Source organism: Pseudomonas baetica (genome assembly GCF_019733355.1).
Lineage (GTDB): Bacteria > Pseudomonadota > Gammaproteobacteria > Pseudomonadales > Pseudomonadaceae > Aquipseudomonas > Aquipseudomonas baetica_A.
The window spans coordinates 1-42,265 of sequence record NZ_JAIHLQ010000048.1 but is presented as its reverse complement, the minus strand read 5'-3'; the positions used below and the strand labels follow the sequence as shown (position 1 = coordinate 42,265).

Annotated in this window: 33 protein-coding genes and 8 tRNA genes; 8 read left to right on the top strand and 33 right to left on the bottom strand. The window is 59.5% G+C overall.

Translation table 11 applies throughout. The features are described from left to right. Positions 1-3 precede the first annotated feature (3 nt). The 19 genes from K5E40_RS29710 to leuC form a co-directional block, all read right to left on the bottom strand. Positions 4-80: transfer RNA gene (locus tag K5E40_RS29710), tRNA-Asp, on the bottom strand. A gap of 94 nt (positions 81-174) precedes the next feature. Next, positions 175-251, bottom strand: a tRNA-Asp gene (locus K5E40_RS29705). A 55-nt stretch (positions 252-306) separates the two neighbouring features. Continuing rightward, a tRNA-Val gene (locus K5E40_RS29700) sits at positions 307-382 on the bottom strand. A 168-nt stretch (positions 383-550) separates the two neighbouring features. After that, positions 551-1,327, bottom strand: coding sequence for an SDR family oxidoreductase (locus K5E40_RS29695; RefSeq protein ID WP_221733785.1), 777 nt, complete (start codon positions 1,325-1,327; stop codon positions 551-553). Continuing rightward, entirely contained in the window at positions 1,324-2,535 is a 1,212-nt protein-coding gene (locus K5E40_RS29690; protein ID WP_221733784.1) for an O-succinylhomoserine sulfhydrylase, read from the bottom strand. The genes K5E40_RS29695 and K5E40_RS29690 overlap by 4 nt, the downstream gene beginning before the upstream one ends. Before the next feature lie 80 nt (positions 2,536-2,615). Beyond that, positions 2,616-4,121, bottom strand: a complete 1,506-nt coding sequence (gene purF / locus K5E40_RS29685; RefSeq protein WP_221733783.1) for an amidophosphoribosyltransferase — start codon at positions 4,119-4,121, stop codon at positions 2,616-2,618. Between the two features lie 41 nt (positions 4,122-4,162). Next, on the bottom strand, positions 4,163-4,723 hold the full coding sequence (locus K5E40_RS29680) for a CvpA family protein (protein ID WP_039771589.1): 561 nt from the start codon (positions 4,721-4,723) through the stop codon (positions 4,163-4,165). A gap of 98 nt (positions 4,724-4,821) precedes the next feature. Continuing rightward, positions 4,822-5,469: an SPOR domain-containing protein gene (locus tag K5E40_RS29675; protein ID WP_221733782.1), complete on the bottom strand. Its 648-nt coding sequence runs from the start codon at positions 5,467-5,469 to the stop codon at positions 4,822-4,824. Then, entirely contained in the window at positions 5,453-6,760 is a 1,308-nt protein-coding gene (gene folC / locus K5E40_RS29670) for a bifunctional tetrahydrofolate synthase/dihydrofolate synthase (protein WP_221733781.1), read from the bottom strand. The genes K5E40_RS29675 and folC overlap by 17 nt, the downstream gene beginning before the upstream one ends. Further along, entirely contained in the window at positions 6,757-7,677 is a 921-nt protein-coding gene (accD, locus tag K5E40_RS29665) for an acetyl-CoA carboxylase, carboxyltransferase subunit beta (RefSeq protein ID WP_221733780.1), read from the bottom strand. The genes folC and accD overlap by 4 nt, the downstream gene beginning before the upstream one ends. Positions 7,678-7,877: 200 nt before the next feature. Then, complete coding sequence (locus tag K5E40_RS29660) at positions 7,878-8,504, bottom strand: phosphoribosylanthranilate isomerase (protein ID WP_221733779.1); 627 nt, start codon at positions 8,502-8,504, stop codon at positions 7,878-7,880. 64 nt (positions 8,505-8,568) lie between these two features. Next, entirely contained in the window at positions 8,569-9,393 is an 825-nt protein-coding gene (truA, locus tag K5E40_RS29655) for a tRNA pseudouridine(38-40) synthase TruA (RefSeq protein WP_221733787.1), read from the bottom strand. Between the two features lie 269 nt (positions 9,394-9,662). Then, positions 9,663-12,314 (bottom strand): FimV/HubP family polar landmark protein, encoded by a 2,652-nt coding sequence (locus K5E40_RS29650; RefSeq protein ID WP_221733778.1) that lies wholly within the window; start codon positions 12,312-12,314, stop codon positions 9,663-9,665. A gap of 208 nt (positions 12,315-12,522) precedes the next feature. Beyond that, positions 12,523-13,533 carry an aspartate-semialdehyde dehydrogenase gene (locus K5E40_RS29645; protein ID WP_221733777.1) on the bottom strand — a complete coding sequence of 337 codons (1,011 nt, stop codon included), beginning with the start codon at positions 13,531-13,533 and terminating at the stop codon, positions 12,523-12,525. A gap of 247 nt (positions 13,534-13,780) precedes the next feature. Then, positions 13,781-14,893, bottom strand: coding sequence for an aspartate-semialdehyde dehydrogenase (gene asd, locus K5E40_RS29640; protein ID WP_221733776.1), 1,113 nt, complete (start codon positions 14,891-14,893; stop codon positions 13,781-13,783). Positions 14,894-14,959: 66 nt separating this feature from the next. After that, the gene (leuB, locus tag K5E40_RS29635) at positions 14,960-16,042 is read right to left on the bottom strand and encodes a 3-isopropylmalate dehydrogenase (RefSeq protein WP_221733775.1); all 1,083 of its coding nucleotides are present in this window, start codon (positions 16,040-16,042) and stop codon (positions 14,960-14,962) included. A gap of 55 nt (positions 16,043-16,097) precedes the next feature. Beyond that, positions 16,098-16,865, bottom strand: coding sequence for a class I SAM-dependent methyltransferase (locus tag K5E40_RS29630; protein WP_221733774.1), 768 nt, complete (start codon positions 16,863-16,865; stop codon positions 16,098-16,100). A gap of 155 nt (positions 16,866-17,020) precedes the next feature. Next, positions 17,021-17,665, bottom strand: coding sequence for a 3-isopropylmalate dehydratase small subunit (leuD, locus tag K5E40_RS29625; protein ID WP_221733773.1), 645 nt, complete (start codon positions 17,663-17,665; stop codon positions 17,021-17,023). A gap of 10 nt (positions 17,666-17,675) precedes the next feature. Next, on the bottom strand, positions 17,676-19,094 hold the full coding sequence (gene leuC, locus K5E40_RS29620; protein WP_221733772.1) for a 3-isopropylmalate dehydratase large subunit: 1,419 nt from the start codon (positions 19,092-19,094) through the stop codon (positions 17,676-17,678). A 140-nt stretch (positions 19,095-19,234) separates the two neighbouring features. Between leuC and K5E40_RS29615 the strand changes: the two genes are divergently transcribed. From K5E40_RS29615 to K5E40_RS29605, 3 genes are all read left to right on the top strand, one after another. Next, a complete protein-coding gene (locus K5E40_RS29615; protein ID WP_221733771.1) occupies positions 19,235-20,125 on the top strand; it encodes a LysR family transcriptional regulator in 891 nt (296 codons plus the stop codon). A 68-nt stretch (positions 20,126-20,193) separates the two neighbouring features. Beyond that, positions 20,194-23,472 (top strand): PAS domain S-box protein, encoded by a 3,279-nt coding sequence (locus K5E40_RS29610; protein ID WP_221733770.1) that lies wholly within the window; start codon positions 20,194-20,196, stop codon positions 23,470-23,472. Between the two features lie 86 nt (positions 23,473-23,558). Continuing rightward, positions 23,559-25,250, top strand: a complete 1,692-nt coding sequence (locus tag K5E40_RS29605; RefSeq protein WP_221733769.1) for a molecular chaperone HscC — start codon at positions 23,559-23,561, stop codon at positions 25,248-25,250. Here K5E40_RS29605 and K5E40_RS29600 read toward each other — a convergent pair. The 12 genes from K5E40_RS29600 to gltX form a co-directional block, all read right to left on the bottom strand. Then, a complete protein-coding gene (locus K5E40_RS29600; RefSeq protein WP_221733768.1) occupies positions 25,247-27,943 on the bottom strand; it encodes a DUF805 domain-containing protein in 2,697 nt (898 codons plus the stop codon). The genes K5E40_RS29605 and K5E40_RS29600 overlap by 4 nt on opposite strands. Next, on the bottom strand, positions 27,940-28,635 hold the full coding sequence (locus tag K5E40_RS29595) for a DUF1266 domain-containing protein (RefSeq protein ID WP_221733767.1): 696 nt from the start codon (positions 28,633-28,635) through the stop codon (positions 27,940-27,942). The genes K5E40_RS29600 and K5E40_RS29595 overlap by 4 nt, the downstream gene beginning before the upstream one ends. Positions 28,636-28,824: 189 nt before the next feature. Beyond that, on the bottom strand, positions 28,825-29,271 hold the full coding sequence (locus K5E40_RS29590) for an Hsp20 family protein (RefSeq protein WP_221733766.1): 447 nt from the start codon (positions 29,269-29,271) through the stop codon (positions 28,825-28,827). 120 nt (positions 29,272-29,391) lie between these two features. After that, positions 29,392-30,351: a tRNA-dihydrouridine synthase gene (locus tag K5E40_RS29585; protein WP_221733765.1), complete on the bottom strand. Its 960-nt coding sequence runs from the start codon at positions 30,349-30,351 to the stop codon at positions 29,392-29,394. 158 nt (positions 30,352-30,509) lie between these two features. After that, entirely contained in the window at positions 30,510-30,959 is a 450-nt protein-coding gene (locus K5E40_RS29580; RefSeq protein ID WP_025111177.1) for a thioesterase family protein, read from the bottom strand. Between the two features lie 47 nt (positions 30,960-31,006). Further along, positions 31,007-31,840: an alpha/beta fold hydrolase gene (locus K5E40_RS29575; protein ID WP_221733764.1), complete on the bottom strand. Its 834-nt coding sequence runs from the start codon at positions 31,838-31,840 to the stop codon at positions 31,007-31,009. Between the two features lie 30 nt (positions 31,841-31,870). Further along, positions 31,871-32,410, bottom strand: a complete 540-nt coding sequence (locus K5E40_RS29570; protein WP_221733763.1) for a TetR/AcrR family transcriptional regulator — start codon at positions 32,408-32,410, stop codon at positions 31,871-31,873. Positions 32,411-32,591: 181 nt separating this feature from the next. Then, positions 32,592-32,667 (bottom strand) — tRNA-Glu (locus K5E40_RS29565). 80 nt (positions 32,668-32,747) lie between these two features. Continuing rightward, positions 32,748-32,823 (bottom strand) — tRNA-Ala (locus tag K5E40_RS29560). A 53-nt stretch (positions 32,824-32,876) separates the two neighbouring features. Further along, positions 32,877-32,952, bottom strand: a tRNA-Glu gene (locus K5E40_RS29555). A gap of 79 nt (positions 32,953-33,031) precedes the next feature. After that, positions 33,032-33,107, bottom strand: a tRNA-Ala gene (locus K5E40_RS29550). Positions 33,108-33,308: 201 nt separating this feature from the next. Continuing rightward, the gene (gene gltX / locus K5E40_RS29545; RefSeq protein ID WP_221733762.1) at positions 33,309-34,790 is read right to left on the bottom strand and encodes a glutamate--tRNA ligase; all 1,482 of its coding nucleotides are present in this window, start codon (positions 34,788-34,790) and stop codon (positions 33,309-33,311) included. Between the two features lie 230 nt (positions 34,791-35,020). Here gltX and K5E40_RS29540 point away from each other — a divergent pair, with 230 nt between their 5' ends. Beyond that, entirely contained in the window at positions 35,021-36,070 is a 1,050-nt protein-coding gene (locus K5E40_RS29540; protein WP_221733761.1) for an HlyD family secretion protein, read from the top strand. Between the two features lie 49 nt (positions 36,071-36,119). Then, positions 36,120-37,610, top strand: coding sequence for an MDR family MFS transporter (locus K5E40_RS29535; protein ID WP_221733786.1), 1,491 nt, complete (start codon positions 36,120-36,122; stop codon positions 37,608-37,610). A gap of 113 nt (positions 37,611-37,723) precedes the next feature. Here the strand turns inward: K5E40_RS29535 and uvrB are convergent, their stop codons facing one another. After that, positions 37,724-39,739, bottom strand: a complete 2,016-nt coding sequence (uvrB, locus tag K5E40_RS29530) for an excinuclease ABC subunit UvrB (RefSeq protein ID WP_008083013.1) — start codon at positions 39,737-39,739, stop codon at positions 37,724-37,726. 337 nt (positions 39,740-40,076) lie between these two features. Here uvrB and K5E40_RS29525 point away from each other — a divergent pair, with 337 nt between their 5' ends. Both K5E40_RS29525 and K5E40_RS29520 read left to right on the top strand, forming a co-directional pair. Continuing rightward, positions 40,077-41,273: an amino acid aminotransferase gene (locus K5E40_RS29525; RefSeq protein WP_221733760.1), complete on the top strand. Its 1,197-nt coding sequence runs from the start codon at positions 40,077-40,079 to the stop codon at positions 41,271-41,273. Positions 41,274-41,404: 131 nt separating this feature from the next. Beyond that, entirely contained in the window at positions 41,405-41,605 is a 201-nt protein-coding gene (locus K5E40_RS29520) for a hypothetical protein (protein ID WP_221733759.1), read from the top strand. Here the strand turns inward: K5E40_RS29520 and K5E40_RS29515 are convergent. After that, positions 41,602-41,832 (bottom strand): hypothetical protein, encoded by a 231-nt coding sequence (locus tag K5E40_RS29515; RefSeq protein ID WP_221733758.1) that lies wholly within the window; start codon positions 41,830-41,832, stop codon positions 41,602-41,604. The two genes, K5E40_RS29520 and K5E40_RS29515, sit on opposite strands and share 4 nt — an antisense overlap. Before the next feature lie 228 nt (positions 41,833-42,060). On the opposite strand from K5E40_RS29515, the gene K5E40_RS29510 reads away from it, so the two are divergent. Then, positions 42,061-42,136 (top strand) — tRNA-Asn (locus tag K5E40_RS29510). The last annotated feature ends 129 nt before the right edge of the window (positions 42,137-42,265 follow it).

The following is a 42,265-nucleotide window of genomic DNA, read 5'->3' as shown; positions in this document are numbered from 1 at the left end:
ATATGGCGCAGCGGACGGGACTCGAACCCGCGACCCCCGGCGTGACAGGCCGGTATTCTAACCGACTGAACTACCGCTGCGTATCGCTTTGAGCTTGCGCTCAAGTAACTCGTTTTGACTGAAAGCTTCGGTGCTTTTCAATCTCGAACCAGACAATGCCTGACTCGTAAAATATGGCGCAGCGGACGGGACTCGAACCCGCGACCCCCGGCGTGACAGGCCGGTATTCTAACCGACTGAACTACCGCTGCGCGTCGGTGGAGGCACTTTCAGCCTACCTCTTGCTTTCGCAAGTTTCTCGGGGAGTGGTGGGTGATGACGGGATCGAACCGCCGACATTCTGCTTGTAAGGCAGACGCTCTCCCAGCTGAGCTAATCACCCGTTTGCATCTCCGAGGCCGCGAAATTTACGCAGGTAGCGAACCTAAGTCAATAGCAGGATTGAAGTTTTTCTGAAAAAGACAAAATTGAGTCAATCCCGAACAACGCATCAACCGTCAGACCGCTATCGCAAGCTGGCTCGCTCCCACAGAGAACGCGGCTTCGCTCCTTACTCCGTGTAAATCATCTTCTTGGTCATACCACCATCCACGACGAACTCCTGCCCGGTCACAAACCCGGCATTGCGCGACAGCAGCCACGCAACCATCGCCGCGACGTCCTCGACCGTCCCTACCCTGCCCGCCGGATGCTGGGCATGATCAGCATCGGCCAGAGGCTCGGCCCGACGCGCAGACGGATCCCGCGCATCGATCCAGCCCGGACTGACCGCATTGACGCGAATTTCCGGCCCCAGACTGATTGCCAACGCATGAGTCAGCGCCAACAAACCGCCCTTACTCGCAGCGTAGGCTTCAGTATCCGGCTCAGACTGACCGGCACGGGTCGACGCCAGATTGACGATCGAGCCGTTATGCGCGCGCAGATAGGGCGCACAATGCTTGGCCAACAACATCGGCCCACTGAGATTCACCGCCAGCACCCTATTCCAGTAAGCCAGATCCAGGCTTTCCAGGGTGATGTTGTGCGGATCAGCGACCGCCGCATTGCACACCAGTGCATCGAGACGCCCAAACTGCCCCAACACCTCAGCCACACCCAGCGCGACCTGGCTTTCCTCCGCCACATCCATGGCGATGAACCAGGCGTTCTCGCCCAGCACTTTCGCCACTTTCGACCCGCGCGACCGATCAAGATCCGTCAGCACGACCTGCCAGCCTTCGCTGATCAGCCAGGCAGCAATGCCCAGGCCGATTCCGCGCGCGGCACCCGTGACCAGCGCAACGCGGCCATGGGAACCCGCTTTCGGAGTGGACAACTCGATCACAACGCCGCCAGACCGCGCGCCAGGTCGGCTTGCAGGTCGACCACGTCTTCAAGGCCTACGGCGATACGGATCAGACTGTCACGGATGCCTGCTGCTTCACGCTCCTGCGGCGCGAGTCGGCCGTGAGAGGTGGTGCTCGGGTGAGTGATGGTGGTTTTGCTGTCGCCAAGGTTGGCCGTGATAGAAATCAACCGGGTTGCATCAATGAAGCGCCAAGCGCCCTCTTTGCCACCCTTGACCTCGAAACTCACTACCGCACCGAAACCCTTTTGCTGGCGCTGGGCCAACTCGTGCTGCGGATGGCTCTTGAGACCGGCGTAATGGACTTTTTCGATGCCGTCCTGCTGCTCCAGCCATTCAGCCAGTTGCTGAGCGTTGGCACAGTGCGCCTTCATCCGCAGGCTCAGGGTTTCCAGACCTTTGAGGAAGATCCACGCGTTGAACGGGCTCAGGGTTGGCCCGGCGGTACGCAGGAAACCGACGACCTCTTTCATCTGCTCGCTGCGACCAGCCACCACGCCGCCCATGCAACGGCCTTGGCCGTCGATGAATTTGGTCGCCGAGTGCACGACGATGTCCGCACCGAGCTTCAATGGCTGCTGCAACGCAGGCGTGCAGAAGCAGTTGTCGACCACCAGCATCGCGCCTTTGGCGTGAGCGATTTGCGCCAGCGCGGTGATATCCACCAACTCAGCCAGCGGATTGGAGGGCGACTCGACGAACAGTAATTTGGTATTGGGCTTGATCGCCGCATCCCAAGCCGAAAGTTCGGCCAAGGGTACGTAATCGACTTCAACGCCGAACCGCTTGAAGTACTTCTCGAACAGACTGATGGTCGAACCGAACACACTGCGCGATACCAAAACATGATCGCCGGCACTGCACAAACTCATCACCACCGCCATGATCGCAGCCATGCCCGTGGCAGTCGCAACTGCCTGCTCGGCGCTTTCCAGCGCCGCAATGCGCTCTTCAAACGCGCGCACAGTGGGGTTGGTGTAACGCGAGTAGACGTTGCCCGGCACTTCACCCGCAAACCGCGCAGCCGCGTCGGCAGCGGTGCGGAACACGTAGCTGGATGTAAAGAACATCGGATCACCGTGCTCACCTTCCGGCGTACGGTGCTGACCGGCACGTACGGCCAGGGTATCGAACGCTACGCCTTCGAGGTCGCTATCAAGCCGACCGGCATCCCATTCCTGACTCATGCTGTCACTCCTTGCCCTGTGCTGAATAAATGGAAGTCTTTTGCCAGATACAAAACCGGCCCCTCAGGGCCGGTAGAAACTCAGTTGTTGTACAGATCGATGATCGCACTGACCGCTTGGGTCTTGACCTTCGAGGCATCGTTGCGTGCCTGTTCGATCTTGTCCAGATAAGCCTCGTCGACGTCGCCGGTGACGTACTTGCCGTCGAACACCGCGCAATCGAAGGTTTCGATCTTGATCTTGCCGCCGCCGACCGCCTCGATCAAGTCAGGCAAGTCCTGATAGATCAGCCAGTCAGCACCGATCAGATCAGCCACATCCTGAGTCGAACGGTTGTGAGCGATCAATTCGTGAGCACTTGGCATGTCGATGCCGTACACGTTCGGGAATCGCACTGCTGGAGCGGCCGAGCAGAAGTAGACGTTTTTCGCGCCGGCTTCGCGGGCCATCTGGATGATCTGCTTGCAAGTGGTGCCACGAACAATCGAGTCGTCGACCAGCATCACGTTCTTGCCGCGGAATTCCAGCTCAATGGCATTGAGCTTCTGGCGTACCGACTTCTTGCGTGCAGCCTGACCCGGCATGATGAAAGTACGGCCGATGTAACGGTTCTTGACGAAACCTTCGCGGAACTTCACGCCCAGATGGTTAGCCAGCTCAAGCGCTGCAGTGCGGCTGGTGTCAGGAATCGGGATGACCACATCGATGTCGTGCTCTGGACGCTCACGCAGGATCTTCTCGGCGAGCTTCTCACCCATGCGCAGACGGGCCTTGTAAACCGACACACCATCGATGATCGAGTCAGGACGCGCCAGGTAGACGTGTTCGAAGATGCACGGGGTCAGGGACGGGTTGGTCGCACACTGACGGGTGTGCAGCTTGCCGTCTTCAGTGATGTAGACCGCTTCGCCCGGTGCCAGGTCGCGAATCAGAGTAAAGCCGAGCACATCCAGGGAAACGCTTTCCGAGGCGATCATGTACTCGACGCCTTCGTCAGTGTGACGCTGACCGAATACGATCGGGCGAATACCATGCGGGTCACGGAAACCGACGATGCCGTAACCGGTCACCATGGCCACGACGGCGTAACCGCCAACGCAACGGTTGTGCACGTCGGTGACAGCGGCAAACACGTCTTCTTCGGTCGGCTGAAGCTTGCCGCGCTGGGCCAGCTCGTGAGCGAACACGTTCAATAGCACTTCCGAGTCGGAACTGGTGTTGACGTGACGCAGATCGGATTCGTAGATCTCTTTGGCCAACTGCTCAACGTTGGTCAGGTTGCCGTTATGCGCCAAGGTGATGCCGTAAGGCGAGTTGACGTAAAACGGCTGAGCTTCGGCCGAAGTCGAGCTGCCCGCAGTCGGGTAGCGAACATGACCGATACCCATATGGCCAACCAGGCGCTGCATATGACGCTGATGAAACACGTCACGCACCAGACCATTATCCTTGCGCAAGAACAACCGGCCATCATGGCTGGTCACGATACCGGCAGCGTCCTGGCCGCGGTGCTGGAGCACGGTTAGCGCGTCATACAGCGCCTGATTGACGTTCGACTTACCGACGATACCGACGATGCCACACATGCGACGCAACCCCTACTTAATGGATCTGAACTGAACAACACTCACTGCGGCGTTTTGGCCGACGGCAAGAGCTGCTCCTTGAACGGAATATCAGCGGGTACGCTGATTCCGCTGGCAAGCCACTGACTGCTCCACCCGAGAATCAGGTTTTTGGACCAGTCGGCGACCAATAGAAACTTTGGCACGAGCTGTGATTCTTTCCACCACCCGTCCTGCTGTACCGGCCCCAGGCTCAACAGCCCGACCGCCACGACCACCAGCAACACGCCACGCGCAGCGCCGAAGGCCATGCCGAGGAATCGATCGGTCCCGGACAATCCGGTGACGCGAACCAACTCGCCGATAAGATAATTGATCATTGCGCCCACGATGAGTGTGGCGACAAACATGATGGCACAGCCCGCGATCACGCGAGCTGATGGGGTTTCGATGTATCCGGCGAGGTACTCGGACAGTGAGCCACCGAACATCCAGGCGACAGCTCCTGCGATGATCCAGGTCACCAGCGATAATGCTTCCTTGACGAAGCCGCGGCTCAAACTGATCAAAGCGGAGATGGCGATGATTGCAACGATCGCCCAGTCAACCCAGGTAAATGGCACAGTGCAGCCTACAGACGGATAAGGCGGCGCATTTTAGCAGAGCGCATGGCTGTCGGTAAGCTGCGATTGTCAGTGCTTTTCAATCAGCGTGATAGTTTTTAGCCGCGCTCAGGCTGGAAGCGCACGACAAAACCCTTGAGGTTCTGCTGGCGACTCAACAAATCACGCAGACGATCGGCTTCCGCGCGCTCGATCAGAGGCCCGACGAACACCCGATTCTTGCCGTCGGCAGAACGGATGTAGGCGTTGTACCCCTGGCTGCGCAGGGTTTTCTGCAGGCTTTCGGCATTGGCACGGCTCGACAGGCTAGCCAGTTGCACCGACCAGCTCACCGACAGACCATTGGCATCGACGCGACTCTGCGAAGTGTCAGGCTTGGTCGGCGCTGCAGCAATAGGCTGAGAAGGCGCAGGAATCGGCTTGGCCACGGGTGCCGGAGTCGGCTTGGCGACTGGCGCCGAAGCCACAGGTGCCGGTGCAATCGGCGCAGAAGGCGCCGCCTGATCGGCGACCTCCTCATCACTTGGTACAGGCTCTTGCGGCAAGTCTTGCGGCTCAGGCACGGCAACCGGCTCCAACTGCACTTGCGGCACGACAGGCGCTTGCGGAGCAGCTGGCGCATCAACCGTGACCTGGCGCTGCTCATCCTGACGGGAAAACAGCATCGGCAGGAAAATCACCGCCAGCGCCACCAACACCAGAGCACCGACCATGCGTTGCTTGTACGCTTTATCCAGCAAAGCCATTTGCCGCTTCCTCCGTGGAGCGCCGGGCCAGCCATTCAAGGGCCTCGGCGACACAATAAAATGATCCGAACAACAGAATCTCGTCGTCGCTTGTGGCCACTGCACACTGCCCTTCAAGAGCGGCGGCGACACTACCGTATGACGTGACGGATGCGCCAAGGTTCTGCAATGCCGCGTGTAATTCATTCACCGGGCGAGCACGCGGCGAATCGAGCGGCGCCACAGCCCAGCGCTCGACACTAGCATTCAATTCGCCGACAACACCATCCAGATCCTTGTCCGCCAGCAAACCGAATACCGCCAGACGTTTGCCAAGCGGAGGCCGCGAAGCCAGACGACGAGCCAGATACTCGGCCGCATGCGGATTGTGACCGACATCCAGCAACAGATTCAGGCGCTTGCCGTTCCACTCGAACGCGCGACGATCCAGACGCCCAACCACACGAGTCGCCTGCAAGGCCGTCGCGATCTGCGACGCATTCCACGGCAAACCAAGCAATAGATAAGCCTGCAACGCCAGCGCGGCGTTTTCCATCGGCAGATCGAGCAGTGGCAGATCGTGCAACTCGACAACACAGCCCTGCGCGTCAGTCCCGCGCCACTGCCAATGCTGATCAGTGATACCGAGGTCAAAATCGCGCCCACGCAGAAAGAACGGGCACACCAGTTCGCGGGCCTTGTCGAGCAACGGTTGCGGTGGATTCAGGTCGCCACACAAGGCAGGCTTGCCCTGGCGGAAGATGCCGGCCTTCTCGAAGGCCACAGACTCGCGTGTATCACCTAGGTAATCGGCGTGATCAACGCCAATGCTGGTCACCAGTGCGATATCGGCGTCCACCACATTGACCGTATCCAGACGCCCGCCCAGACCGACTTCAAGCACCACAGCGTCAAGCCCGGCCTGCTGAAACAACCAGAACGCCGCGAGCGTGCCCATTTCGAAGTAAGTCAGGGAAGTGTCGCCGCGCCCAGCCTCTACGGCAGCAAAGGCCTCGCACAACTGCGAATCAGTGGCTTCAACGCCATTGAGTTGCACCCGCTCGTTATAACGCAGCAGGTGCGGAGAATTGTAGACACCAACACTCAGGCCCTGCGCCCGTAGCAAAGAAGCCACAAAAGCGCAGGTCGAACCCTTGCCGTTAGTGCCGGTAACCGTAATCACCCTAGTCGCCGGCTGGCCCAGCCCCATGCGGGACGCTACCTGTTGCGAACGCTCCAGCCCCATGTCGATGGCCGATGGATGCAACTGCTCAAGGTAGGCGAGCCACTCGCCAAGGGTGCGCTCGGTCATAGGTTGGCAGGCACCGGCGGAACCACGATTGGCTCGATTGGCGCTGCGACGAACACCGGCGTCGGCTTGCCGGTCATTTGTGCCAGCAGGTTACCCAGACGTGGGCGCAGTTCCTGACGGTGGATGATCATGTCGATCGCACCGTGCTCCAGCAAGAACTCGCTACGCTGGAAGCCTTCCGGCAGTTTTTCGCGCACGGTCTGCTCGATAACGCGCGGGCCGGCGAAACCGATCAGAGCTTTCGGCTCACCGACGATCACGTCGCCGAGCATGGCCAGACTGGCTGAAACGCCGCCGTAGACCGGATCGGTCAGCACGGAGATGAACGGGATGCCTTCTTCACGCAGACGCGCCAGCACAGCAGAAGTCTTGGCCATCTGCATCAAAGAGATCAGCGCCTCCTGCATACGCGCACCGCCGGAGGCGGCGAAGCAGATCATCGGGCAACGATTTTCCAGCGCGTAGTTGGCAGCACGCACGAAACGCTCACCGACGATGGCGCCCATGGAACCGCCCATGAAGCTGAATTCAAACGCCGAAACCACCACCGGCATACCCAGCAGGGTGCCGCTTACGGAGATCAGTGCATCTTTTTCACCGGTCTGCTTCTGCGCACCGGTCAGGCGATCCTTGTACTTCTTGCCGTCGCGGAATTTCAGACGGTCAACCGGCTCCAGATCGGCGCCCAACTCATTGCGACCTTCAGCATCGAGAAAGATGTCGATGCGCGCCCGTGCGCCGATGCGCATGTGGTGGTTGCACTTGGGGCAAACGTCCAGGGTCTTTTCCAGCTCCGGACGGTACAGCACAGCCTCGCAGGACGGGCATTTGTGCCACAGACCTTCAGGCACCGAGCTCTTCTTGACCTCCGAGCGCATGATCGAAGGGATCAGTTTGTCTACTAACCAGTTGCTCATGCTTTCTTTCTCCAGTACCGGCGGCCCGAACGCTCTGGTTCGCAGCCCCGCGTATGCCCTTCAGCTAAATTCATGTGTGTGGCGATGATTGGTGGGGCGCCGGGCCAGCAATACTGACCTTCGTACAACCCAAAAACCCTCAGCCTCGCCTGCTTTGTGCAAGTGCATTGATGGACGGCGGCAGACTGCCAGCCGTCACATCAATATGGAGCTTTGCGTACCGCGTTGATGAACGCCCGAATCCTTGCATGATCCTTGATGCCTTTGCTCGCTTCTACCCCACCGCTGACGTCCACAGCGTAAGGCCGAACCCGCGCCACGGCGTCTGCAATGTTCTCGGGGGTCAACCCGCCCGCCAGAATCAGCGGCTTGCTCAAACCCTGAGGAATCAATGACCAGTCGAACGCCTCGCCGGTTCCGCCGGGCACTCCCTCGACATAGGTGTCGAGCAGTACGCCGCTGGCGGTAGGATAGGCGTTGCAGGCGGCAGCAATGTCGTCACCGGCCTTGACCCGTAATGCCTTGATGTAAGGACGATGCCAGCTTTCGCACTCATCCGCCGTTTCATCACCATGGAACTGCAACAGATCCAACGGCACGGCATCGAGGATTTCCCCAAGCTCGCAGCGACTGGCGTTGACGAACAGGCCCACAGTGGTCACAAACGGCGGCAATGCCTTGATGATCGCCCGCGCCTGCTGCACGGTCACCGCGCGCGGGCTCTTGGCGTAGAACACGAATCCGATCGCATCCGCCCCAGCCTCAACAGCGGCCAACGCGTCTTCTATGCGGGTAATCCCGCAAATCTTGCTGCGAACGGCTGACATGTCGATAAAAACTCCGAGGCAAATCCGGGAAAGTCCCGGATGGTAACAAAAGCGTTCGAGGGCGTCAGCCGTCAAGTTCCGAGAAACCCGTCAGGAAATGCGGCCCGACAAAACGCTCGGGCAACGGGAACTCATCGTGGTACTCGACCTGCACCAGATACAGACCATACGGATGCGCCGTCACGCCCCCCGAACGACGTTCGCGGCTTTCCAGCACTTCCTTCATCCATTCAACCGGGCGCTCGCCCGCGCCGATGGTCATCAGCACGCCAGCGATGTTGCGCACCATGTGGTGCAGGAAAGCATTGGCGCGGATATCGAGCACGATCATCTTGCCGTGACGGGTCACGCGCAGGTGATGCATCTTCTTGATTGGCGACTTGGCCTGGCACTGGCCTGCACGGAACGCGCTGAAATCATGGGTGCCGATCAAGTATTGCGCGGCCTCGGCCATGCGCTCGACATCCAGCGGACGGTGATTCCAGGTGATTTCTTCATTGAGATGCGCCGGACGGATCTGATCGTTGTAGATCACATAGCGATAACGCCGGGCAATGGCTTTGAACCGCGCATGAAAGTGCGCCGGCATCACCTTGGCCCAACTGACGCTGATGTCGTGGGGCAGATTGATGTTGGCGCCCATGACCCAGGCTTTCAGCGAGCGATCGACTTGAGTGTCGAAATGCACCACCTGCCCACAGGCATGTACGCCCGCGTCGGTACGCCCGGCGCATTGTAGCGAAACCGGCGAGTTGGCGACTTTCGACAAAGCTTTTTCGAGGGCTTCCTGCACCGTAGCCACACCGGTGGACTGACGCTGCCAGCCACTGTAGCGCGAGCCTTTGTATTCAACGCCCAACGCGATGCGGTAAAAGCCGTCGGGCGCCATTTCGGCGACCGGGTTATCTATGTTTGCCAAGGTGGGACAGCCTGCTGTTTTTGCAAAGGCGGGCATTATAAGGCTGTGAAGCGGGGATGCCAGTGAGTTCTCTGCCGACCGGCCCAGCCTCTTCGCGAGCAAGCCTGCACACGATTGAAATGCATTCCAACTGTGGCAGGCTTGCTTGCGAAGACGGCCGATCAAACACCACCGAATCCAACCCAAACAAAAACGGCAGCCTCAACGGGCTGCCGCTTTGTTAACCGCTAATGGCTGAATCAAACCAGGTTCGACAGCATTTCCTTGGCCTCGCCGCGCTGCTTCTCGTCACCCTCGGTCAATACTTCATTGAGGATGTCGCGCGCACCGTCGCTGTCGCCCATGTCGATGTAAGCCTGTGCCAGATCGAGCTTGGTTGCTGCTTCGTCGGTGCCGGCGAGGAAGTCGAAATCGTCTTCGCCCAGATCCCCACCCAGCGCCGCGTCAGCTTCGGTGAACGTTGGCTCGGCAATGCTCTGCGAAAGACGATCCAGCTCGGCATTGACGTCATCGAGTTCAGCAGCGAACGCATCCGGTTCAGCGGCTGGATTACTATCCATCTCGTCAGACAGTGACAGATCGAAATCGGCTGGCAGCTCCAGATCATCCTGCGGCACGTCAGCAACAACCGGCGGCTCGACCGGCGGCAGATCCTTCACGCCTTCATCAAGATCCAGCAGGAAGTCGTCATCGGCCAATGCGGCCGTGGACGGGGCTGGCTCGGCACCAAGATCCAGATCCAGATCGAAATCCGACAGGTCATCCAGGTTCTCTTTGATTTCGGTCTGCTGTTGCAGCACCGACTCAAAACTCAGGTCGTCGTCTGACGGGAACTCGTCGAGCTCAACGGGCGCTTGCGGCTCAATGACGGGCGCAGGCTCCACCGGGGTAATGTTGTCGAGGTCATCCAGACTCAGATCAAACGTGCTGTCCAGATCATCTTCCACAGGTGCCGGCGCAGGCTCTTGCGGCTCATCCAGCAGCAAGTCTTTGACGTATTGCGCATCCAGTTCGGCGGCGACAGCGGCAGCCGCCAGACCGGCCGTAGCCGCTACCGCCATGGCCGGGAAGCGGCTTTTCAGCTCTTCAACCTTGGCGAAGTTGTCGCCATTGGCCACCAATTGACGCTCCTGACCCACGAACGCATCGCGGTCGCCCTGCTGACCGTAGACTTCCATCAACTTCAGACGCAGGTCACTGCGCTGCGGCTCGAGGCTGACGCCCTCTTCCAGCAATGCAGCAGCCTGGTTCAGGCGACCGGCACTGATGTGCGACTGAGCCTTGTCCAGCACATCATCGGAACGCTCGGCTGCCGGCGCAACCAGTGGCGCGGCGATAGGTTCGGCCATCACGATAGGCGCCACTACTGGCGCTGGAGTTGGCGCCGGAGCCGGTGTATTGAGTTTGACGCTCGCGGCAGGCACTTCCAGACCTTCGAAGCTGCTTTCCGGCAGATCCTGCTCGGCGGAGAAGTCTTGCTCATCGGCCAGAGCACGGGCCATGCGCACATGTTTATCGGCTTCTTGCTGGGCTTTGCGGCGACGGGCCAACAGCAGCAGCAAGAGCAGTAGAACGACGGCACCGCCACCGACCAGGCCCAGCAGGACCGGATTGGTCAGCAGTTCGTTGAATGTCTTCTCGTCATCGACAGCCGGCTTCGGCTCGACAACCGGAGTCTCTGCCGGCATATCAACCGGCGGCGCAATAGCCGATTCCGGGGTCGGAGAGGCCGATGCAGCTTCTGCTGGCGTGGCCGCAGGCGTAGCAGCCAACTCGGCGGTGATGGCCGGAACCGGTACAACAGCAGGATTCACGGCTGGCGCAGCGCCAGGTCCTTCGGCCTGCATTTTTGCCAGTTGATTGTTCTTGAGCTCGATCAAGCGTTGCAGCTTGTCCAGTTGGCTTTGCAGATCAGCCATGCGGCTTTTCAGTTCCTCATTGTCACGACGAGTCGTGTCGAGGCTTTCCTGAGTGACCGCGAGCTTATTGCTCAAGGCCTTGGCATCGCCTGCCGGGCCTTTACCGCGCGCCTTCGCGCTTTCGGCTGAAACAAGGCTCAGTTTGTCTTCGGCATTCGGCGCAGCACCGGTATTGGCGCGACCACGTTTGGTCGCATCAAGCTGTTGCTGACCCGTGCCAGGCTTGGCCACATAGCGACGCCCCTGACGCCAGGCTTCGTTCTGCGCTGCAACTTCAGCGATGGCCTTGGACTGCGGCAGCGCAGTGCTTTGCACCGAGTCCGGCAAGCGCAGCACCTGACCGGTTTTCAGCAGGTTGATGTTGCCGCCAATGAACGCGTCCGGGTTAAGCGCCTGAATCGCCAGCATGGTCTGCTGCACCGAACCACCGCTGCGCGCCTTCGCCGCGATTTCCCACAGGGTATCGCGTGGCGTAGTGGTGTACTGGGCTGGATGCGTTGCGCCAGTGGTCGGCGCGGTGATGGTTTGCGACGGCGCCGGTTGCGCGGCGGCATCAGCGGTCTGCGGCGAGAACTTCGACGGATCGAGCAGCACGCTGTAATCACGCAGCAGGCGGCCATTGGGCCACATCACCTGCACGAGGAATTTGACCATCGGCTCCGACAACGGCTTGCTCGACGTCACACGCAGTACGCTTTTACCGCTGGCGTTGAGTACCGGGGTAAAGATCAGATCGTTTAGAAAGGCCTGACGATCGACGCCTGCCTTGGCGAAATCTTCAGGGGAAGCCAGGCTCGGTACCACTTCGGCAGCGGTGAGGTCCTTGACGTCGAGCAACTCGATCTCGGCCTCCAGCGGCTGGTTCAGGGTCGACTTCAGGGTCAGCTCCCCGAGCCCGAGGGCATGCGCCATACCGGAGGACAGCGCCGAGGCGGCCGCTATTGCTAACACCAGTTTGCGAACTTGAACCATAGCCTCATCCTTTGTTTGAACGTTCCTCGGCCAGCGAGAAGATGTTGATTGCCGCTGCCGTAAGGCATTGCGCGCGACGACGACAGATGCCGCGCGCGATCATTTCATTGATGCCCCGGAAGGTCCCGGAGGGTGACACGTCGTCAAGCGCTTCGGGCAAGCATAGCGCTCACCTAGAATCGGTCGACAAATTGTTGCCAAGTATCTTTTACAGCAGGTCTTTTATCAACAATTCAGCCACCTGCACAGCGTTAAGGGCTGCACCTTTGCGTACGTTATCTGACGTCAGCCACAGATTAAGTTCCGCCGGGTCGTCGACACCACTGCGCACGCGACCGACATAGACAACGTCCTGCCCTACCGCGTCACCGACTGCTGTCGGGTAATCACCGGCTTCAACCAGCTCGATTCCCGGCGCATCTTCGAGTGCAGCGTTGATTTTTTCCAGGTCGACAGCCTTTGCTGACTGCAAGGTCACGCTAAGGCTATCGCCAAAAAACACCGGGGCTTGAACGCAAGTTGCGGAAATCTTTAATAAAGGCTGGGCCAGCACCTGACGCAACTCGCGCACCAGACGTTTTTCCAGCAGCGTATGGCCCGCTGCGTCAGGTGTGCCGACCTGAGCCAGTAGGTTGAACGCCATCTGCCGGTCAAAGAATGTGGGCTCCAGCGGACGCATGTTCAGCAGTTCGGCGGTCTGTCGCGCCAACTCGCTGACCGCTTCGCGACCTTGGGCGGAAACGGCCAGATTGGCGGTGACATTCACGTATTGCAGGTCGATCAGATCACGCAGCGGCGCCAGCACCACGGCGAGCGTGGTAGCCGACGGACTCGGGCTGCTGACCTGAAACGGCGCTTTCAAACCGGTAAGCACATCGGCGTTGGCTTCCGGCACCACTTGCGGCGCTTGATCGGCCGACAAGGCGCCGGACAGGTCGATCAGCGAGCAACCGGCGGCATGGGCGCGAGCGGCGTAGCTCAGGGTGATGGCCGGGCCGGCGGCGAAGAACACCAGTTTGACCTTGCTGAAATCGAACTCATCGACTTCGCGCACGCGCACATTCTTGTTACGGAACAGCACAGAGCTGCCGGCAGACTCGCTGCTGGCCAGCAGGTGCAGGTTGCCGACCGGGAAGTCGCGCTCTTCGAGAATCTGTACGAGGGTTTCGCCGACAGTACCGGTGGCGCCGATCACGGCAATATCTAGGGTCTGGGTCATGGTGCGGCCTCTGGCGAAACGGGGGGAGCGGCACTTTACCGGGTGACCGCCATGCAGGCAATTTCTGCAGGATTTGTGGTAGCCGTTCGGACGCCTTCGCGAGCAAGCCCGCCCCCATACTTGAGACTCATTCCCATGTGGGAGCGGACTTGCTCGCGAAGAGGCCGGCACAGTCACCCGAAAAACTTCAGGCATAAAAAAACCCGCACCTCCCACAAGGCACGGGTTCTTTCACAGCCTCAAGCGATCAACGCTCCAGCAGGATCCGCAACATGCGACGCAGCGGTTCAGCCGCGCCCCATAGCAGTTGGTCGCCGACGGTGAAGGCGCCGAGGAACTGCGAACCCATGTTCAGTTTGCGCAGACGACCGACCGGAACATTCAGGGTGCCAGTGACCTTGGTTGGGCTCAGCTCCTGCATGCTGATTTCGCGCTGGTTTGGTACCAGTTTGACCCAAGGGTTGTGCTGGCTGATCAGCCCTTCGATGTCGGCGATCGGCACGTCTTTGTTCAGCTTGATGGTCAGCGCCTGGCTGTGGCAACGCATGGCGCCGATGCGCACGCAGATGCCATCGACCGGGATCGGGCTCTTGAAGCGACCGAGAATCTTGTTGGTTTCGGCCTGGGCCTTCCACTCTTCGCGGCTCTGACCGTTCGGCAGTTCCTTGTCGATCCACGGGATCAGGCTGCCGGCTAGCGGTACGCCGAAGTTCTCGGTCGGGTACGCGTCGCTGCGCATGGCTTCGGCGACACGACGGTCGATGTCGAGGATCGCGCTGGCCGGATCGGCCAGTTGATCGGCAACGGCAGCGTGGGTCGCGCCCATCTGCTTGATCAGCTCACGCATGTTCTGCGCGCCGGCACCGGAAGCGGCCTGATAGGTCATGGCGCTCATCCACTCGACCAGACCTGCCTCAAACAGGCCGCCCAGGCCCATGAGCATCAGGCTGACGGTGCAGTTGCCGCCGATGTAGTTCTTGGTGCCCGCATCCAGTTGCTGGTCGATGACCTTGCGGTTGACCGGATCGAGAATGATGACCGCGTCATCGTTCATACGCAGGCTGGAAGCCGCGTCGATCCAGTAACCCTGCCAGCCGGCTTCGCGCAGCTTCGGGAACACTTCGCTGGTGTAGTCGCCGCCCTGGCAGGTCAGAATCACGTCGAGGGTCTTCAGCTCATCAATGCTGTAAGCGTCCTTGAGCGGAGCAATGTCCTTGCCCACAGACGGGCCTTGGCCACCGACATTGGACGTGGTGAAAAACACCGGCTCGATTAGATCGAAATCCTGCTCTTCCAGCATCCGCTGCATGAGCACGGAACCGACCATCCCGCGCCAACCGATCAGACCTACACGTTTCATCGCAACTACACCTTTTTGAAAAGTGGGCCGCTGCTTTGTATTGAATTTCGCAGCGGGCCGGAGAGATTACAGATTCCGCAGCGCAGCGACTACTGCGTCACCCATTTCCTGCGTACCGACTTTGGTGCAACCGGCCGAATAAATGTCGCCGGTGCGCAACCCTTGATCGAGCACGACGCTGACGGCGTTTTCGATGGCATCGGCCGCATCATGCAGATTGAAGCTGTAACGCAGCATCATCGACACCGACAGAATGGTCGCCAACGGGTTGGCGATGCCTTTGCCTGCGATGTCCGGGGCCGAGCCGTGGCAAGGCTCGTACATGCCCTTGTTGTTGGAGTCCAGCGAGGCCGACGGCAACATGCCGATAGAGCCGGTGAGCATCGACGCCTCGTCGGACAGGATGTCGCCGAACAGGTTATCGGTGACAATCACGTCGAACTGCTTCGGCGCACGCACCAATTGCATGGCGGCGTTGTCGACGTACATGTGGCTCAGTTCGACTTCCGGGTAATCCTTGGCCACCTGCTCGACCACTTCACGCCACAGTTGGCTGGACGCCAGCACGTTGGCCTTGTCCACCGAGCACAGCTTCTTGCCGCGCACCATGGCCATGTCGAAACCGACGCGGGCGATGCGGCGGATTTCGCTTTCGCTGTACGGCAGAGTGTCGTAGGCCTGACGCTCGCCGTTTTCCAGCGTGCGGGTGCCACGAGGCGCGCCAAAGTAGATGCCGCCAGTCAACTCACGGACGATCAGGATGTCCAGACCGGCAACGATTTCCGGCTTCAGGCTCGACGCGTCGGCCAACTGCGGATAGAGGATCGCCGGACGCAGGTTGCCGAACAGGCCCAGTTGCGCACGGATTTTCAGCAGACCGCGCTCAGGACGGATGTCACGCTCAATGGTGTCCCATTTCGGGCCACCGACGGCGCCCAGCAGCACGGCGTCGGCGGCACGGGCGCGGTCGAGGGTTTCGTCGGCCAGCGGCACGCCGTGTTTGTCGATGGCGGCGCCACCGATCACGTCATGGCTCAGCTCGAAGCCCAGGTTGTACTTTTCGTTGGCCAACTCCAGCACCTTGACCGCTTCGGCCATGATTTCCGGACCAATACCATCACCTGGGAGAATCAGAATCTGCTTGCTCATGCTTTCCTCATGTCTTCAGTCGGTGCGCCGTTTACTGGCACTCCCGGAAAAATTCTTATTTCTCGGCCATCAGCACGATGACATCTGTGCTGAACGAACCATCGGCCGCAATCTCGAAATATTCGCGCACTTCGTTGCCCATCGACTGCTGCAACTGGCGGATCGCTGCGCGCATCACTTCAGGTGTGCGCATGCGCTCAACCCAACTGCTGTACTCCAGCCGCAGACGCTGCCGCGTGGTGCTGCGGGTATGCAGCCCGGCTTCGCTGACCTGTCGCAACCACTCGCCGGCGGAATAATCGCGGACATGACTGGTGTCGCGCAGCACTTCGACGCTTTGCAGGTAAGTGTCGAACAGCGGACTGCCCGGTGACAACACATCGACAAAGGCCGCCACGCCACCCGGCTTCAGCACCCGGCGCACTTCGCGCAAGGCCGCGCCAAGATCGCTCCAGTGATGCGCCGAATAACGGCTGAACACGAAGTCGAACTCGCCATCGGCAAACGGCAGACGCTCAGCGGCGCCGTTGACCGTGGCAATGTTGCTCAGGCCGCGATCAACGGCAGCGGCCGCGACCACATCGAGCATTTGCTGCGACAGATCGTAAGCGACCACGTCCTTGACCAGCGATGCGACGTGAAAACTCACATGACCTGCACCACAACCCAAGTCCAGCACCCGCGCCCCGCCCTGCCCGACCAGTTCAGCCTGTAGCAGTGCAAACTCAGTGCCTTGCGCGTGAACGGCGCTACTCAGGTAGGCGGCGGCCTGTTCACCGAATTGCTTTTGAACGACCTGAGTGTGCTGGGCGGTGCTGGTCATGGGGACCTCCTTTTGGTTTTAGCCTTGTATTGCCTGGACTGCCGCCTTCGGGAGCAAGCCCCCTCCCACCCTGGATTTGTGGCCTGTACAACAACCCTGTGGGAGGGGGCTTGCTCCCGAAGAGGCCGGCCCTGACTGCATCAATCTCGAATCAATCACGCGTCGCGGAACAACCAAGGCTGGCTAACCCGATGCTTGGCCTCAAACGTCGCAATCGCATCACCGTCCTGCAAGGTCAAACCGATATCGTCCAGACCGTTCAACAGGCAATGCTTGCGGAACGCATCGATCTCAAAGCTATACACCTTGCCATCCGGACGGGTCACGGTCTGCGCGTGCAGATCGACCTGCAATTGATAGCCCGGCTCGGCCTCGACCTGTTTGAACAGTTCGTCGACTTCAGCGTCGCTCAAAATGATCGGCAGCAAGCCGTTCTTGAAGCTGTTGTTGAAGAAGATGTCGGCGTAACTCGGCGCGATGATGCTGCGAAAACCGTACTCTTCCAGCGCCCACGGCGCGTGTTCACGGCTGGAGCCGCAACCGAAGTTCTCGCGGGCCAGCAATACGCTGGCGCCTTGATAACGCTCGGCGTTGAGAACGAAGTCCTTGTTCAGAGGGCGCTTGGAGTTGTCCTGATACGGCTGCCCCACATCCAGGTAACGCCACTCGTCGAACAGGTTAGGGCCGAAACCGGTGCGTTTGATCGATTTCAAGAACTGCTTCGGAATGATCTGATCGGTGTCGACGTTGGCACGATCCAAGGGCGCGACAAGACCTGTGTGCTGGGTGAAAGCTTTCATGCTGCGCTCCTTAAATCAATTCACGAACGTCGATGAAACGACCGTTCACCGCTGCCGCAGCAGCCATGGCCGGGCTGACGAGGTGGGTACGGCCACCGGCGCCTTGACGGCCTTCGAAGTTACGGTTGGACGTCGAGGCGCAATGTTCGCCGGACTCCAAACGATCCGGGTTCATTGCCAGGCACATCGAGCAACCCGGCTCACGCCATTCAAAACCGGCTTCGAGGAAAATCTTGTCCAGACCTTCGGATTCAGCCTGCGCTTTCACCAGACCCGAACCCGGCACCACGATCGCTTGCTTGATGGTCGAAGCGACTTTACGGCCCTTGGCGATCACGGCCGCCGCGCGCAAGTCTTCAATCCGCGAGTTGGTGCAGGAACCGATGAACACGCGATCGAGCTGAATGTCAGTAATCGCCTGATTGGCAGTCAACCCCATGTATTTCAAGGCCCGGACAATCGAGTCGCGTTTGACCAGATCCATTTCTTTGGCCGGGTCAGGCACGTTCTGATCAACGGCCAGGACCATTTCCGGCGAAGTCCCCCAACTGACTTGCGGCTTGATCTGCGTAGCGTCGAGTTCAACCACGGTGTCGAACTTGGCGTCGGCGTCGGAAACCAGCTCTTTCCAGGCTTCAACCGCCATGTCCCACTGCGCGCCTTTGGGTGCGAATGGGCGACCTTTGACGTAGTCGACCGTCTTTTGATCCGCCGCCACCAGACCCACGCGGGCGCCGGCCTCGATGGACATGTTGCAGATGGTCATGCGGCCTTCGACGGACAAGTCGCGGATCGCGCTGCCGGCAAATTCGATGGCATGGCCGTTACCGCCGGCGGTGCCGATCTTGCCGATCACGGCAAGGACGATGTCCTTGGCGGTCACGCCGAACGGCAATTGGCCTTCGACGCGCACCAGCATGTTTTTCATTTTCTTGGCGACCAGGCACTGGGTGGCGAGCACGTGCTCGACCTCGGAAGTGCCGATACCGTGAGCCAATGCGCCGAATGCGCCGTGGGTCGAGGTATGGGAGTCACCGCACACAACCGTCATGCCCGGCAAGGTCGCGCCCTGCTCCGGGCTGATCACATGGACGATGCCTTGGCGGACGTCATTCATCTTGAACTCGACGATGCCGTACTCATCACAGTTGTCATCGAGGGTCTGAACCTGCAAACGCGAGACCTGGTCGGCGATGGCTTCAATGCCGCCCTTGCGCTCCGGAGTCGTCGGTACGTTGTGGTCCGGGGTCGCGATGTTGGCATCGATACGCCACGGCTTGCGCCCGGCCAGACGCAGGCCTTCGAAGGCTTGCGGCGAAGTCACTTCGTGAATGATGTGACGATCGATGTAGATCAGCGCCGAGCCATCGTCGCGCTGCTTGACCAAATGCGAATCCCAGAGCTTGTCGTAGAGCGTTTTGCCGGCCATCAGACGGTTCCTCATCAGCTTGTTTCTATGCCCTGGGCTTATCAATAACCCTTTGGCTTGTGAGGCCGATCCTATGGGGTTAGATTAAATAACTCAAATTCATATTTTTTATGCTTTGGATAACCAACTGGAATACGAACATGGATCTGGCCAACCTCAACGCTTTTATTGCAATTGCCGAGACTGGAAGCTTCTCCGGCGCCGGTGAACGCCTGCACCTGACGCAACCGGCCATCAGCAAGCGCATTGCCGGACTGGAGCAGCAATTAAAGGTTCGCCTGTTCGACCGACTGGGCCGTGAAGTCGGCCTGACCGAGGCCGGCCGCGCCCTGCTGCCACGGGCTTATCAGATCCTCAACGTGCTGGACGACACCCGCCGCGCCCTGACCAACCTGACCGGCGAAGTCAGCGGCCGCCTGACCCTGGCCACCAGTCACCACATCGGCCTGCACCGCCTGCCACCGTTATTAAGAGAGTTCACCCGCCGTTACCCACAGGTCGCGCTGGATATTCAGTTCCTCGATTCGGAAGTGGCCTACGAGGAAATCCTCCACGGGCGCGCGGAACTGGCGGTCATCACCCTGGCGCCCGAGCCTCATTCGCTGGTCAAGGCCACACCTGTCTGGGACGATCCGCTGGATTTTGTCGTCGCCCCGGAACACTCGCTGATCAGCAACGGCCCCATCAGCCTTGAGGACATTGCCCGTCATCCGGCAGTTTTCCCCGGCGGAAATACCTTCACACACCATATTGTGCAGCGCTTGTTCGAGGCCCAAGGGCTGACGCCGAACATCGCCATGAGCACCAACTATCTGGAAACCATCAAGATGATGGTTTCTATCGGCCTTGCCTGGAGCGTCTTGCCGCGCACCATGCTCGATGAACAGGTGGCAAGCATCGCATTGCCGGGCATACAGCTCAGCCGCCAGCTAGGCTATATCTTGCACACCGAACGGACGCTATCGAATGCGGCAAGAGCATTTATGGCTTTATTGGACGCACAAATCGATCTGCCAGGGACTCTTGGCTAACTTGTGCTACTCCTATAGAGCCGCTGTCCCTGTGCCTAACGCCACCATCAGCTCAAGGCCCGTTAACGATGCCCAAGTCTGTTGACCGAATTCCGCCGATGCCGCGCATTCAAGCCATTGACCCGCGTCATTCCGAGCAGAGCTGGGAGAGCGCGCCGCAATTGCTGGCCGCGCTCAATGGCGCAAGGCTCGGCGCCTGGTACTGGGACATCGAACGCGGGCAGATCAGTTGGTCGCGGGGGACGCAGGCGTTGTTCGGTTTCGATCCGCGCCAGCCGTTACCGGAAGACCTCGAATACCTTGACCTGTTGCCACCGGAAGACCGGGCAAAAACCGTTCGCGCCTTCCACGCGGTGATCGCCGGAGCGCCGCTGGAACAGGCGATGCATCACCGCATACGCTGGCCCGATGGCAGCCTCCATTGGCTGGAGGTCAGCGGAAGTCTGCTCCCGGACAAAAACGGCCGCCCCCGAATGATCGGGGTGATTCGTGAAATCACCCACCAACGACAACGCGAACAGGCCCTGAGCAGCTCGGAAAAACGTTTCGCCACGCTGTTTCACCTGTGTCCGAACATGGTTTTACTGACGCGCCAGGAAGACGGCCTGATCAGCGAAGCCAACCAGTATTTCGAAAGCCTGTTCGGCTGGCCGGTGCAGAGCGCGATTGGCCGCACCACGCTGGAACTGGGCCTGTGGGTGCGTCCGGAGGAACGGGCCGAACTGGTGAAGAAAACCAAGGCCAAGGGCGAGCTGATCAGCATGGAAGTGCAGTTTCGCGCCAGCAACGGTCAGGTCCATGACGGCATTCTCAGCGCGCAGAAAGTCGAACTCGAAGGCCAGCCTTATCTGCTGAGCACCTTCCTGGACACCACCGAACGCAAAGCCGCCGAACACGCATTGAAGGACAGCCAGGAACGCCTCGACCTGGCGCTGGACTCGGCACAACTCGGCACCTGGGATTGGCACATCCCCAGCGGCATGCTGTACGGCTCGGCGCGGGCCGCGCAATTGCACGGCCTGGAGCCGAAACCGTTTCATGAATCGTTCGACGAGTTTTTCGAAGGCGTGCCCGGCGAAGAGCGCGACAGTATGCGCGATGCCTACCGCAGCCTGCGCGAAGGCCCGGCGGGCAATTATCAACTGACGTACCGCGTACAGCTCCCGGACGGGAGTTCACGCTATCTGGAAAGCCGCGCGCGCCTCTATCGCGACGAAAACGGCGCCCCGCTGCGCATGGCCGGCACGTTGCTGGACATCACCGACCAGGTCGAGCGCGAGCAACGACTGGTCGCGTCGGAAGAGAAATTCGCCACGCTGTTTCAGGTCAGCCCCGATCCGATCTGCGTTACGCGCCAGGACAGCGGCGAGTTCATCGAGATCAATTCAAGCTTCAGCCAAACGTTCGGCTGGAGCGCCGTTGATATCATTGGCCACACCGCCGAAGAGATCGGCCTGTGGGATGCTTCGGCGAAAAGCCTGCAACGTATCGAACGGGTGATCCGCGAACAGGGCCTGAGCAATGTGGCGATCATCGTCCAGCACAAGGACGGCCAATCGCTGACCTGCGTGATTTCCAGTCGCCAGATCAGCGTTGGCAATCAACCGTGCATCGTCACCACGCTGCGCGACATCACCCAGCAGCAACGTTCGGAAGCGGCGCTCAAAGCCAGCGAAGAGAAGTTTGCCAAGGCGTTTCACTCCAGCCCCGATGCGATCACCATCACCGAGCGCGATACCGGGCGCTATCTGGAGGTCAACGACGGTTTCTGTCGCCTCACCGGTTATCGCGCCGATGAAGTCGTGGGCAAAACCGCCTATCAGGTGGGCATCTGGGCCGAAGAAAAACAGCGCTCGGCGTTGCTTGCCGAATTACAGATCAAGGGCCGCGTGCATCACCAGGAAATGCTCGGGCGCAACAAGCGCGGGGAATTGCTGACGGTAGAAGTCTCGGTCGAACCCATCACCCTGAATGAAACCGCGTGCCTGCTGCTCACCGCTCGGGACGTCAGCCTGCTGAAAAACGCTGAAGCACAAATCCGCCACCTGGCTTACCACGATCCGCTGACCAACCTGCCCAATCGCGCCCTGCTGATGGATCGCCTGAGCCAGCAGATCGCCTTGCTCAAACGCCACAATTTGCGTGGCGCGTTGCTGTTTCTCGATCTGGATCACTTCAAGCACATCAACGATTCGCTCGGCCACCCGGTCGGCGATACGGTACTGAAGATCATCACCGCCCGCCTCGAAGCCAGCGTACGCATGGAGGACACAGTCGCCCGTCTGGGCGGCGATGAGTTCGTAGTGCTGCTCAGCGGCTTGGAAGGCACGCGCAGTGAAGTCAGCACTCAGGTGCGCGAACTGGCCGACACGCTCCGTGAACTGCTATCGGAGCCGATGTTCCTCGACGGCCAGCGCCTGCAAGTCACGCCGAGCATTGGCGTGGCGCTGATTCCTGACCACGGCTCGACCCCGACCGACCTGCTCAAACGCGCCGACATTGCCCTGTACCGGGCCAAGGATTCCGGGCGCAACACCACGCAGATGTATCACCACACCATGCAGAAAGCCGCCAGCGAACGACTGCGCATGGAGACCGACTTGCGCCTGGCGTTGTCTCGCGGCGAATTCAACGTACATTTTCAACCGCAGATCGACGCTCGGGACAACCGCATCATCGGCGCCGAAGCGCTGGTACGCTGGAATCACCCGGAACTCGGCGCACAGTCTCCCGCCGAATTCATCAAAGTGCTGGAGGATAGCGGCCTGATTCTGGAAGTTGGCACCTGGATACTCGACGAGGCCTGCGAGGCATTCAAAGCGTTGATCACCCTGAAACTGGTTGATCCGCTTAACTTCAGCCTGTGCGTCAACATCAGCCCCAGGCAGTTCCGGCAGAACGACTTTGTCGAGCGCATTGAACACAGCATGGCCAGCCACAGCCTGCCCTGCTCGCTGCTGAAACTGGAAATCACCGAAGGCATCGTCATCCAGAACCTGGAAGACACCATCAGCAAAATGCGTCGCTTGAAAAAACTCGGCGTGAGCTTCGCCATGGACGACTTTGGTACGGGTTATTCGTCGCTGACTTACCTCAAGCGCTTGCCGGTGGACACGCTGAAAATCGACCAGTCGTTCATCCGCGATGCAACCACCGACCCAAACGACGCCGAGATCATCCGTGCCATCGTCGCCATGGCTCGCAGCCTGCAACTGGAAGTGATTGCCGAAGGCGTGGAAACCCCCGAGCAACTGGCATTCCTGCAAGGCCTGGGCTGCCATTTGTATCAAGGTTACCTGCACAGTCGGCCGCTGCCGCTGGAGGATTTGAAAAAGCTGCTGCCATGAAGCGCGCAGGTTGCAACAGAGCGGCAATTGCCAGTGCTGACAGCAACCTGTAGGGTCGCGTTTTTTGCGCCGTTTCGAGATCTATCATGCAGGATGCAACCCTTCCCCGCCCGGCCCTGCTGGGCATTGACCTTGGCACCACCAACAGCCTGATCGCCGTCTGGCAGGAGGGTCAGGCCCGGTTGATTCCCAACGCCCTCGGCGACGTGCTGACCCCCTCGGTGGTCAGCCTCGATGAGGACGACACGATTCTGGTCGGCAAAGCCGCCCGCGCCCGACTGACCACCCACCCGGAACGTACCGCGGCGGCTTTCAAGCGCTTTATGGGCAGCGACAAACAAGTCCAGCTTGGCAATCGTCAGTTCAGCCCGGAAGAGTTGTCGGCACTGGTGCTCGGCTCGCTCAAGCAGGACGCCGAAGCATTTCTTGGCCACACGGTCTCAGAAGCGGTGATTTCCGTGCCGGCGTACTTCAGTGACGAGCAGCGCAAACGCACGCTGTTTGCTGCGGAGCTGGCCGGACTGTCCGTTACACGCCTGATCAATGAGCCGACCGCTGCCGCCATGGCCTATGGGCTGCATGAGCAGAAATTCGAACGCACGCTGATCTTCGATCTGGGCGGCGGCACCTTTGATGTCACAGTGTTGGAATATGCGCTGCCGTTGATCGAAGTGCATGCGTCCACGGGCGACAACTTTCTCGGTGGCGAAGACTTCACCGCCGCACTGTTACAAGCCTGCCTGAAAAACTGGCAATTGACGCCATCAATGATCGATGCGCAAGGCATGGCCAGCCTCGGCGATACGCTCGAACAGCTCAAATGCAAACTCGGCGAAGGCACGCAGCAATTGAGCTGGCGTCATGCCGACAAGACGTTTGAATGGTCGCTGGACGAAACCGCTGCGGTGAAGATCTGGGAGCCACTGCTCGGCCGTTTGCGCGCACCGATCGAACAAGCCCTGCGCGACGCCCGACTGAAACCCCGCGACCTCGACAGCCTGGTGCTGGTGGGCGGCGCTACGCGGATGCCAGCGGTGCAGCAAATGGTCGCCACGCTATTTGGGCGCCTGCCTTATCGGCATCTTGATCCGGATACGATCGTTGCGCTGGGTGCGGCAACGCAAGCAGCGTGCAAGGCGCGTGATGGGGCCATTGAAGAGCTGATCCTGACGGACGTCTGTCCGTATACGTTGGGCATCGCAACTATGCGCGGCAATGGTATCGAGGGTGCTTTTTCGCCGATTATCGAACGCAATACCATCATTCCGACGTCACGAGTGGAACGCTATCACACCACCCATCCCCGGCAGGAGGCGATCCGCATCGCCGTCTATCAGGGTGAACGGCCGTGGGTACGCGACAACATCCTCATTGATGCTTTCGATGTCACCTTAGCCCCCAGCGATCACATTCAGGAACTGGACGTGCGCTTCAGCTATGACATCAATGGTTTGCTCGAAGTCGACGTCACGCTGCTCGAGACCGGCGAACGCCACAGCCACAGCATCGACCGCAGCCCTACGGGTCTGGACGAGCAAGCGCGCAGAGACAGCCATAACCGACTGTCCACACTCAAAGTCCATCCACGCGATGCTCTGCCCAACCGCACCTTGCTGGCCCGCCTGGAGCGAGCATGGATGCAGAGCCTCGGCACAGAGCGCGAACGCATTGCCGAGTGGCTGCACAGCTTCACAACGGTGCTCGGCGGCCAGCAACCGTCCGAGATTGCCAGCCACCGCTCAGAGCTCAACAAGTCGCTGGATCAACTGCGCTTCTAGCCGTTTAATCGCCGCAGAGCGACCTGAAGGCCGCCGGACAGCATCTCGTCACCCGCGCTGTCTGGCGGCACCCCATAGCGGTTGGGCAACTTGTCACCGGGAAAGCCGAACAGCACCAACGGCAAAAATGGCAGGACCGGTGTCAACGCCATGAATATCAGCAACGTGGGAATGCCTCGCCCCATGTCGTGCAGACGGCGCAGAATGGCGCCGAATAACAACAGAACACCCAGCAACAGGATCAGAATGCCAGAGACCGTGGTGCCACTGATCAGACCCGCCACGGGCGCAATCACCACACAGCCCAGAACCTGAGCAATAAAAGCCTTGCGCCCCAGCCGCGATCCCAGGCGCCAGATCGCACGCGCCGGCACCGGCTGAATATCACTTTTGGCCAGCAGCAAACGCTCTGACCAGGACAGCAAGGCACACAGCGCCAGGCGCAAGCCGACGCTGTTCTGCATGTCATCCTTGCCCTGCTGCAACTGGCGCAGTACTCGCGTTTTCGGCACACCGGCAGCGCCATAACGAATCAAGCCCTTGAGCGCATCCAACGCCTCATACGCAAGCAGTTTATCGACGCCGAAATCGGTCAATACCTTGCGCGGCGGCCACACCGGCTCGCCCTTGATCAAGCCGTCGCGAAAACCTTCGAACCATTCGTCCTCACAACTGACAGCCGCGATGGATTGCAGCAAGGCACGATGCTGCTCTGCGTTCAGGCTCGGGTCGTGATAGAGCACGCCCCAGAACATCAGTAACCCCAGCAGATCGTCGACACACCCGGCACGGTCGCTTTCGATGCAGGTGTATAGCAGGGCATTGGCAGGCAATCTGGCGCTATCGAGGGCCTGCTGTACGCTGAACAATTGCTGCACCAACAAGCCGTGCACCGGATCGTTTCCTTGCAGCCATCCCAGTAAACCGTCGCAGTTGCCTTGCTCACGCTGCAAACGCCGCAACAGAGGCTGCAGTCGACTCAGAGGATGAGCAGGATTGAACGGCAGGCGCTCAACGCATTGCGCATCAATCAATTGCAGCCAGCGTTCGGGTTGTTCCAGCAACGCCAGCAGAAACAAGGTCTGAGCGTGCCACTCCCATGCGGCCTCCCCCAGCCCGACCGGCGGCAACACGATCGCGCGACGGCTCAACTGGAGAATCAAGTCGAGTTCGGACAAGTCACAGTCGTCTTTCACGGCACTCAACTTGAATGCTTGGGCAATGCGCTCCAGCGCGGTGCCGTTGTAGGGTCGCAAGCGACGCAGCCACAGACGACAAACCTTATGCGGATCGCCTTTTTTCAGCACCTCGGGCAATTGCCGCGCAGTTGAATCCGCGCCACTGAACGTACGCATGGCCGTTGCCATCGGTGCCTCGCCCAACCAGCGCAGATGCTGCTCAGCCTGATATTTGAATCCGCGCAACACCAGACTTTCGAGGGCATCGATCGGGAACGGCGCACTCACAATCTGCTGCAGCAAAGCCGAATCACCGCGATGGAGTGCCCACGCGTGCCGGTACAGATTAAGCAATCGGCTGTCGGCATTTTCGCCCAGCAGTTGCGCGAGCAATGGCAGTTCATCGCCTGTCATGCGCCAATCAACAAAACTTTGCGCCAGGCTATCAAGCGTTAACCGTCCGACACCCAGCCAACGATTCAGCGTCTCGGGGCGTTGTGACGGACTGCCATACACTTGGCAGTCATCCGCGAGATCCGCAGACCAGTCAGAGAAGTTCTGCGGACAATCAAATGCCTGAATCAACAGAGGGAGAAAAGTCGGCTGGCGCTTGCCGCATAATTCCAGCAGACGACTTTCAGCCATTGGATGACGATGCTCGTTCCACAGCCGGATCCAGCACGGCAATGCCTGATCGTCCCGCCCCATAAGACTGCTCTGACAGGCCAACAGGTAAAGCCAGTCGACATCATCAGGTGCTGCAAGCTGCTGCTCGACACAGCACTGCAAAAATGTCGGTCCGCCGATTCCCGCCTGCGTGAACTGCACCTGCAAACGCTTGAGAAACGCCGCATCATCCGGCAACGGCAGGCACGTGTGCTGACGGGCGAAATCGGCGAATTCATGGAGTGGGCGCTGAGTGAAGACGAAGTCCAGGCTACGGGCGTACCACAACGACTCGGTCTGTGCAGCCTCTGACCAAGTGCTCATCAGATCCGTATCGAACGGGTCTGGCGTTTTGATCCGCTGCAGAAAGGTTTCCACTTGTCGTGCTTCGTCGAATGCCAGATCCAGCAGCTGTTGATCCCAGGCCATACGCTTGGCCAAAAGGTTCGCACAGCGGTAGGACAACGGACCGGCGTCAGCCATCCGGTGGTACAACCCCCAACTGAGGTCATCGAGTATTTCCAGCGACAACTCATCCAGTGCCCGGACAAATGCCTGCCACGCCTCGAAATTGAACCGTCGCGCGGGATCGTCAAGCAGCTCGCAGAAATCCACGAACGCCTGCGGGACCTCGACGACCTCTGACTCTGACGCATCGAACGCTTCTTCGGGCTCTTCCTCCTCGTCTTCACGGGCCAGACGCAGGGCATTTTCGTAGGCCATGCGCAGCGCCTGAAAACCCTCGGGATCAGTCTCCGGGTGATGCGCCGGTAGACGCGCGCGGTAGGCCGTGCGAATCAGATTTTCGTCAGTCGTAGGCTCGATGCCCAAACGTATCCAGCAACTCATGACCAGTCGAACTCCTTGAGCGATGCCGGACGGGGCGGCGGATCAATTTCCATGTGCCAGGACAGGTCGACCAGAAAGTGCGGGATGTTCTGAGCGAGGCCTCGGGCAATCCGCAGGTTATGGGCGCTGTCCCCTTGCCGATCCAGCGCCTGGCCCAGCTCATCGTCGCTTGTGTTCAGGCAGCACCAAAAGGTACGCCCCACCACAAAGCCATTGAAGTAAGCCATCCAGCTGTCGTAGTGAAATTTCGCCCGGATGGCCAAGCGACTGTGCAGCCAATTGCTCTCGGCCAGATCAATCCACTGATTGCGCACACCACAACGCAAGAGAAATCCCATGCGCCCGTAGTCCCAGGACAAGATTCCGCCCGGCCCGCAACTGCCGAACGTGCGACTGGCAAACTCGTGCAGGATGCGCTCACGGGGCGAGAGGTCATCGAGCAATGCCCGCCATTCACTCGGCAGACAACGCTGCCACGCCAGGTAGGCATCACTGAGGTGCTTGGCATGGCCGTCGTCGGTCATCCATTGGAGCATGTCGAGCAATTGCCGCCGATCATCGATACCCCAGCTGTCTTTCAGGTCGATGTAACGGTCGTTGCAGAACGCGGGGTCGTCGTAGCCGGCACCGGTGTTGAGCGCTGCCATTGGCGCGGACAGGGCGCACAGCCAGCGCTGTTGAATCTCGTCCATGAAAAAAGGCTCCAGGCCGACCGATGAAGGATGGTGGTCGGCAAAACTGCGGCGGATTGTAGAGAAACCGCTGCAAGCGGCAAAGTCGAACCGTGGTTTTCCTGTACCGACAAAAAAAAGGCCCCGACGTATCGGGGCCTTCGTTCAACGGCTCAGCGCCTGTTCAGACAATGTGTGTCCGCAAGTGAATCAGTGCTGCAGAGCCGGCTTTTGCGTCCCGTTGATCGGGATGCGCTTGGCCTTCGCCTCTTCCGGAATCACCCGCAACAGGTCGATGCTCAGCAGACCGTTGCTCAGGCCGGCAGCCTTGATCTCGATGTGATCGGCCAAGCGGAAGGACAACTTGAAGGCACGCTGGGCAATGCCCTGATGCAGAAAGGTCACGCCTTCGTTGGCGTCACGTTTGCCGCCGCTGACGGTCAGCACACCCTTCTCGACTTGCAGTTCCAGATCGTCTTCCTGGAAACCGGCTGCCGCCACGACGATGCGGTATTGGTCGTCACCGTGTTTTTCCACGTTGTAAGGTGGATAGGTGCTGCCTGGCTCGTTGCGCAGAGCGGTTTCGAACAGGTCGTTGAAACGGTCGAAACCCACCGAGGAACGGAACAGTGGTGCGAGGGAAAATGCAGTACTCATGGTTCAAATCTCCTGAAAACAATCAGCAAGGTTTTATGTCTCCGCGACCCGAATTCGGCATCGCGTAACCCTTAGATAGGGACCGCTGATTTGATTTCAAGAGAGTATTTGCAGATTTTTTCAGGCTGCTTCAGCGGCCGGCAGACCCAGCAAACGCGAGACATGATCCGGCTCCGTCTCACGGCGCAGGACGGTGAACAGCTCGGTGGCTTCGGGATAATTGCGCGTCAACATGGCCAGCCATTGCTTCAGACGGCCCGGCGATTGGCGCGCGGTCATCTGCGCTTTTGCCTGCAACCAGAAGTCCTGGATCAGCGGCATCAGCTCGGCCCAGGTCATCTCGACCACTTCCTCACCGGCCCGTGCGGCGGCGATCTGTTTGGCCAGATCCGGGCGCGAAACCAGGCCGCGACCGAGCATGATGTCTTCCACGCCGCTGATTTCGCGGCAGCGGCGCCAGTCTTCGACGCTCCAGATATCGCCGTTGGCGAATACCGGCACCTTGACCACGTCCTGCACGCGCGGAATCCACTCCCAATGCGCCGGCGGTTTGTAGCCGTCCATTTTGGTCCGGGCATGAACCACGATGTGCTCCGCGCCGCCCTCAGCCAATGCCGTGGCACAGACCAGCGAGCCGTCCGGGCTATCGAAGCCCAGACGCATTTTCGCGGTGACAGGAATATGCGCAGGCACGGCGCGACGCACGTGCTCGACGATCTGGTTGAGCAGTTCAGGCTCCTTGAGCAGCACCGCACCGCCGCGGGATTTGTTGACGGTCTTGGCCGGGCAGCCGAAGTTGAGGTCGATCACTTCGGAGCCGAGCTCACAGGCCAGTGCAGCGTTTTCCGCCAGGCACACCGGGTCGGAACCCAACAACTGGACGCGCAAAGGCACACCGGACGCCGTGCGCGCTCCGTTGAGCAGCTCCGGGCCGAACTTGTGGAAATAGGCCGGGGTGAGCAACTGATCGTTGACCCGAATGAATTCGGTCACGCACCAGTCGATGCCGCCAACGCGGGTCAGCACGTCGCGAAGGATGTCGTCGACCAACCCCTCCATGGGCGCCAGAGCAATTTGCATGGGAAAAACACTACTTGAATAAAAAACGTGCGGCAGTTTACTGGATATCGCAAGAAATCGCAGATCCCTGTGGGAGCGGGCTTGCTCGCGAAAGCGGTGGATCAACTAAATGAATGCTGACTGACACGACGCCTTCGCGAGCAAGCCCGCTCCCACATTTAGATATTCGCTGACTCGAGAGACTGGATCGCCGGGCCATAGCCCTCGATGAACTCGGCCGGCATGCGCTTGGGCTTGCCGGTGGACAGCTCGATGCAGACGAACGTGGTCTGCGCGCGAAGCAGCGTGGTGTTGTCACTCGGACGGATCAGTTGGAAGTGCCGGGTCATTTTCAGTCGCTGATCCCAATCGACAATCCAGGTCGCCAATTGCAATTCGTCGCCTTCATAGGCGGCGGCCAGATAATCGATTTCGTGACGCACCACCGCCATCGCCCGATCCAGCCGCCGATACTCGACCAGGTCCAGCCCCAGACGCTGCGAGTGGCGCCAGGCGCAGCGCTCGAGCCAGGTCACGTAGACCGCGTTGTTTGCGTGGCCCAGCCCGTCGATGTCCTCAGCGCCTACTTGCAGATCAATGGTAAACGGCGTTGCTCGATCCCAGCCCATGCCCCACTCCCGGTCAGATGATTCAACCGGGGCAGTGTAACGGATGCTCAGGCCGATTGCCGTGCCTGAAGGCTGCGGCCGGCCAACAGTGATAACACGCCATCAATTACCCGAGGGTCGGCCAGCACGCGCTGATGACCACCGCTTTCGAGGCGCAGAAGACGACTGTCGAACCAGGCTTCGTGGATCCATTGAGACTCTTTGACTGAGACGAAATTATCGTCTTCGGCATGCACGATCAGACCGGGCATATCCAATTGATAATGGGCGACATCCAGCGTGGCGGCGCGCATACCGACATCCTGCTCGACCTGACGGATAAATGCCGAACGCGCTCTGGGCGGCATGCCGACATAACGGGCGAACCCGCGCAGCACACCCAGGATTCGGGCGGGAGCAGCGATGCTGACAAGGGTTTCGGTGCGCAAGCCCAGTTGCACGGCAAGCATCGCACTGGCGCCCCCCATGGAATGACCAATAACGGCTTGCAGTGGCGGCAGTTCGGCAGCCGCTTCAAGCATGGCGCGAGCGAACAACACGACATTGGCTTCACGCCCTGGCGATCTGCCGTGAGCCGGGCCATCGAGTGCGACGACCGTGTAACCGGCCTCGACCAGCGCGGTGATCAGCGCGGCGAATTGGGTTGGCCGCCCTTCCCAGCCATGCATCAGCAAAACGGTCGGGCCTTGGCCCCAGCGCAGGGCTGACAGGCCGAAGCGCAACGTGATGCGTTCGGAATTGGCCAACAGCGGCAACTCCCAATCCCGCAGAGGCAAGGCTCGCGGCGTCATGAACGCCAGACGCATTTTGCTCGCCACTCGTTTCGGTGCAATCCAGCCCAAGGTGCCATTAACGCCACGAACCCACTTCAACGTGTTCATCGCTCTCTCCTCAGGCTTGTTGCCTTCAGGTCAACGCACCGCCGACTTGGCAGCGCGCAGCAATCGATCGGACAAATCTCCCGGGCCCAGCGCCCTCGCGAGCGCCAGCCCCCCCACCATCAAGGCCACATCGGCCAAGGCTTTGTCGGTGTCCTCAGGGCTGGACGCCAACTGCGCGATCATCAATTCCAGGTGCTCGTTCAACGCGAGGCGGAAAGAGTCCGGCAAACGACCCAACTCACCGATCGAGGCGGGAATCGGGCATGCCGCTTCACTCGAATCACGGTGCTTGCGTGACAGGTAAAACGCAGCGACCAGTGCGCGACGTTCTTCACCGGTCAGTTCGGTGTCCATATCGGCAATCAAGTCGCGGCGGCGACCGAGCAATTGCTTGAACGCCTCCAGCATCATTGCGTCCTTGCTTTCGAAGTGCGCATAGAAACCGCCGACGGTAAGGCCGGCTGCGCCCATCACTTCGCCCACGCTTGGGTCCGCCGGGCCGCGCTGGATCAGCGCGGCACTGGCAGCCTTGAGGATGCGTTCGCGGGTTTGAGCTTTTTTATCGTTCATCGTTGCCTCCGAATATTACGACGAGAATATTATTCTCATAATAATATTCTGCAAGTCGAGGATATGACCGCTGGTCTGAAGCACAGTGTAAGGAAAAAGGAGAATTGGCCAAACGCCAGACAAACAAAAGGGCCATTCAATAATTGAATGACCCTTATAAATCCCGCAGAGCGGGTAATCGTGGCGTCCCCTAGGGGACTCGAACCCCTGTTACCGCCGTGAAAGGGCGGTGTCCTAGGCCACTAGACGAAGGGGACACAAACCCTTCTATACAACTGATCAGTGCTGAGAGCTGATCGACTCACGGCCGGTGTGGCCAGACCATGAGCTGTAAAATTGGTGGAGCTAAGCGGGATCGAACCGCTGACCTCCTGCATGCCATGCAGGCGCTCTCCCAGCTGAGCTATAGCCCCAGATTTTTCGCCTCGCGGCGGAGCGACATTTTGCAACATCACTTCTGTAAAACTGGCGTCCCCTAGGGGACTCGAACCCCTGTTACCGCCGTGAAAGGGCGGTGTCCTAGGCCACTAGACGAAGGGGACGCAAACCCTTCTATACAACTGATCAACGCTGAGTGTTGATCGCTTTGAAGCCAGTGTGGCCAGGCTTCAAAGTGTAAATTGGTGGAGCTAAACGGGATCGAACCGTTGACCTCCTGCATGCCATGCAGGCGCTCTCCCAGCTGAGCTATAGCCCCTCATCGTTGATGTCATCGCTGAGGACGGGGCGAATCTTAATGGCGCATCAGAGGGCTGTCAAACTTATTTTTAAAATATTTCAAAGTTTTTTGCCGACATAACAACCACTTACCGCCCTCACCCCGTATATCTGGGGAAAACGCCGAAGGCCGGCATCAAACGATCCCGGCCTTCGGCGCCTCCTGCAGCGTCAAACGCAATCAGGCGATAGCGCCCAACAGCTTTTCCCACTCTTTGTTTTCTTTCTTAGACACGCCGCCCAGCAGGTCGATCGCCTGACGCAGGCGGAAACGGGTCAGGTCCGGCCCGAGGATTTCCATCGCGTCGAGTACCGACACCGAACTCGCTTGCCCGGTGATGGCCGCGAACATCAGCGGCATTGCGTCGCGCAGCTTCAGTTCAAGGGATTCGACCACTGCCTGAATCGTCGCGGTGATGCTGTCCTTCTCCCACTGACGCAGGCTTTCGAGCTTCCACAGGATCAACTGCATCAATTGGCGAACCTGATCGCCCGAGAGCTTCTTCGACTCGAACAGCTTGGCATCCGGATTGACGCCACCCGCGAAGAAGAAGCCGCCGAGCGGTGCAACCTGGCTGAAGGTTTCGACGCGCCCCTGTACCAGTGGCGCGATCTTCATCATGTATTCCGGGTTCAACGCCCAGGTCTGCAAGCGGCTGGCGAACTCTTCTACCGGCAGATCGCGCAGCCACTGGCCGTTGAGCCACGACAGCTTCTCGATGTCGAAAATCGGCCCGCCAAGGGACACGCGCTTGAGGTCGAAGTTGTCGACCATTTCCTGCAACGAAAACTTCTCGCGCTCGTCAGGCATCGACCAGCCCATGCGACCGAGATAGTTGAGCATCGCTTCCGGCATGAAGCCCATGCGCTCGTAGAACGTCACCGAGGTCGGGTTCTTGCGCTTGGACAGCTTGCTCTTGTCCGGGTTACGCAGCAGCGGCATGTAGCACAACTCCGGTTGTTCCCAGCCGAAGTACTCGTAAAGCAGGATCAGTTTTGGCGCCGACGGCAGCCATTCTTCGCCGCGCAGTACGTGGGTGATGCCCATCAAGTGATCGTCGACCACGTTGGCGAGGAAGTACGTGGGCAGGCCGTCGGTCTTCATCAGCACTTGCATGTCCATGCGATCCCACGGGATTTCGACATCGCCACGCAGCATGTCCGGCACCACGCAAACACCTTCGCTCGGCACTTTCATGCGGATGACGTGGGGTTCGCCAGCGGCCAGGCGGGCCGCGACTTCTTCCTTGGACAGCAGCAGTGCGCGGCCGTCGTAACGTGGGGTTTCGCCGCGAGCCATTTGCTCGGCGCGCATCTGATCCAGCTCTTCAGCGGTGCAGAAGCACGGGAACGCATGCCCCATGTCGACCAGTTGCTGGCAGTATTTTTGGTAGATGTCGCCGCGCTCGCTCTGGCGATATGGACCGTGCGGGCCGCCGACGTCCGGGCCTTCGCTCCAGTCGATGCCGAGCCAGCGCAGGGCGTCGAATATCTGCTGTTCGGACTCGCGGGTCGAACGCAACTGGTCGGTGTCTTCGATGCGCAGGATGAACTCACCGCCATGCTGCTTGGCAAAGCAGTAGTTGAACAATGCGATGTAAGCGGTACCTACGTGGGGGTCCCCGGTAGGCGATGGCGCGATGCGAGTGCGGACGGTGGTCATGGCATGTCTCGAAAAGAATGAAAAGCAAAGAACAATCAAGCCGCGAATGGTAACAGGCGACACCCGCCCCGCTCCAGCGGGCAGGGCATTTAAGCCAAGTTTGCGCCTGGAATGCCCGTAAGCCGTGGTGAATGGCCGAATATCAGCGGATGGCATTTACCGTTTATCGACTGTATGCCAGATTCGCCTGCTGATAACTTTCCTTACAATTCCTCGACTACAGTTTGCCCATGCCTGCCCAACTCAAGCGTCGCCTGCTGATTTTACTGCTGTTGGTCCTATTGATCGCTGGGGGCTTCTTCGCCCATTGGATTTTCAAGGGGCGCTTTTATGAAAGCACCGATAACGCCTATGTCCAGGGCGAGATAACCCGCGTGTCGAGTCAGTTGAGCGCGCGCATCGATGAAGTGCTGGTGCAGGACAACCAGCATGTGGAAAAAGGCCAATTGCTGGTGCGCCTCGAAAGAGAAGACTTTCGCCTGGCCGTGGACCGGGCCAACGCCGCCCTCGCCACTCGCGAAGCCGAGCGACTGCAAGCCCAAAGCAAGCTGACTCAGCAGGCCAGCCTGATCGCCTCGAGCGATGCACAGGTGGCGGCCTCCCAGGCAACCCTCGGCCGCTCGCAGATCGACCTGTCCCGGGCGCAAACCCTGCGCAAACCCGGCTATGTCTCCGAAGAGCGTGTGACCACCCTTTCCGCTGACACCCACATCGCCCGCTCGCAAGTGGCCAAGGCACAGGCCGATGCACAAAGCCAGCGCCAGCAAGTCAACGCACTGACCGCCGAAATCAAACGCCTCGACGCTCAGATCGCCAACGCCCGCGCCGATCTCGCTCAGGCCGAACTCAATCTGACCCGCAGCGACATTCATGCCCCGATCAGTGGTCTGGTCGGCCAGCGCGCGGCGCGTAACGGCCAGATTGTGCAGGCCGGCGCTTATCTGCTGTCGATCGTCCCGGACGAAGACATCTGGGTGCAGGCCAACTTCAAGGAGACTCAGATCGGCCACATGCAGCCCGGACAGAAAGCCGAGCTGACCTTCGACGCCTACAGCGACACGCCGATCAAGGCGCGGGTCGACAGCCTGTTCGCTGCTTCCGGTGCGCAGTTCAGCCTGCTGCCACCGGACAATGCCACCGGCAACTTCACCAAAGTCGTGCAACGGATCCCGGTGAAACTGACCTTCAAGGCCGATAATCCGCTGCACGGCAAGATCCGTCCGGGCATGTCCGTCACCGCCACCGTGAACATCAAAGACGCCCCGGACAATGGCCGGTGATTCGCTGATCCGTCCGGTCGGCGAACCGACCCGGCGGGACTGGATCGCGGTGATGAGCGTGATGCTCGGCGCCTTTATGGCGGTGCTCGACATCCAGATCACCAACTCCTCGCTCAAGGATATTCAGGGCGCACTGTCGGCGACACTGGAAGAAGGTTCGTGGATTTCCACCTCGTATCTGGTTGCGGAAATCATCATGATCCCGCTGACCGCGTGGCTGGTGCAGTTGCTCTCGGCGCGGCGCCTGGCGGTGTGGGTGTCGCTGGGCTTTCTGGCGTCTTCGTTGTTGTGCTCGATGGCCTGGAGCCTGGAGAGCATGATCGTCTTTCGCGCCATGCAAGGCTTTACCGGTGGCGCACTGATCCCACTGGCCTTCACCCTGACGCTGATAAAGCTTCCCGAACACCACCGTGCCAAAGGCATGGCCATGTTCGCCATGACCGCCACTTTCGCACCGTCCATCGGCCCGACGCTGGGCGGCTGGCTCACGGAAAACTGGGGTTGGGAATACATCTTCTACATCAACATTCCGCCGGGGCTGATCATGATCGCCGGACTGATGTACGGGCTGGAGAAGAAAGAAGCACATTGGGAGCTGCTGAAAAGCACCGACTACACCGGCATCCTCACGCTGGGGATTGGCCTCGGTTGCTTGCAGGTTTTTCTCGAAGAAGGCCATCGCAAGGACTGGCTCGAATCGAGTCTGATCGTGACCCTGGGCAGCATCGCCCTGCTGAGCCTGATCACCTTCGTCATCGTGCAGATGTCCAAACCCAATCCGCTGATCAACCTCGGCATCCTGCGTAATCGCAACTTCGGCTTGTCGAGTATTTCCAGCCTTGGCATGGGTGTCGGATTGTACGGTTCGATTTATCTGCTGCCGCTGTATCTGGCGCAGATCCAGAATTACAACGCCCTGCAAATCGGCGAAGTGATCATGTGGATGGGCGTGCCGCAGCTGTTTCTGATTCCGCTGGTGCCGAAGCTGATGAAGTTCGTCTCGCCGAAGTGGCTGTGTACGTTGGGGTTCGGGCTGTTCGGTCTGGCGAGTTTTTCTTCGGGGGTGCTCAACCCGGACTTTGCCGGGCCGCAGTTCAATCAAATCCAGATCATTCGGGCGCTGGGCCAGCCGCTGATCATGGTGACCATTTCGCTGATCGCCACGGCTTATATCCTGCCGCAGGATGCCGGTTCAGCGTCGAGTGTGTTCAACATTCTGCGCAACCTGGGTGGCGCCATTGGCATTGCCCTGCTCGCGACGCTATTGGATGCGCGAACCAAGACCTACTTCGATTACTTGCGCGAAGCGGTGGTGCCGACCAATCCACAGGTGGCGGAGCGGCTGGCATCGATGGCGGATCGGTTTGGCAGTGATACGGCGGCGCTGGGCAAGTTGAGTGAGATTGTCCATCAACAGGCAGCGATCATGGCCTATAACGATGCATTTCATTTTGTCGGGATTGCGCTGGGGATCAGTATGCTGGCGATTTTACTGACCAAAAAATTGCCGCAAGGCCTGAAGACTGGGGAGGCCCACTGATTGTCAGGGTGTCTGTAGCCCCCCCTTCGCGAGCAAACCCACAGGACTTATGTGAACAACACAGATCCAGCGTGGGAGCGGGCTTGCTCGCGAAGAGGCCCTGAAACCGCCCATCAAACAGCCAAAAGGCGCTCACGCAGTTTGGCAATCTCATCACGCATCTGCGCCGCCGCTTCAAACTCCAGATCCCGCGCCAACTGATACATCTTCTCTTCCAGCGCACGAATACGTTTGGTGATTTCGCTTGGCGAGCGCAATTCGGCCTCGTACTTGGCGTTTTCCTCGGCAGCCTTGGCCATGCCCTTGCGCTTCTTGCTGCGCGAGCCGGGCACGGTGGCGCCTTCCATGATGTCGGCGACGTCCTTGAACACACCTTTGGGGGTGATGCCGTTTTCGAGGTTGAAGGCGATCTGCTTGTCACGCCGACGCTCGGTTTCGCCAATCGCCCGCTCCATCGAACCGGTCATGCGATCGGCGTACAGAATCGCCCGGCCATTGAGGTTACGCGCGGCACGGCCGATGGTCTGGATCAGCGAGCGCTCGGAACGCAGAAAGCCTTCCTTGTCGGCATCAAGAATCGCCACCAGCGACACTTCCGGCATGTCCAGGCCTTCACGCAGCAGGTTGATACCGACCAGCACATCAAAAGTGCCGAGGCGCAAGTCGCGGATGATCTCGACCCGTTCGACCGTGTCGATATCCGAGTGCAGATAGCGCACGCGCACGCCGTGGTCGGCGAGGTAATCGGTGAGGTCTTCGGCCATGCGCTTGGTCAGCGTGGTGACCAGCACCCGCTCCTCAATGGCCACACGCTTGGAGATTTCCGAGAGCAAATCGTCGACCTGAGTCAGCGCCGGACGCACTTCAATCTGCGGATCGACCAGACCGGTCGGACGCACCAATTGCTCGACCACACGCCCGGCGTGCTCGGCTTCGTAGTTACCCGGGGTGGCCGAGACAAAAATCGTCTGCGGACTGACCCCTTCCCACTCGTCAAAACGCATTGGCCGGTTATCCAGCGCCGACGGCAAACGGAAACCGTATTCCACAAGGGTCTCTTTGCGCGAACGGTCGCCCTTATACATCGCACCGACCTGCGGGACGCTGACGTGAGATTCGTCGATCACCAGCAAGGCATCGGCCGGCAAGTAATCGTAGAGGGTCGGCGGCGCCGCACCAGCCGGACGTCCGGACAAATAGCGCGAATAGTTTTCGATGCCGTTGCAGTAGCCCAACTCGAGGATCATCTCCAAATCGAAACGGGTACGTTGCTCCAGACGCTGAGCCTCCACCAATTTGTTGTTACTGCGCAGGTATTCCAGACGCTCCTGCAATTCAACTTTGATGTGCTCAATAGCATCGAGCAGAGTCTCGCGCGGCGTTACATAGTGGCTCTTCGGGTAGAAGGTGAAGCGCGGCATCTTACGGATGACTTCGCCGGTCAGCGGGTCGAACGCCGAAATGCTTTCGACCTCGTCGTCGAACAGTTCGATGCGGATCGCTTCCAGATCCGATTCCGCCGGGTAGATGTCGATCACGTCGCCGCGCACGCGGAAGGTCGCGCGGGCAAAATCCATGTCATTGCGAGTGTATTGCAGGTCAGCCAGACGCCGTAGCAGCGCGCGCTGATCGAGTTTGTCGCCGCGATCGACGTGCAGCACCATCTTCAAATAGGTTTCCGGGCTGCCCAGACCGTAGATGCACGACACCGTGGTGACGATGATCGCGTCCTTGCGCTCCAGCAGCGCTTTGGTCGCGGACAGCCGCATCTGCTCGATGTGGTCGTTGATCGACGCATCCTTCTCGATGAAGGTGTCGGACGACGGCACATAGGCTTCGGGCTGGTAGTAGTCGTAGTAGGAAACGAAGTATTCGACGGCGTTGTTCGGAAAGAACGCCTTGAACTCACCGTACAACTGCGCGGCCAGGGTTTTGTTCGGCGCCAGCACCAGCGTCGGGCGCTGTATCTGCGAGATGACATTGGCGATGCTGAAGGTCTTGCCCGAGCCGGTCACACCGAGCAGCGTCTGGTGCGCCAGACCGGCTTCGATACCCTCCACCAATTGGCGAATGGCTTCCGGCTGATCGCCGGCGGGCTCGAAGCGGGTGACTAGCTGGAATTCGGACATAAACACCTCTGGGATCGCGGCATTCCGAGCAAAGCGGAACACCACGGGGACGACCGCAAACGACCGATGTCGCGCAAGAAAAAACCTGGATTTTGCTCAATGTGGTGGCGATTGCCTCACCTTTCAAGGCAAACGTCCTACATCGGGTAGAGACTCTGACACGACCATTAGACTAACGGTCGAGAAATAATCGGAAAAACTTACCTCAAAAGCCAATTCGCCTGTCGCCATTGCTCGGTGATGGCCTCTATACTAGCTCCCCGTTTGTGCACCGCTCTAGTGCATTCGGCTGGAGCGCGACACGTCCCTCCACACTCCATTCAGAGCCGCCGTAATAATGAGCCTGTTCTCTGCTGTCGAAATGGCACCCCGCGATCCAATCCTGGGCCTCAACGAAGCATTCAACGCCGATACCCGGACCACCAAGGTCAACCTGGGCGTTGGTGTTTACTGCAACGAAGAGGGGCGAATTCCACTTCTGCGCGCCGTGATCGAAGCCGAAACCGTTCGCGCAGCTCAACACGCTTCGCGCGGTTACTTGCCGATCGATGGCATCGCTGCCTACGACCAGGCCGTGCAAAAGCTGCTGTTCGGCAACGACTCGCCCCTGATCGGCGCCGGTCGCGTCATCACCACTCAAGCCGTCGGCGGGACTGGCGCACTGAAAATCGGTGCCGACTTCCTCAAGCAACTGCTGCCGAACGCTGTCGTGGCGATCAGCGATCCGAGCTGGGAAAACCACCGCGCGCTGTTCGAAACCGCCGGTTTTGCGGTGCAAAACTACCGTTACTACGACGCTGCCACCCACGATGTGAACCGTGCCGGCATGCTCGAAGACCTCAACGCCCTGCCGAACGGCTCTATCGTTGTGCTGCACGCTTGCTGCCACAACCCGACCGGTGTCGACCTGACTCCGGCGGACTGGAACAACGTGCTGGACGTGGTCAAAGCCAAAGGTCACGTGCCGTTCCTCGACATGGCCTACCAGGGTTTCGGTGACGGTATCGACGAAGACGCCGCTGCCGTGCGTCTGTTCGCTGAATCCGGTCTGACGTTCTTTGTGTCGAGCTCGTTCTCCAAGTCGTTCTCCCTGTACGGCGAGCGCGTTGGCGCCCTGTCGATCATCAGCGAGTCGAAAGAAGAAAGCGCGCGCGTGCTGTCGCAGGTCAAACGCGTCATCCGCACCAACTACTCCAACCCGCCAACTCACGGTGCAAGCATCGTGGCTGCCGTGCTGAACAGCCCGCAGCTGCGCGCTCAGTGGGAAGCCGAACTGGCAGAAATGCGTCTGCGCATTCGCGGCATGCGTGAGCAAATGGTCGACCTGCTGGCGCAAAAAGCGCCACAGCGTGACTTCAGCTTCGTGGGACGCCAGCGCGGCATGTTCTCCTACTCCGGCCTGACCACCGAACAGGTTCACCGCCTGCGCAACGAGTTTGGCATCTACGCCCTGGACACCGGCCGCATCTGCGTGGCTGCGCTGAACCAGAACAACATCAAGGCTGTAACGGATGCGATTGTTCAGATCATCTGATTTCGCAGCGTGATGAAAAACGGGAAGCCTGCGCGCTTCCCGTTTTTTATTGCCCCGAAATAATCCCGATACCCTCTAGACTGCACACAATTAAGTTTTGTGTACATCCGAGTTTTCTGAAGAGAACCCACATGAAAAACGACAACCTGCGCGCTGACCGTGACGATCTGGATGACTTCATTCCACGCCAGCCGGCCAAACGCGGCAATAACCTGGTACTGCAAGTCGCAACCGGCGTATTCCTCGGTGGCCTGGCGCTGTGGCTGGTGCAACTGGCGGCCACTGCGGCTTACACCACACTGATGCTCGGTACCCTTACTTTCGGCAGTTAAGCCAGTTCAGTCGCTCGTTGACTGGCAGCATCGTCATAGGCGACATACAGCGATTCAGCGATCTGACTTTTGATTGCCTTGGTGCTTTCCAGGCCAAGAACAAAACCTTCAGCCTTACCGCCTGCACGGTTCAACTCTTCGGCGTTGCTGGCCTGAGTGATCGCGTCGAAGAGTTTTTCGGCGTGTGGACCGACGCCTTTGGGCAGGCTGATTTGCGCAATGCTCATGCGAACACCTCACTTGTGCGGAATTTGAAACTCGAGTGATTCATGGCGCGTACCTTTTCGGCTAATGGCCGGCAGCGCGTGATATCACTTCCGGGCGGCCATGGTAGACCTCCGGCGCTGTTCTGGTAACCGCCAATCGCGGACAAACCACCGTCCGTCCCGGTGAATCACTTATTTTGCTAATCGATGCTTGACTTCTCTTTTTGAATCAGTAACATACGCACCAATTCCGCAATAGCTCAGTTGGTAGAGCAAATGACTGTTAATCATTGGGTCCCTGGTTCGAGTCCAGGTTGTGGAGCCAAATAGCAAAGCCCCTGAATCGAAAGATTCAGGGGTTTTTTTGTGGTGCGCCAGGCATGGCGCGTAGCGCCGTGACTGGCGCTGTTCAGCTCACTGTGGTGGTGAGCCGAACGACTTGGAGGTGAAAGTC

Coding starts and splice junctions, on each gene's coding strand:
- K5E40_RS29690 (WP_221733784.1), bottom strand. CDS start 2,535: ATGAGTCAGGAATGGGATGCCGGTCGGCTTGATAGCGACCTCGAAGGC.
- purF (WP_221733783.1), bottom strand. CDS start 4,121: ATGTGTGGCATCGTCGGTATCGTCGGTAAGTCGAACGTCAATCAGGCG.
- K5E40_RS29675 (WP_221733782.1), bottom strand. CDS start 5,469: ATGGCTTTGCTGGATAAAGCGTACAAGCAACGCATGGTCGGTGCTCTG.
- folC (WP_221733781.1), bottom strand. CDS start 6,760: ATGACCGAGCGCACCCTTGGCGAGTGGCTCGCCTACCTTGAGCAGTTG.
- accD (WP_221733780.1), bottom strand. CDS start 7,677: ATGAGCAACTGGTTAGTAGACAAACTGATCCCTTCGATCATGCGCTCG.
- K5E40_RS29660 (WP_221733779.1), bottom strand. CDS start 8,504: ATGTCAGCCGTTCGCAGCAAGATTTGCGGGATTACCCGCATAGAAGAC.
- truA (WP_221733787.1), bottom strand. CDS start 9,393: ATGGCGCCCGACGGCTTTTACCGCATCGCGTTGGGCGTTGAATACAAA.
- K5E40_RS29650 (WP_221733778.1), bottom strand. CDS start 12,314: ATGGTTCAAGTTCGCAAACTGGTGTTAGCAATAGCGGCCGCCTCGGCG.
- K5E40_RS29645 (WP_221733777.1), bottom strand. CDS start 13,533: ATGACCCAGACCCTAGATATTGCCGTGATCGGCGCCACCGGTACTGTC.
- asd (WP_221733776.1), bottom strand. CDS start 14,893: ATGAAACGTGTAGGTCTGATCGGTTGGCGCGGGATGGTCGGTTCCGTG.
- leuB (WP_221733775.1), bottom strand. CDS start 16,042: ATGAGCAAGCAGATTCTGATTCTCCCAGGTGATGGTATTGGTCCGGAA.
- K5E40_RS29630 (WP_221733774.1), bottom strand. CDS start 16,865: ATGACCAGCACCGCCCAGCACACTCAGGTCGTTCAAAAGCAATTCGGT.
- leuD (WP_221733773.1), bottom strand. CDS start 17,665: ATGAAAGCTTTCACCCAGCACACAGGTCTTGTCGCGCCCTTGGATCGT.
- leuC (WP_221733772.1), bottom strand. CDS start 19,094: ATGGCCGGCAAAACGCTCTACGACAAGCTCTGGGATTCGCATTTGGTC.
- K5E40_RS29615 (WP_221733771.1), top strand. CDS start 19,235: ATGGATCTGGCCAACCTCAACGCTTTTATTGCAATTGCCGAGACTGGA.
- K5E40_RS29610 (WP_221733770.1), top strand. CDS start 20,194: ATGCCCAAGTCTGTTGACCGAATTCCGCCGATGCCGCGCATTCAAGCC.
- K5E40_RS29605 (WP_221733769.1), top strand. CDS start 23,559: ATGCAGGATGCAACCCTTCCCCGCCCGGCCCTGCTGGGCATTGACCTT.
- K5E40_RS29600 (WP_221733768.1), bottom strand. CDS start 27,943: ATGAGTTGCTGGATACGTTTGGGCATCGAGCCTACGACTGACGAAAAT.
- K5E40_RS29595 (WP_221733767.1), bottom strand. CDS start 28,635: ATGGACGAGATTCAACAGCGCTGGCTGTGCGCCCTGTCCGCGCCAATG.
- K5E40_RS29590 (WP_221733766.1), bottom strand. CDS start 29,271: ATGAGTACTGCATTTTCCCTCGCACCACTGTTCCGTTCCTCGGTGGGT.
- K5E40_RS29585 (WP_221733765.1), bottom strand. CDS start 30,351: ATGCAAATTGCTCTGGCGCCCATGGAGGGGTTGGTCGACGACATCCTT.
- K5E40_RS29580 (WP_025111177.1), bottom strand. CDS start 30,959: ATGGGCTGGGATCGAGCAACGCCGTTTACCATTGATCTGCAAGTAGGC.
- K5E40_RS29575 (WP_221733764.1), bottom strand. CDS start 31,840: ATGAACACGTTGAAGTGGGTTCGTGGCGTTAATGGCACCTTGGGCTGG.
- K5E40_RS29570 (WP_221733763.1), bottom strand. CDS start 32,410: ATGAACGATAAAAAAGCTCAAACCCGCGAACGCATCCTCAAGGCTGCC.
- gltX (WP_221733762.1), bottom strand. CDS start 34,790: ATGACCACCGTCCGCACTCGCATCGCGCCATCGCCTACCGGGGACCCC.
- K5E40_RS29540 (WP_221733761.1), top strand. CDS start 35,021: ATGCCTGCCCAACTCAAGCGTCGCCTGCTGATTTTACTGCTGTTGGTC.
- uvrB (WP_008083013.1), bottom strand. CDS start 39,739: ATGTCCGAATTCCAGCTAGTCACCCGCTTCGAGCCCGCCGGCGATCAG.
- K5E40_RS29525 (WP_221733760.1), top strand. CDS start 40,077: ATGAGCCTGTTCTCTGCTGTCGAAATGGCACCCCGCGATCCAATCCTG.
- K5E40_RS29520 (WP_221733759.1), top strand. CDS start 41,405: ATGAAAAACGACAACCTGCGCGCTGACCGTGACGATCTGGATGACTTC.
- K5E40_RS29515 (WP_221733758.1), bottom strand. CDS start 41,832: ATGAGCATTGCGCAAATCAGCCTGCCCAAAGGCGTCGGTCCACACGCC.